A 57,671-nucleotide genomic window follows, 5' to 3' on the forward strand; every position below is an offset into this window, starting at 1 on the left:
AATGTAATCTTCCATGTATTGCCAATCTGGATTCCCTTGCTTGTCTGACGGAAGCCATATCTCAGATTCTTCCATGCGGTCTAATTTCCATTTTCTACCATAGGAAAAACGGTATTTTTCATTACGTATTACCGTGCAGATAAAAAGACCAATAGCAGGGTTCAATTCCCATCCATTAGGATAAAGAACATTGACATCATCAGAAGCCCAAAATGGAACAGGCTGATAAAATGCTTCACCTACCGACCCATTATAATTTATTGTTATTACATTTCCTGAATGTATAGGCTGTTCATCAATATAGGCAGATACGCCATTACTGCTATCTATTGCTCCTATGAATGGTAACTTGCCCTCTACCTTATCAGCATCAGTCAAACGTTTGCCTTTTTGTAAATGAAACAAACTTCCAATTCTGAACTTCTTCCACTGTATTATACTTCGTAATAGTTCATTCTCTCCCCTCTCTCTAACTAACAATTGTTTTATTTTCAAAAGCGGGTCGCTATTATGACATGATGCTGTATTGTCTAATTTGGATAAACAGACATTTAATGATGGAAGTTCTTTTACATAACTTTCCATGTATTCCCAATCTGGCTCTTCGCAATTATTCACAGGTAATGAAATTTCCAATCTCTTAATTACACTGCTGTATACTGCTCGCCCATAATTAAAACGATAACGCTCGCCGTTTATGACGGAGCAAAGATACAATCCTTTATAAACATTCATGTGAAAACGAGGAATAAGAATGTTTACCCTCCCGTGGGAAACTGCATAAAATTTTTGCGAATGGAAATATGCCTTGCAAAACATATCTACTGTTATAGCATTTGCAGGAAACATTTGTGCTTTCCCATCTCCTACGCCGTCTACATATCCCACAACACCATTATTAGTGTCACCTGCTGACACCAATGGAATGTAACCTGTTTCTGGTGACGAAATCGTATGTGATTCTTTCAAGTCCCCTTTTGACAATTCAACATCAAATAATTGACCTATCTTGAACTTTTTGTATTTTATCATAATGCATTACTTGTTTGAATTTGAAATGCAATATAATCTCTCAACACTTTTTCAAAGTCAGATTGTTGCAGTTGAGAGTAGTCTGTTTCCATATATGCTTCACATAGCCATTCTTCATCTGCTGTTACCTTTCTTACTGCGGACATGCCTTCCACGCTGTGTTTCTTCCTATATAAGTCAAGCCAATGTTCCTCTATCTTATTCCATAATCCTTCTTCCTTTTCTACTCGCCCGTAATTCTTTCTTTTTACAAATCCATCATCCTTAAAGTAACCGAAGAAAGTCTCTTTGATAGGTGCAGACTCATGACGAACACCTAAATCAAATACCATGCAACAGGCACACACAGTAGCACCAGGATGGAATACATCGTTAGGTAAAGAGAATACCGCATCTAAATGGTGTTTTTGTAGCATCCGTTCCTTAATTGCTCGAATCTCCTTATCATTACCGATAGCGCACGCCATTGGTAGCAACGCAACTAATTTGCCCTTACCCACTGTATTAGCAATGTATTCAACAAAGTGGAAGCCTTTTGTTGGGTCTTCGTCTTTCTTCTTCCCTTTGCTCCATTTTTTTGTATAGGCTGGATGACATTTAATGCGTTGGGCATTATATGGGGGATTCATTAGAACTGTGTTTATCTGAGCATCCTGTATCCAATCCTCCCGCTCAAAACAGTTAGCCTTTATCACATTTGAATTACCATCCCCATGAATTAACATATTCGTAGTAGATAATCCAAAGGCATAGTCTTCATCTTCGATGCCATATATTTGCTCTTTCTTCACCTTTTGTTCATCGGCGATGTTTCCATTGCAATCATCAATCGCTTCTGTCAATGCTCTTACCAAAAAAGCACCACTTCCGCAACAAGGGTCAAGAACTCGTGAATTTCTATTGACATTAGCTACTTTACACAAGAAATGAACGATGTGGTCGGGCGTGAACGCCTGATTCTTATCCTTCTTGCCCACATACTTATTGAAGGTTGTAAAGAAAAGGTTAAGAATATCTTGCCCTCTACTGGTCTTATCATTGATAAATGGTAAGATTTCCTTCTTAATCTTATCTAAAATTTCAATAAAATTCTCGCTTGATAATCTCTTTACCGACTGTGCTTCAAGGATATTATTCTTCAATCGCGCTAACTTCTCACCTTTATGGAGATTATGTTCAAGCAGACCTTCCAAACAATCCTCCATTGAAGCAATAATTGCCTTTGTTGTTAAGCGGTTATAATCAAACTCCTCTGGTTTAAGGCGTTTTAATGCAAGTAGGCATGTTCCAACAAATTGGCTTCGTAACGCTTCTTCAATTCCCAATCCATGCAGTAATTCATTTAATTCATATGTACTACGAATTACTTTATCTTTGTTATTTTCCCTACCAAAGAAGACTTCTCTATAACCACTAAATGAGCGCAGTTCAGTCTCTTCCTTTAAGAAATTTTCCTCACAAACATCTCCTCGCCATACCATGATGCGATTATCGTTAGTATTAGCAAGAATGGCGATAATGCGATTATGTCTAACTAAAACCTTTTCAAATTCTACATAGCATTGCAATTGCTGCATTGCTGCATCTAGGCAAGTATCATAATTCTGTTTTGTTTCAATGAGAACAGATACTCGGTCATCTGCAAATCTTAAATCCAGATTCTTATGAATTGTCCCATTGACAGTCACCAAATTTCTGTCAATCTTCTTCTTTTTCAGAAGTTCATTGTAACTCCACTCATCGTTCTCAATATTACTTTGTAACTGAGTTCGCCCAACCGAGGCAATTACATCAACTCGGTTTCTGGAAAGTCTGCTACCCCCTCCAATCTGTTCATTATCAATACTTCGCATAAATCTTCCTGCTTAACCCTCTTACTCTTCATATTATAACACTGTTCTTACTTACTGTCAAACTGTTATTAAAAACCTGGAATTCTTCTAATTTTTCTCATAACATATTAGAATTCTATTGACAATACTGTTTCAATAGCGTATAATTCTTTTGTAAAGAAAAGGAATTATGAAGAACGAAGCCATAACAAAGTTAATCAAAGAGTTCAAGTCGCTCTCTGTATCAGAAAGAGAGAAGTTTATTGACTTTGTTACTGCTAATTCATCGCCTTCTGACTTCAAGTTTATTGTTGATACGAAACTTGCCGATGGTATCGTTTGCCCTCATTGTGGAGCAAAAGGAAAAGGCGTAAGAAAAAGTGGATACCAGAAGAACGGTCGTCCTCGCTTCTATTGCTTTCATTGTAACAAAAAGTTCTCCATTACCACTAACGGTGTTCTCTACTACTCCAAAAAGGACTTCTCCGTCTGGAAAGAGTTTATCTCCTGCTTCCTCCATGGATTCTCTGTTCGTAAGTCCGCTGAAATCTGTGGTATCAACAAGAATACCGCTTTCCTTTGGAGACACAAACTCTGTGATAGCCTCGTGGGTATTATGGACGGTGTTAGCCTTTCTGGTATCGTTGAAGCCGATGAGACCTACTTCCGTGTGAGTTACAAGGGCAACCGTCAAGCGTTCAAGAATGGTAGCGTGGATAGAAAGAAGCGTAAGCGTGGTACTTCCATTCTCCACAGGAACAGAAAGCGTGGTTTATCTCGTGAGCAAGTCTGTGTTCCGTGCGCTATTAACCGTTCTGGTCTGTCCGTTTCCAAGATTAGTGGATTAGGTAAGGCTTCCCATGATGGTATCTCCTCTGTTATCAGCGGTCACATCTCCAAGGGTTCAATCCTTTGTGCAGATGGTGCTACTGCTTATGATACATTGGCAGCAAACAAGGGTTTGGAGCGTGTGAGTGTGAGTTCCTATGGTCTTTACAACATTCAGCGTATGAACTCCTATCACAGCCGACTGAAGGGCTTTATTGACCGTTTCAACGGAGTTTCCACAAAACATCTGAATGGCTACTTGGTTTATAACAACTTCGCCAATCACGCCAAAGAGACTTACACGGAGAAGGTAAGAATTCTTACCAATCACATTTGTTCGGTCAAGTGTTTCACCAAGAGAACAAAAGTGAGTGACCGTCCTGTGATTCCTATGGTTGCTTGAGAACTACTGTATAATAAGAGTATGAGTTACGATAATAAAGAAGTAATCAAAGAGATAATAAAGAAGCAAATTCAGAAACAGGAAATGTTCTCTGAGATGGCAACGGTAGCGCGTGATTATTAGTTAGAGATTAGAATTCAGAAAAGTCATTCCCAACCAAGGAATGACTTTTCTGCTACTTGTATTTGTCTGTTATCTCGCACCTAACGCTTGGATTATCTAGTAATCCTGCACCTATTTGGTAGGACAGAGCCTAAAAAAAGTTGTTTCTACTCCTTCCTAACCTCTCTTTCACCGCCCTCAAAATCTATTCCTCCACGGACAACCCTTCTTTGACGGCCCGCTTGACCACTTCATTCAGGGTAGAATTTTTCATTCGAACGGCGATTTGAGATTCCAATTCCGAAGGATAATCCGCACTCATTAGATGGCACAAGGAGTCCTAAATGTTGAAAGCCCCTAGATACCTAGATAGCTATCATTTTCAAGCCTTTCTTTCTAGTTACACTTATTCTCTTCCACAATTCTCTTCGCCGCCCCTTCTGTGGCCCACACCACAAATTCCTCAACACTCATGTCTTTCTGAACCGCCGCCCGAACGGCCAAATTGAGAATTTTGTTAGGGATAGGAACGCTCAGTTGAGAAACAAAGTCATTGTTGGAAGCAGGTTCCCGTCCTTTCATATAGCGGGAAATCAGAATCTGGACGTGTTTCGGAATACTGCCCTTGGAGAAATAGTTATCAATGGTGCTTCTGGCTAGACCTAGGGAGGAAGCGAGTTCGGTGCGAGACACTTTGTTCTCTTCTAACCACCTTCCCAAAGTCTGAATATCCAGCGGGCGTTTCTCGTCCATGCGGGTAATTTTCTCCTATCAGGAGGGCAAATGGAAGAATCCGGGTTATTTATGATTGACAAAATCCTATTAGGATAATAACAGCTCTTTTATTGGACAATATTATATCTCATTAGGATAATTCTTTGTCCTCTCTAAGAAATCCAAAACCTAAAAACATCATGAACACGAAAACCATCATCACCAGTTTGGGGCTTATGGGCCTCTCATGTACCGCACAGGCCGCCTCTAGTGACCCTTGGAACTATTATAGAATGGGAGGGAATTATAGTTCCGCATATTCAACACGGTATGATTCCAATTTTGGAATGAGCATTAGAGGAATGTACGGATTCCATTCGGGGAATGATTATGGAATAGATATGCCAGACCTGTACGGTGCCCAATTAGGACTTCACGCTAACATTCCAGCGGGTTCTGTTTTCCATGAATTATCTTTCAATCTCGGCGCGCTTACAGGTTCTAAAACCTACGAAGGGGAGTTGAAATGGAAACAACAGGTATTCCCATTTACCGCTGGATATTCTTTTAATGTCCCCTTATCTGATTCTGCCACTTTCTATTTAGGCGGCAAAATAGGCCTTCATTATTATAAACAGGAACTCTCTGGAGGTGGAGGAAAAGTATCTGAGTCTGATTCTAGTGGAACTTACTCGGCATTAATCGGTTTCAAATTTGCTGTTACAGAAAAAACAGACATCGTTATTGGATATGAAATAACGAAATACTGGTCAGATGTTGACCCATACCACTTTATCACAGTTGGCTTTAGCTGGTCATTCTAACTTTCGGCGGTGAATTAACTGGCCTCCTTCCTTTCGGAGAAGGGGGCGATTCTTTGATTTGCATGACTTAGGCCGTCATCTTGTTTGCAGGGTGGCGGCTTTTCATTTCCAGCATAAGCCCATCAAAACTTCAAAAGCTTCATTCTCGTTCCTATAACATTGCCTGAAACAGAATTCATCCACATATTTCTGTAGGTGTTTAAGAGAAACATGGTGAAATATCCCATGAATACCTCTTTTCAGTAAGGCCCAAAAGCTTTCAATTCCATTAGTGTGAACCCCATTGCCCGCACTAAACATGACATTATGGTCAATCATGATGCGGGTAAGATTCTTATTGTTAGGATAGTTCAGAATATTGTAGCCCTTAAACTGGTCAGTCATGACTTTGGTATTAGGTTTGCAAACCTTGCTAAGGACATTGAACAATTGTTTGCCCGTCAATTGTTTTCCTTCTTCATTCCTATTGGCAACGACGGCATGAACTTTCCCAGTTCCCCTTTCCCTGACTCCAATAACAGGAACTTTAGCCGTCCCTCTTCCTCTAGGATTTTTCGGCAAGTCGTCATCATCCCCATGTTCATTCTTCTTCCGGGGTTTTCCTCCAACATAGGTTTCATCAATTTCTACAATTGCCTCAAAAGTTTCTCCTACCTCTCTTTTTGCCATAGCACTTCTAATTTTGTGCATCATCCTCCAAGCGGTTTTATAAGAAACACCTAACTCCCTTTTCAATTGCATGGCTGAAATTCCTTTTTTAGACAAACAAACCATATTAATAGCATAAAACCAATGTCTTAAAGGCATTCTTGTTTCCTCAAAAATGGTTCCCTTGAAAATAGAGAATTCCATCTTACAGTTGTTGCAATAGGCATTGCGGCAATTATAGTGAGCGTGATAAACCTTCTCCGTTTTCCCGCAAAATGGGCAAACTATTTTTCCCTCAAACCGTTTTTCAATGAGATATTTTGCCACACTCTCATCATCAGGGAATTTTTCAATGAATTCGCGGTACGTCATGTTCTACTCCTTTCTTTTTCTAGGAGTAGTGTAATGGATTATGGAGGAGTTACAAGATTAAAGTATATAGTTCCGATTTTTTATGACCCCGTATGAAATACGGACGCACACTGTTTCACCGGCTTTAGGAAAATGGTTCTTCTTCTTTCAAACCGTCTCAAACATTTTTGAGACGGAAACCGCAGCCATGTGATACTGGCGCCGTTATGGCTATTCATTATTCACTTGCCGCCATCATTCTGACCGGAACATGGCTTCCACGGGAATCGCGGCCACTACATGGATAAGCGCCCCACATCCCAGTACCTGTGCGCCGGATGGTCTTTCTGCCTGGGAGAAGCAGAGTCAAGGCTTGTCACGACCAGCATGCCGCATTCTCAACCAATGGATACGGAAGCACAGCTAACGTCCATTGATTTCAATTTAAGAGAGGTTGGAAAAGACGAGGCGGTATCCAAAACATTATCGGCAAACCGGACAACACCACTTTTACTGGGATTCATCCTTTCCAAAAATATCATCTTCAAAGAGTTACTTCAAAATCCATTCCACCTGTACGCTGCTCCTCCCGCCTTTGAGGCTATCAGGCAATAAAGTCCGACCTTCTTTCTTCCATAACGCTCCGCTACGGAAAGAAGCAATTCAATTCCCCCCCCCCGGAAACACCTCCGGGAGGGAAAAACGTATTAGCTGACTTTCCTCTATTTGAGGACAGGAGCTTTTTTGCCGGGAGCCAGCCCCGCATCCTTCCCGTCCGTCAGCCATTCAATGGTAATGGGAACAAACTTCAGCTTTTTAATATGCTCCTGGTTCTCCTCATAAAGCACCCCGACGACGCCGGGTTCCACCATGGCGAGGCTGGAATAGGCAAAACCTCCCTCGCCCAGCAGTTTCTTCACCGGCCAGGTCTTACCGTTGTCATAGCTCATGGCCACCTGTCCCTTAATGCGCCGACCCGCGCTGGGGCCGGAAAACAGGATGCGGCTTTTGCCGCCGTAAACAGGCTGGTTGCTCAGGGAATACGTCATCAGGGAATTCTGGGTACTGTCGCAGAACAGCTCCGGAGCGTCTTCCACCTGCCCCCAGGTCTCCCCGCCATCCTGGGACCACGCGATGCGGCGGCATTTGCCGGCGCCCCAATGGCGCGCAACCATCACCACGCCGCCGTTATCCGTTTCCGCAATGGACGTCTCATTCACCATGCCTTTCATATTGGGAGTCGGCTGGCTCAGCTTCCAGCTCTTGCCGCCGTCATCGCTGTAAATGCAGGAAATCACCCATTTGCCGAACGGCCCTTCATTCATCGGAATCACCAGACGGCCCTTGTGGGCGCCGCTCTTCAGCTGAGTTCCCGCATTCGGGCCGGACGCCATAATATCCACTCCGGAAGGACGCTTGGTCGTCTTCGTAATCTCCTGCGGCTTCGTCCAGGAAGAACCTCCGTTCCTGCTCTGAATCATGAAATTGCGGATGCACTTTTCATCATCCCATCCGTCCGGGATATTGGGCTGCCGCTCCTTGACCCCGGCAGGGTAACGCTGGAACACGACAGTCACGGTCCTGGTTTTGGCGTCATAAACAGGGCACGGATTATTAAATGTGGCGCCATGGGCCTTGGCAATCGCCCGGGGACGGGACCAGGTCTTCCCGCCATTCTTGCTGACGCTCATGATAATATCGTTCTCCCCCTGGTCGGTATTTTTATACCGCCCTTCGGCGAATGCCAGGAGCTGGCCCTTGCCGATACTGAGCAGGGCGGGAATGCGGATGGACGCATAGGGATTGCCCTCCCCGGCGCTGAATACGGTCACAGCCCTGTCCGTAGGGAAACCGGTTTTCTCTTCCTGCCCGAACGCCGGCAATGCCACGGCGCATACGGCACTCATCAAACACTTGAATACGGAATTCATCATCCTCTTCACCTTATTCCATTTTCCCCCTCCGTACAACAACCATGTCATGCATGTGCGCCAAGACCAGAGAAAAAGGGACATAAAGAGAAACACGCGGCAGAAACGCGATACCGCCGCCGGGAAACGCCGGAAGGCTTCGGCCCAAAGCTCAAGCACGGCAGCAGAGAACGTCCTCATCCGGATACGGCAATCCGGAAAAGCGCCCGCCGGAACCGGGAAATATCCGGAAACGTGAATCGGCTGAAAAAAATCCCTGCCTCAATGCCAAAGCCATTCCACACATCAACCGCCCGTCCTTTTTCCGGACAAACTGCCTGCCTATTTATTCATCAAGAGAAAAATGGTGAAAGAAGAAGAAAACGGAACCTGTATCTTGTAACATCACGGAACCACCTGCTTCCCGTACTGTCATGAACCGAATCCTTCCATTACTATCCCTGCCCCTGCTGTCGCTCGCAGCGGCATTTGCCGCCAACACGCCGGAACACATCGGCAACGACCTCAAACTGTTCAAAGACTCCTCCTGCACCTCCCTGAAGCCGGATGTCAAAGACACCTCCGCCTTCCAGTCTGACGCGATGAAGGAACTCGCGGCCAAAATCCTGGCGGGCCATTACAAGCCGGACTACCTGTATGCCGAATACCGGGCCCTCCCCTCACCGCGCCAGACGGGGAAAAATCTCAGAATCGGCGACGGATTCAGCAAGTACGACAACATGACGGGCGTCTATCTGGAAAAAGGGCGGCATGTCGTCCTGGTCGGCAAGACGGAGGGGCAGGAAATCAGCCTCCTGCTGCCGAACCTGATGCGCAAGCCGGCCGAAGGAGTGCAGCCCACAAAAGACCCCAATGGCTGGGGATTGCACAAAAAGCAGATTCCGCTCAAGGAAGGAATCAACATCATTGACGTGGAAACGCCCGCCAACGCCTATATCAGCTACTTCACCGAAGACGCCGGCAAGGCACCGAAAATCCCCGTCCACTTCGTGACCGGCAAAGCCAACGGCTACTTTGACACCACCCGGGGCGACACCAACAAGGACTGGGTTCGTCTGCTTGACCAGGCCGTCTCTCCGATCATGGATGCCCGGGGAAAATACATCCAGGTTGCCTACCCCGTAGAATTCCTGAAAAAATTCACCAAAGACCGCGGAACCGAACTCATCAACGCCTATGACAAACTCATCGGCATCCAATACCAGCTGATGGGCCTGGATAAATACGGCAAAATCCCGAAAAACCGCGTCCTGGCCCGCGTGAACTTCAACTACTACATGTTCCGCGACGGAGATGGAGTCGCCTACCTCGGAAACGACGGGACAATGCGCATGGTCACCGACCCTGAAAACGTTCTCAAGGGCGACGCCTGCTGGGGATTCTCCCACGAAGTAGGACACGTCATGCAAATGCGCCCGATGACCTGGGGCGGCATGACGGAAGTCAGCAACAACATCTTTTCCCTGCAGGCCGCAGCCAAAACAGGCAATGAAAGCCGCCTGAAGCGCCAGGGCAGCTACGACAAGGCGCGCAAGGAAATCATCGAAGGGGAAATCGCCTACCTGCAATCCAAGGACGTTTTCAACAAGCTGGTTCCCCTGTGGCAGCTCCATCTTTACTTTACCAAAAACGGACACCCCGACTTCTATCCTGACGTCATGGAGTACCTGCGCAACAACGCGGGAAACTACGGAGGAAACGAGACCGTTAAATACCAGTTCGAATTCGTCAAGGCATGCTGTGACGTCACAAAAACCGACCTGACGGACTTCTTTGAGAAATGGGGATTCTTCAAGCCCGGAAAATTCCACATCGGTGACTATGCCCAATACGACTTTAACGTCACCCCCGAAATGGCGGCGGAAACGAAAAAATGGATTGCCGACAAAGGCTACCCGAAACCTGAAACCGACATCACCGAATTAAGCGAGTAACGAAATTCGGCAATTCCTTTCCATCATCAAATATGCTGCGAACGGGTAAGAAAAACAGGAGCCTAAGTTCAATTGTTTTAAAAGCATTTTTGATAATGGAAGATTATTAAGAGGTTAAACTCCCTCACCAAGGGTGGAATCATTGCTGATTCCACCCTTTTTATTTTGCTCGTAAGATATTTCCCATTATACGGGGCACAGCAAACGGTACGATACCTCCCACCAGATCAAAAACTCCCAATTGGCAACCTATCCCTGTTTGATTTCAATTCTCGAATGTTTTGAAAATGTTGTTCTCAAATGATTCGGTACAGTGAAATAAAGGAGAGTAAAAATCAAAAATAGTTTAAAATTTTCAAATTTATAAAAATAAATAATTCATAGAAAACAATTTTATTCCACAAGAGAATTTGGATAATAAATCTTGTATTCAAATTCTAAAAGATGGTTAGAACATTCATTTTTACAAATAACTTTTTTAACTTTTATCGCTACAAAATTATTAAAACGATTTTCTAAAACCACTACTTCACCAACATTAATTGATCGAGTTCGTGAACTAAAATCAAAAAATCTAATTTCATCAAACAGCGGAAATTCTCTATAATTTGAATTATATCCAATTCGTTTAACTTTATCCTTATAACAATAGATAGAATTATTTCCACGTTCAGACCAAGCAGTAACAAAAGAAAAATCCCCCTCTCCAATTGTATAAATACCGTTATTTGATTTATAATCAAACAACACTCTTCCTTCGAATAAAGGATTTATGTATTTTATCTTATCTAACGCTAAATTTAGACTTACTTCTTGGGAAACATCATTGTTTTGAAAAGGATTCTCTCCCAAAGACGGCTTTTTCTTTATATCTTCGTCATAAATACGCTCTAACAATTTTCTATACGAATCATAATATTTATCATCATCATTAAAATTTATATATAAAGACCCACTTAAAAACATAGGAAGTTTTTCTTTAATATTATTACGAATCAAAGGTATAACATAATTTAATTTTACGTTATCCACAAGATTAGCACTCAATATTTTTTTCTCATAACCTACTCCTCCCTTACCAATATCAGCTTTCTCTATATACAATGAAGAACAAATACATACAACTAGAGAAGATGAAGATAATCCTTGCTCCATAAACATAGGCAAATCATACCCTAAACGCAAATCCCATTGATCAAAAATAACATCGACTCCATGACTTCTTAGATGGGTAGCCAATTTTAAAACCCAATTCCTATGGGATTCATCATCATGAGAATAAGAAATAAAAACCTTAGGATGACATGACATAATTATTAATATTAAATTAATTTATAACTTGTGTTCTGACTCTAAAACATTTTACGATAGTTTTTTAGTCTAACTATGACCTTAAAAAATCAATACGACCTAATATATACTTTTTTGCAAAAACAGACAAATATTGCGCAATCACGATATGAAAAAACCTTGCAAAATCAAGAGCTTTGCAAGGTTTTAAAAAGAATAAAATGGCGGACAGGGAGGGATTCGAACCCTCGGTACCGGTTTGCGGTACACACACTTTCCAGGCGTGCTCATTCGACCACTCTGACACCTGCCCGTTGGAGATTGTGCTAGATAGGAAAGCAGGGATAGAATAACGGCAGAAGAGAGGTTTGGCAATCTTTTTTTCATTCGGAAGGAATTTTCCGTTTTCCCCGAGTTTTTTCACGTTTCCGGCAGTTGCTCGAAAAGGATGAAAAGCGCCTCGGCAGCACGAGGAAGTTTTCAACAGGAATAAGCAGAAACGAAGCGTATTTTGAAAAGTTTTGAAAGGACAGGTTTCCGTGGTTCACAAAAATCATCCATGAGGGCATGGCAGATTTCCTCCCCCTGTCCTGTTTTGCCCGCAGAGCAAATAAAATTTTTCTCTTTCTCCACCTTTACGGCTTCCGGGCAATCGGGCAAGGTTCAGGTAAGAACCTCTATTGATAAGCTTGCTTCCGTCCGGGCTCCAGGATTGACCGGCAGCCGTTTGAGAAGTTTCAGGAGCGAGACGGGAAGAGAAGACTGAAAGATTCCGGAAGCCCAGGGGTCCGGGAGTTCCGGGAAAACGCGGCAGAAATGGGAATCCACACTGTAAGAAGAGAAGGCAGAACATGCCGTTTCACCGAGTATCATCATTTCCGCGGCTCCGCATTCCTCCCGTCCTCAAAAAAGGCCAAAGGCTTCCGGCATGTCCCGGAAAAGGCGTTTCCCGACCGCACTTCCCCCTTGACGGATGCCCCAAAGACAGGTTTGCTAGTCCTGCGCATGGGAGAGTCCTTTTACACACGCACCACGGAGGCCCCCTCCTCCGCTTTTGATTTGTCCCTCAGACCACCCGCTTTCAGCGAGTTCTGCGGGCAGGAGAAGATTAAGGACCGCCTGATGCTGATGGTGGAAGCCGCCAGACAGCGCGACGACGTGCTGGACCACATCCTGTTGAGCGGTCCCCCGGGCCTGGGGAAGACGACGCTTGCCAATATTATCGCGAATGCCGTCGGCTGCCGCATTCATACGACTTCCGGCCCCCAGATTGAAAAGGCGGGAGACCTGGCCGGCGTGCTGACCAATCTGGAAAAGGGGGATATTCTGTTTATTGACGAGATCCACCGCCTGCACCCGGCCATTGAGGAGTATCTGTACCCGGCCATGGAGGATTTCCGGCTGGATATTATCATCGACCAGGGGCCGAACGCCCGCTCCATCCAGCTCAACCTGCCCAAGTTCACCCTGGTGGGGGCCACCACCCGCGCCGGGATGCTGACCAGCCCGCTGCGTTCCCGCTTCGGCCTGGTGAACCGACTGGATTATTATACGCGGGAGGAGCTGTGCGCCATTATCGAACGGTCCGCGGGGCTGCTGAACGTGCCCGTGGACCCGGAGGGCGCCCTGCAGATCGCGCTGCGCTCCCGCGGCACGCCCCGCGTGGCCAATTCCCTGCTGCGCTGGGTGCGGGATTACGCCCAGGTGCGCGGCGACGGCGTGATTACGGAGCAGTTGGCGCACGACGCCCTGACCATGATTGAGATTGACGACGATGGCCTGGACGAGATGGACAAGCGCCTGCTGGAAGCGATGATTTACAAATTCAACGGCGGCCCGGTGGGCCTTTCCTCCCTGGCGGTGGCCGTAGGGGAGGACGCTTCCACGCTGGAGGACGTGCACGAGCCTTTCCTGATTATGCAGGGGTATATCAGCCGCACCCCCAGGGGGCGCGTGGCGATGCCTTCCGCCTATCTCAAGATGGGAGCCGCGCCGCCCGCCAACGGCCAGGGGTGGCTGTTGTAGGCCATTCATTTACGGCATGGAAGGAGTCCTGCGTTTTGTGCTGGTCATCAGGCCCGCTTTCTTTTAGACTGTTTCCACATAAAACGTCAGGACGTTTTCTGTTCATCATACGCCCAAAGCTATGGCCGCACATTCTGATACTCCCTTTAAAAGACTGCCCGTCAAGATTATCGGTACGGGTTCCTATGTTCCGGAACGCCGCCTGACCAATGCGGATCTGGAAAAGATGGTGGACACTTCCCACGAATGGATTATTGAACGCACGGGCATTGTGGAACGCCGCATCGCCGCCCCTGACGAGTACACTTCCCATATGGGGACGAAGGCCGCCCAGCGCGCTCTGGAATCCTGCGGGCTGAAGCCGGAGGATATTGACCTGATTATCGTCGCCACCATCACGCCGGATACGTTCACCCCTTCCACTTCCTGCTATATCCAGGATGCCCTGGGCGCCAAGAATGCCGCCGCCTTTGACATTTCCGCCGCCTGCTCCGGCTTCCTGTTCGCCATGAAGACCGCCGTCCAGTACATCGGCACCGGCCAGATGAAGACGGCGCTCATCATCGCCGCGGAAAAACTTTCCACCGTCGTCAACTGGGAGGACCGCAGCACCTGCGTCCTGTTCGGGGACGGCGCCGGGGCAGCCGTGCTCCAGGCCTCCACAGGGGAAGAGGGGGAAGGCTCCGTCCTTGCCACGGATATCGGTTCGGACGGCTCCCTGCATGACCTGCTCCAGATTCCGGGCGGCGGCTCCCGCTGCCCCACCACTGCGGAAAACGCCCATGAACGCCTGGCCACCCTGGCCATGCGCGGCAATGAGACTTTCCGCCATGCCGTCACGCGCATGAAAGCCTCCGCCGCCAGCGTCATTGAACGCGCCGGCCTCACGGCGGACGATATTCAGCTGATTATTCCCCACCAGGCCAATCTCCGCATCATTAACGCCGTAGCGCAGCGCCTCTCCATTCCTGAAGATAAGGTGTTCGTGAACATTGAGAAGTACGGCAACACGTCCGCGGCCGCCGTCGCCATCGCCTTTGACGAAGCGCGCCGTTCCGGCAGATTCGGCAAGGGAGACAATGTCGTCCTGGTCACGTTCGGCGCCGGGCTTACCTGGTCCGCCGCCGTTATCCGCTGGTAATATTCTTTTTCATACTCCCCCATCATCATGACCACTGAACCATACGGCAAAAAAAATCCGTTTCCCGCTCCCGTCCTCTCCGTCAAGCACATCACCGGAGAAGGCAGTCCCAAGGAAACCATCCACATTGAATACAGCCTGGACGGTTCCGGGATGAATTACATTGCCGGGGATGCCCTGGCCGTCATTCCCTCCAATGATCCGGCCCTGGCGGACGCTCTGATTGACAAGCTCGGCCTCAGCCCAGATTCCCAGGTTCCCACGCCGGAAGGGGAAACTGCAAGCCTGAAGGACGCCCTGGTTCACTGCTATGACATTACCAATGTCAACAAAGCCCTGCTGACCAAATGGGCCGCCGCTTCCGGCAGCCAGGAGCTGGACGCGCTTCTGGCCGGGGATAAAGACGCCCTCAACGATTTCCTGTGGGGCCGGGACATGCTGGATCTGGCCACGGAATACCCCGCTTCCTTCGAATCCGCGGAGGCTTTCACCGGCATTCTGAAAAAGATCATGCCGCGCCTTTATTCCATCGCCTCCAGCCCGAACGCCCATCCCGAACAGGTTCATCTGTGCGTGGGCGCGGTGCGTTACACGGCCCGTGACCGCAAGCGCGGCGGCGTCTGCTCCACCTACATGGCGGACCGCCTCCAGCCGGGCCATACGGCCAGGGTATTCGTACATACCAACAAAAATTTCCGTCTGCCGGAAGACGGGGACACTCCCATCATCATGGTAGGCCCCGGCACCGGCATCGCCCCCTTCCGGGCATTCTGGGAGGAACGCATCGCTTCCGGCGCCAAGGGCGGCAACTGGCTGTTCTTCGGCAATCCGTACAGGGCTACTGACTTCTGTTATGAAGATGAGCTGACCCAATTGACCGGCACCGGTAAACTGAAGTTGTCCGTGGCCTGGTCCCGCGACCAGGAAAAGAAGGTGTATGTGCAGCACCTCATGGTTCAGGAAGGCGAAGAGCTCTGGAAATGGTTGGAAGCCGGCGCCTGCTTCTATGTCTGCGGAGACGCCTCCCGCATGGCGAAGGATGTAGATGCCGCCCTTCATGAAGTGATCCAGACCTGGGGCCATAAGACTCCGGAGGAAGCCGCGGAATATGTGGCGGACATGAAGCAGCACCGCCGTTACCAGCGGGACGTGTACTAATATCCGAGACAACGCCCCTAATTTTGCTACCGCGCCTTTCCATCATTTTTGGGAAGGCGCTTTTTCTTTTTCCAGAGAAAACCGCTACGCATCAATCCGGCCTCTCTCCCGGCTTCCTCCATGACGGCTCCGGCTGTTTTCCCGTCAATCCCAGCCGGAATAAAACACCCTCCCCTGTCCGAACGCCGGCTTCTTTCAATCCAGAAAAGCCATCTTCCGCTCCCCCCCTCCGTAAAAAATAACGCCGGCCTGAAAAGAATCCATCCGAGCAAAAGTTCTCCCCCCGCTTCAAGCGTTTCCTTACCCTCACTCCAAAGTCTGCCGCGTTCCGCAAACGGCCCTTTTTACTTTTCTGAGCTTGAAAAAGAAGACCATGCAGAACAAATACAGCTTCTGCGGCAGGCAGTGGACGATCCCCATCCATCCCGGCCGCCTTAAGGCCCATCTCTGCCCAAAGGAATAACTCCACCAATCCTGCTGCCGGTCAATGCTGTTGATTATTTTTCTCCTCTCCTCCATTTCGGCAAGCAGTTCTTCCAGCGAACGAAAAACCGGAGCAAGGCCCTCCAGTAATTCCCCGCACAATTCCAGCCCCGCCTCCTTGCTTTTTTTCAACTGGCTTTTCATTTCCAGCTCCCTTTTTTCAAAGGCCTCCGCCGTCCGCATGTCGGCAAACCGGAACGCGCTGTTGACGGCGCAAATATTTTTAAGGGCAAACCGGTAATAATATAAGGATATGCCCGGCATTTCATAAATATTGCCCTGAAGCCATGCGTGAAACCCCATCAAATCGTCTTCAAAACTGGCCGTCATCCGCAGGGAGTTGCCCCATTCGCAGGCGCTCTTCCTGATCATCATGCTTCCGCCGTAATGGGCGGCAGAAGAAAAGGCCCCCTCCTGAAGCGCAAGAGTCGGCATTTCCCGCGGAGCAGCAGGGAAGGCCGGGAATTCAAACGCAACGCCCGGTTCCTCATAGACGCTGGTCATCTGGCTGACCACAGCCACGGCATCCGGGCGTTCCATCACCGCCCAGGCAAAAAGCCTGCATCTCCAGGGGAAAGAACAATCGTCCCCATCCTGACGGAGAATCCATTCATGGGAAGCCAGACCAATCGCCTGCCGGATATGAGGCCCGCGCCCCAGCGGCGTTTCATTCCGGTTCAGGACTACCCGGTACGGCCCCTTATATTGAGCCGCCATTTCCTGCATGACAGCGAAGGTCCCGTCGGAAGAGCCGTCATCCGAAAGAATAATTTCAACCGGTCCTTCATAATCCTGCCCGAATACGCTCCGGATAGCATCCCTGATGCAGCTCTCCTCATTATGCCCGGTCAGGATAATGCTGATGGAAGGAAGTTCCGAAGGGTTCATGAAGAAAAAACACGGAAAAGAAAACGTCAACCATGAAGAGGACAATGTCCTTCTCTATTCATTAATAAGGCGTCACGTTCATACCGGATTCCAAATCCGGGGTCAAGGGTTGATTTTTACACCAAGGAACTTATGTTGCGCGGACGTTCTATGATCAAAAACTCCCCCTTTGCGGGCAGGGGGCCCGAAGCCAGGAAAACAGGGCGAAAAATTTTGCTTTCCATTACTGCCCCCAAACCACTCATTTTTTCATAAACAATTATTTTTTAAAATGATAGAACTCTTTGAACCAGACCGAACCGGAATACCTCAACAACCCGCTACGCTCCATGAGGTATTGGGATAATTTTCTTTTGATTCGCGATGAATACGGAATTTCCCAATCGGATTTGGAATTCGCTGTGAAAGGTTCATTCACGCGCCGATAAATCATGGAGGAGGGACGACGTCTTTTACCCCCCGCCATTCACCGGTCATGATGCTTACAGAACCATCGGATCATTTCCTCCATATCCTGATTTCCATTCCATTCACAAAGCAGTTCATCATTCCCCTTACATGCAGAAACCGTTTTTCAGCATTATGATTCCGGCTTATCATCTGAAAGATGATATTGCTGCCGTCCTTCAGTCAGTACTGGTTCAAACATTTCAGGATGTTGAAATCGGTTCTTCCGATGAGCTCGCTTCCATCATCCCAACAGCATTCGCCAGGATAACGGATTGTTCTACAAGTATTGAAAGAAATCTCCGCGATGCCTCCTGGGAAAGGGCAAACGGCTTTTACAAGGCCGGCATCTGTAGAAATACGGAAGGAGATGCCTTATTTTTTTGTTACCCGGCCATTTACAAGCCGCCTTTTATGGGGAAATGCCGGAGCCGACTATTTTTTAACAAGCCGACTTAACTACCTTCCGGAATTTTCCCGAATCCGGGAAAAACCGTCCGCATATGCCTTCAGGAACGCCTCAACGTTTTATGCCTGATGATTTTTCCGGAGTTTTATCAATAGTAAAAAAATCATTCATTTATGAAAGTTGATACTATTAAGGGAAGTTCCTATGTAATGACCTGTACAAAAGCTTGTACTGTAAGCGCCATTTTCAATTCCGGAGAGACGTCCATGCTTATTCTGGAAGCAGAGAAAAAAGGGCAATACGGTTTTGCGGCCCCGACGGACACCATAGAAGTATCCGATGAAGACGCTTTGATCACCCAGGTTTTCAAAACAGCCGTTCCAGGGCTGCCGGGCCAGAACGGCATCAGGCAAGGAGAAAATGCCGAATTAAAAAACCTGACGGCGGAATCCGGCACTTTTACGGGGACCGTCAACGCCAACGGCGGCATTAATATCCCGCTTGCCGTGGGGGCGGCAACAGATATGTCAGCGGTCAACCGCCTGTACGCCGCCGGGCTGGCCGCCGTGACGGACGCTTTTTCCGTCAGGTGTTATCCGCTCCCGGCGGATTGCTCGTCTTCCAACGGGACGGTTTTCAAAACAGACAAGGAACCCAATTCCCTTTATTTCAATGTTCCTCCCAATTCCTCTTTTACCGTGAAATGCGGCCTCGTGACCAACGCGAGACCCATGCACAATTATTCCAGCATCCGGGGGTGGGTGGCTCCGGTGCGCCTGCCTTCCGTCAGCGCTAAATTCACGGCCAGGTTCGGACAGATGACGACGATTGCGCGCATGGGACGGGACAGGGACGCGTTTACGCTGGTGCCGGATCAGGCGGCGGGCGGATATAAGATTGGGGAGATTATTGACATTACGTTTGATCATGTCCGGGATGCAGCCGCAGGGGGGTATCATATTCGTGTCCGGGAGATTTATTATTCCAATGCCGAGCAGAAATGGAAGATGAAGACGACGCAGGCCCTCGCGCCGGAGCCGTCTATCAATTCCGGTTATCCCGTCTGCGTGTACGCGGTGGTTTACGAGCAATACCAGGACGGGGGATACGATACCGAAGACAGGGGAGCGTTATGGCTGCTGCATGGCGGGAATTCCACCCGCGGCTGCGTCAAGATCGCTACGGTGAAGGGGGTTCATTGCTTTGAGAGTATTTATCCCTTTTCCGGATACTATCTCGATATGGAGAATGCCAATAGCTGGGCTCTGTCCGGAGCTTTCCTTCCGGCGACGATGCACTTGCATTGCAATAACGTCAATCCGGCTTATTACGGGTTTTCCTCCATGGAGAGCAATATCATTGTCTCCGAGGCGGTGGAGGATTTTGTTGACCCGGAAGCCGAAACGGCTACCGAAGAATGAGCATGAATAACGCAACGTTCCCCTTCCTGCTGCCGGCAACGCCTCTACGTCCCTATTCAATTTTTCTTCCGCCACGGCAACCGGGTTTCCACAATCGCCACCGCGCGGTGCGCCATGCCGCGCATGCCCTGCGTACCGCAATACATTAAAAGAACCGTCACTCCGCCATAGGAGACGGCCATGAGAAAGGCGCATAAAAACCAGGAGAAGAAAGATGCGGAAGGCTGCAGAGGAACGAATTTCCAGATCCAGTCCATGAACACGGCCGAAATCGAAACCAGCGCCAGCTGGTAACCGAACTGGAACCAGTAACTCATCACATTTTTTCTGAATCCCCAGTTATACAGCATGAAGGGCTTCCATATGCCCACAATAAGTATCAGGCTGGAGACTCCCCCCAACAGAACGCCGGGTAATCCCCATAAGTAACCTCCGATGATCGCCACGGAAATGTTGATCACGCTTTCCGCAAGAGGAGCCCACACATCCCAAAACAAACCGTAACCGTATAAAAACTGATCCACAACCCCCCGCGTAATGGTGATGAACAGCCTGATGACAAGCAACAGCATGATTTCCCGGGGAAGGATATATTCCGCCCCCAGCCAAAGCGTGATGAATGGCTCCAGAAGCTGGTAAAGGGGGAAACATACCGTGCCGGCAATCAGCATGCGCAGGGAAAACAGCTCACTAAACACTTTGCGGATTTTTCCCTCATTTCCCTCCGCAATCAAGTTGCCCACACTGGCTTCCGTACTGCCGAGCAGATTATTGACCAGAAGGTGCAGTTTATCCACAATGGTGGAATAGTTGCCGAAATAGGCCGCCATCTGGAGGGAAACAAAGGCATATACCAGAAACGGCGTCATCTGAAACTGGAAAAAGCTTCCCAGCCGATGCATAAACAGCTGCTTGGTGTATTTAGTGACTTCAGGATATTTTTTGAACAGTTCCTTCCCCAGGGCCACATTGCTTTTCAGCCAGGGATATACCTGATTGATCTTCCAATTCAGGATGAAGGAGTAAATAATGCCGAAGAACAGTTCTATCCCTATCCATAGATAATAGCTTCCCGTATACCATGCTGACAGCATCTGGCATATGATTTTGATGATGGATGCCGTCTGGAAATAAAACGCCACCACGTAATTCCTCTGGTCCGCTCCCAAAAGGGTCTGCCTGTAGTTGGCGAAATACCCGATCAGGGAAGAGGCCAGAAAGGAATAATAAGCAAAATAGATGATTCCATAGGAAAAGCCCGTGGAAGGGAAAATAACCGGGAGGAAACAGGAAAGCGCTACTCCAGCCGCGATGATCAGCCGCCCTATCCACCGGTACATGTATCCCAGCACGGAGATAATTTCATTAATCCTGGTTTCATCATGCTCAAAGATAGGCTTGTAAAGCACATACCCGATAGCCGTGCTTATGCCAAGTTCCGCCAAATTGAGGAAATTCAGCAGACTCATTAATGTTCCCGTCAAACCGACAAAATCGGCACCCAGGCAATTCAAGAATATTTTCCTTGAAAAAAAAGAAATGAGAAGAATCAAAACATAAAAAATGAGATTGACCCTGGCGTTCAACAGGCTTTTCTTTACGCGGGATTCTTCCATATTATTTATTCCATCAATTTCATCCTTTCCCGGGAAAAGTTAAAAATACCTGTTTTATTGATAACCGGATTATTTATTCAACCGGCAATACGCCAACGGGATATTGCCGGCCATACGGGTACGGAAAGCGGTGCCAATCTAACACAACATTCTGCTGCATCAATATCTTTTTATGAAGCCCCGGCCAACAGGCCTTCACAGGGAATAGAAACCGGACAAAATCGTCCGGTCCCATGCAGACTCCTTATCCGATCACCGGAAAAAAACAAATTCCTCATTTTTACAGGGCCATGATCCGGAACAGTTCCATAAAGTGTCCTTGTTTTATTTCTTCTTTTCATCTACATTACCGCCCGTGAGCAAGGGCAGGATTCTCATCGTTACATATGTTTTTCCTCCGGAAGAAGGAGGCGTGGGCATGGCTGCCTATGAGATGGCCCGCAGCCTGAACTCCCTGGGCTGGGACATCCATGTCCTCACGCGCCCTCTGGATTCACCGGAGGATTCTTTCCGCTCCCGCCCATACAGCCCTCTCACCACCCTGCCGGACACCCTGACTAAGAACAGAGCCCGCTTAAGGGAATATCTGAACGGGTTTCTGGAAGATTTCCGGCCGGATGTTATTATCTACCACTCCTGGGCGGATTGGTGCCGGGAAGAATTGCTGGACGCGGCACGGGATTCAGGCATTCCATTTTTCCTCCGCTCCCATGGAACAGCCACCAATTTCCATTCTTTTTTCCGCCTTAACTACCCTCCTTTTTTCGGTCTGAAAAAATGGCTCTGCTCCTTTTTCCAAATACGCAGGAATATCCTCAACGTATGCCGGAAATCACCTCTAAACCGCCTCGTTTTTCTCGACCCTTACGGAACACTTTTCAAAAGCTTTGATTATTATTACGCATCCAGACGCAAACTTTCCAATTATTCCTGCATTCCCAACACCTTCCCGGCTCTGAAAAGAACCGCTCCTTTTTTCCGGGAAAAATACGGACTTTCCTCCACCCCCGTTTTCACCTGCCCCGCCAGCGCCAGCATGAGGAAACGGCAGCTTCTCTTCATCCGCCATGTGAAACGCACCCATCTTCAGCAGATCACGTTTCTTTTTCTCATTCCCCAGCGCAATTCCTATGCGGAACAAATGGAACAGGCCATCGGGGATGATCCCAGATTCAGGATTCTCTACAGGCTCCCGCGTCCGGAGGTAGAAGCCGCCATTACGGAAAGCCATGCCGTTTTTCTTTACTCCTTCCAGGAACAGCAACCCCTCTCCATTCTGGAGGCGATGTCATGCGGCGTTCCCTGGTTCGCTCCGGATGCAGGAGCCCTTTCCACCCTGGAAGGGGGAATCGTCCTGAAAAACGCATCCCCCTCCGCGCTGGAAAAAGCTGTGGAATCGCTGACGGACGAAACAACACGGGAAACACTGGGACGTAAGGGCCTCCGGCAATGGGAAGCCCGTTACGCCCCCGACGCAGTAAACAGGAAGTGGGAGGAACTGCTTTTTTCCTCCATCCGTCCGGGAGAAAAGTCTCCGTTCGCGTCCTCCATCGTTCCGGACCATTTATCCACCTGCTAACCCCTTGCCCCTTTTTCCCAATCCATGACGCCCAAACGCCCCCGTCCCGTATTAGCCATAGCAGCGGATCTCCCTCTGGGCCGGCTGCTGACGTCTTTCCGCAACAAGGACCGGCGTGCGATTCCCTGGATTTTTTCCCTTTTCCATGCTCTGGAATCTCAGGAAGATTTTGACATCCACTGGATTACTCTCAGCAAAGCCGTTTCCGCCGCGGAAACTATCCGGATGCGCAACCAGACCATCCATATTCTTCCCCTGGGCAGCATGGGCAAAAATATCCTGACGGCCCATTTCCTGACCGTCCGGAGAATACGCAAGACCCTGAACGATATCCAGCCGGACCTCCTGCACGTATGGGGCGTGGAGCAGGCTTACGCTCTGGCGGGGATTGCTTTCCGGGGAAAGAAGCTCCTTTCCTACCAGGGGGCCCTCACCGCCTACTGCCAGCGCGCTCCGCAGGCCTTCCTCCTCCATATGCAGGCCCTTTGGGAACGCATGGCCGTCAAACATTATGATCTTATCACGTGCGAATCCCCCTGGGCATGCGACCGCGTTGCGGAAATTGCCCCCCAGGCCCGCCTGTCCTGCATGGAATACGGCGTGGAACCTTCCTTTTACCATCTTGACAGAAGCCCGTCTCCAGAACCTTCCTGCCTCTTTGCCGGAACCATTTACGAACTGAAGGGCATCTCCTATCTGGTGGAGGCCTTCACGCATCCGTCCCTTTCCCATGTCCAGCTGTTCGTGGCGGGCAACGGCGCCCTCAGGGAAAGGCTGGAAGCCCGGTCCACCCCCAATATCCACTGGCTGGGCGGCATTTCCCGCGAAGAACTCCAGCAGCGCCTCTCCACGGCGTGGTTCCTGGTGCATCCCACCCTGGGGGATTGCTGCCCCAATATCGTGAAGGAGGCAAGAGTCATGGGCCTTCCGGTAATCACCACGGAAGAAGGCGGGCAGACTCAATATGTCCAGGACGGCGTATCCGGCTATATTGTCCCGGTCCGCAACAGCGACGCCATCAGGGAGGCCGCGCAGAAACTTTCAGCCAGCCTGGATAAGGCCATGTCCATGGGAATGGAGCGGCATCAGGAATGCCGCCGCCTGCTGGACGTAAAGCAGACAGTAACCGGGTGCCTGTCACGTTATCATACCATGCTGTATTCACGCTGATGAAATTATTCCTTATCCATCTGCTTTCAGGAATAGGACGTCTGCTGCTCAGGCTCAAGGGGGTGCGCACCGGAACGGGCGTCATTCTTTCCGGGCTTCCCCTCATTAAAAAATTCCCGGGAGCGTCCATCACCATCGGCAACGGAGTCACCATCCACTCCCTGACCCGGATGAATCCGGTACTTTCCCATCACACCTGCCTAGCCGCCCTTTCCAATCAGGCAAGCATCATTCTGGAGGACGGCTGCGGCATCAGCGGAGCCGCCCTGGTCTGCGTCAACGGCATCCGCATCGGACGCCACACGCTGATAGGAGCGGACGCGCTGATTCTGGACAACGACATGCACTATCCCCGGAGCGGCTCCAGGTGGGGATCAACTCTGGGGCAGCCCGAACAGGGGCAGCCCATTTCCATCGGGGAAGGATGCTTCATCGGAGCCAGGGCCACCATTTTGAAAGGAGTCACCATCGGCTCCGGCTCCGTAGTCGCCGCAGGAGCCGTCGTCACCCGGGATGTGCCTCCCGGCTGCCTGGCCATCGGAAATCCCGCAGTAAATAAACCGCTCCCCGAACGTCTCAAACATCCCCGGGAAACACAACAAGCCATCTGCCCTTGAGCATTTCCCCTGCCTGCCTCAGGGGGCTCCAAAGGCAGACTCTTTCATGACACCGCAAAATCCTACAATTTTATTACCCTCATCCCGGGAACATTGGATTGACATATCCCGATTCCTCGCGGCATGCCTGATTGTATGCGTCCACGCGCCGGCCTTTTCTTTCGCCAGCCTGTTCCAGCTTCCGGTTTTCAACGGCCGCGTGGCATTTTTCCTGATTCTGGCAGGTTATTTCATGGGCCGGAATAATTCCTGGAAAAAAGCGTTCAAACGGGGTTATACGCTTCTCATTCCCTTTCTGTTCTGGAATGTAGTCATCTCTTTCCTCCATCCGGGAATCATGAATATGGAATTGCCGGAATACTTATGCAATCTTGTAGGCTTCCGCTCCCTTTTCACTCCCGATTTTATTCCTTTTTCCATCAATGAATTGACGGGAGAGCCCTTTTCCCCGCCCACATGGTTTTTGAGGGATATTATTCTCTGCTCCCTCATTTCCCCATCCTGCTGAAATTGAAATATCCGGTTTTTGTCCTGATCCTGATTTGCTTCAGCACGGACTGGCTCCAATACCCCGTGCCGTCCAACAAAATCACTCTTGCTCCATTCACTGTCTCCCTGTTCAGCCTGGGCCTTTTCCTGTCTTCCATCAAACTGGCTGAAGTAAAACACTTTTACAAAAATTCCTTTACTCCCTTCGTCCTGCTCGCCGTAGGCGCCGGGTTTCTGCTCAGCATCACCAACTATTTAAGCGTCTGCCAGAATAACCCAGAATGGAACATGCACAAAATACTGGCATCTTATGGAGTATGGAACATCTCCTGGCCGGCTGTCCATTTGAATTCCCTCTGCCCTGTCTTCGGGGCGCTTCTTCTCATGGCCCTTGGAATCTGGCTGGAAAAGAAAATTCCCGTCGCCAGAAAGCTGTCCAACTATGCTCCCGCCTGTTTCCTGATATTCGTTCTTCATTACCCTTTAATCATGTTGATCCCCACCCATATTTGGAAACAATCCTTTTTCGCTCCCTTTGTATTAATCCCCGCCATCATTTTCCTTATCGTCGCATTCTACCTTTTCCTGAGAAAACTCTTCCCGGCCTGTCTGCCCTATGTCGCCAACGACCGCATCACCCATGTTCCCAAAAAAAATTAAGGCCTGTATTCTCTTTTTTCTTTTAACCGTTCCGGCCGCATTAGGCGCCGTCTGGTGCGCCAAACACGCCTACCGTTACCATTTGGCTGTCCATCCCCTGCCCTATTCCCCGGAACAGGGCGCCCTGCTGGAAAAACACCGGCAGGACAAACGCAACGCCCGGCTGAATCCCCATGCCCCCGTGTTGTTCCTGGGCTCCTCCACCATGGAATTCTGGCTGAGAGAAGGGAAACGTTCCTGGGAAACCTGGTTTTCCCCTCTGGGATGCCTCAACCTGGGAACCAGAAGCGAGACCACGGGCAACCTGCTCTGGCGCATCAATGACGGCCTGACAAGCCCGCTGACTCCCAAAATAATCGTCCTGTATTCGGGAGTCAACAATCTGGGAGTGCAAAAAAGCCTGGGATGGACGGCTTTTCAGGGAAACGTGGCCATCGTCAAAAAAATCAGGGAGATTTACAGCCCGGAGACGACCGCCATCATTGTCATTCCCCCGCTTATCGCGCAAAAAGGGTCGCGCATGGAAACCTTCAGAAATTGTCTGCTCCAACACGACTTTGGAAAAAATGTCCATGTCCTCCCCCTTCATTTCTTCCTTCCGGGAAAGGATGCCAGCCTTTATACTTGGGACGGCCTTCATCTCAACGCCCTGGGATATGAAGCCATCTCGCCTCCGCTTTTCCGCTTCCTCCAACAGCTTTTAAGCAGGAGCAGTCTTTAGGGCCTCACAAAAACAACAAGCTCTATCCGTCATCACTCCATGTTATGATTGAACCTTTTCCACCCAATCAGGCAGCATTTCCCATGACCCTGTTCCTGGCAGGTCCCACCGGGTCGGGGAAATCCGCGGCAGCCGTGGAACTGGCGGAGATGCTGGACGCAGAAATTGTCAGTTCCGACGCTTACCAGGTGTACCGGGAAATGCCCATCCTGACGGCGGCGCCTTCCCCGGCGGACCGGGAACGGGTTCCCCACCACATGGTTTCCATTATTCCCGTCCAAAGGAACTGGAATGCCACGGAACACTACCACCGCGCCATGCGCTGCATGGAAGAAATCCGCGCACGCGGGAAAATAGCCATCGTCACGGGAGGTTCCGGCCTGTACTTTAAATTCCTCTCCCACGGCCTGTCGGAAGCGCCACCGGGGGACGCTGCTCTCCGCGCCTCGTTCGCGGACTGTTCCACGGAAGCGCTATACGCCAGGCTTTCTTCCCTGGACCCGGAAGGAGCGGCCTCGACGGATGCCGCCAACCGGCGTTATGTGGAACGCAATCTGGAAATCGTCCTTGCCGGAGGGAAACCTCTTTCCTTCTGGAAGAGGAACTGGCTGGCCCCGCCACGCGGACCCGGCTGGGTCATCAGCAGGGATGTTCCTGAACTGGACGGAAGAATCGCCCGCCGTGCCGCACGCATGATGCAGGAGGGCGCGGTGGAGGAAGCGGCTTCCCTCGGCCCATGCTCCGCCACAGCGGAACGCACCCTGGGCCTGGCATTGATACGAAGCATGCTGCGCGGGGAAATCTCCCGTGAAAACTGCCAGATCCAGCTGGCCCTCGCCACCCGGCAATACGCCAAACGGCAGCGCACCTGGCTGAAACGCGAACAATGGCTCCGGAAACTTCCGGCTTTCCCTTCCGACTCTCCCCGGGTTCTTGCAGAACGCATCATGAAGGAACTGGAATCTTCACCCTCTTTCATACGCCGTTAAATATCCGGAACCGTCCCACAGCGGGAAAAATGCCAGACGCCATTCATAACGCACGCCGCCACGAACCATGGGCACAGGATACGCATGGCAGATTGAGCTTACGCCGCCCGCTAAAAAGTCAAAGATCTGTCGAAAGCTTCGTTGAATAACCAAGCCAGGATGCCTGTCTTCCGCGCTTTTTGTCTTGGCTTACGGAAACATCTTTGGTTTACAGGGGCAGGCGGCAAAACTTTTCTCAAAGCGGTCCGCCCTATCACCCCATATTTTTTCCAGCATCGTGGCACGCATCCTTGTAGGCTTATCAGGCGGAGTGGACAGCTCCGTGGCAGCGGCCCTGCTCGTGGAGCAGGGCCATGACGTAGTGGGGGCCTACATGAAAAACTGGGTGAATGACGAAGGCATTCCCGGAGAATGCCCGTGGGAACAGGACATTCAGGACGCGCTGGCCGTCGCCAAAACAACAGGTATTGAATTCCGGGTCATCGACCTGGTGGACGAATACCGCGCCCGCATCGTGAATTATCTGATTGAAGGCTACCGCGCCGGATATACGCCCAACCCGGACGTATTGTGCAACCGGGAAATGAAGTTCGGTGTCTTCTTGGATTATGCCCTGGAACAGGGATTCGACTGCGTCGCCACCGGCCATTACGCCCGCAGGATGGACACGCCGCAAGGGGCTTTCATCCTGCGCGGGCGGGACCCGAACAAGGATCAGTCCTACTTCCTGTCCCTGATGCGCCCGGACCAGATAGCCCGCGCCGTATTTCCCCTTGGGGATCTGCTGAAACCGGAAGTGCGCGTTCTCGCGGAAACATACGGGCTCCCCACGGCACGCAAGAAAGACAGCCAGGGCATCTGCTTCATCGGCCAGGTAAAAATGAGCGATTTCCTGCGCCACTACCTGCCGGACAAGCCCGGCAAAATCGTGGACACGGAAGGCAGGATGCTCGGCACGCACAACGGCCTGCATCTGTTCACCATGGGCCAGAGGAAAGGGCACGGCGTCGCCTCCCCGCGGGAGGGAGTCGCCTATGTGGTGGTGGGAAAGGACGTCCAACGCAACCGCCTGATTCTGGGATATGAAGACACGTCCACGCGGGGATTGTACGCGTCCCGCGCCGTGGTCGGCGGCATTTCCAACACGCTCGCCCCCCTGCCGGCCCGCGTCATGGCCCAGCCCCGCTACCGGGCCAAGGCGGAATGGGCATCCTGCGAATATCTGGAAGAAGGGAAAGTGCACCTGGCCTTTGACACGCCCCTGCGGGCACTGGCCGTGGGACAGGTCTGCGCCTTTTATGACGGAGGCAAGTTGCTCGGGGGCGGCTTTTTTGAATCCATAGAACCATGACTGACCCGGAACGCACCATAGCCGCGCAGGCCACCGCCGCAGGACAGGGAGCCATCGCCGTCATCCGCATGAGCGGCCCCGGCTGCATGGACATCCTGAAACAATGCACCCCCGCGGCTTTCACGGAACGCCTCCGGCCGCGCAGGGCGACACTGGTCCGCATCCGGGACGCGGAAGGAGCCGCCATTGACCAGGCGCTTGTCACCTGGTTCCCCGCCCCTGCCAGTTATACGGGGGAAGACACCGCGGAAATCTCCTGCCATGGCGGCATGCTGGTGACGGACCGCCTGCTGAAACGCCTTTACCAATGCGGGGCCTCCCCTGCGGAACCGGGAGAGTTCACAAAAAGGGCCTTCCTGAACGGGCGCATGGACCTGACCCAGGCGGAAGCCGTGATGGATGTGATTTCCGCCGGTAGCGACCTGGCTCTGAAAGCCGCGCAAACCCAGCTGGACGGAGGCGTCGGCGCCCAGGTGGACGCACTGAAAGACAGCCTGGTTCATGTGCTGGCCCATATTGAAGCCTATATTGATTTTCCGGATGAAGACATCTCCCCGGACACCGCCTCCGATCTGCTGGCGCGCCTCCGGAGCATGGAGGAAAAGCTTTCCGCCCTCCTCCGAACTGCCGAAGGCGGACGCCTGTTGCGGGAAGGCATCCGAACGGCGATCGCCGGACCTCCCAACGTGGGAAAATCCAGCCTGTTGAATACCCTGCTGGGGTATGACCGGGCCATTGTCAGCAATATTGCCGGAACCACGCGGGACACGGTGGAGGAATCCGTTCAACTGGCCGGGCTGGCCCTGCGGCTGATTGATACGGCAGGCATCCGCGAATCTTCCGACGTCATTGAACAGGCTGGCATTACCCGCACCAACAGGGCGCTTGAAGCCGCGGATCTGGTTCTGGAAGTAGCGGATGCCTCCATGCCCCGGGTAAAAGACCTCCCCTCCCCTGCTCTCACCGCCCCCCGGCTGCTTATTCTGAACAAGCGCGACCTCGGAATCCACCCGGACTGGGAGGCTGTGCCCGGCATCCGGTTTTCCTGCGCCACCGGGGAAGGAAGGAAAGAATTGGAGAAAGCCATTGTTCAGGCCTTTGCCTCCTCCCTGCCCGGTGAAACGGGCAGTTCCCTGGTAGCCATCAATGCCCGCCACCAGCATGAACTTGGCCTCTGCCGGGAGCATGTCCGGCTGGCTTCGGAATCCATTTCCCGCCAGGAAAGTCCTGAATTCACGGCCCTGGAACTGAGGGAGGCCCTGACGCACCTGGGGGAAATCACCGGAGCCGTGGATACGGAAGACGTGCTGGGCGCCATTTTTTCCTCCTTCTGCCTGGGGAAATAAAGCTCCGGAAAATCCGGACATCTGATTCAACAAACAGCTCTTATCTTTTTACCATGCCTCCTCCCGCCGTCAAATCCGTCCGCCAGATCATTTATTACCAATATGCCAAAATCATTGCCTCATCTTCCGGTTTTGGGAAGGCTCATTACGGCATGGTTATGAGCAAATGGAAAGAGCTTTGCGCAGGGACCATACATTGGTCTTCCTCCGTACGCGAATGGATCAGGGAAATGGAACATCCCGGGGAATGTATTTATTGCGGCGGAAAAAAGGATTTGACCACGGAGCATATCCTGCCGCGCAACTGCGGGGGAGAAGATACCACGGACAACGTCGTCAGAGTATGCAAGTCCTGCAATTCTTCCAAGGGGGGAAAACGGCTTTACGAATGGAAGGGATTAAAGGAAAAGGATAACCACCACCGTATCGCGGAAGGAAAATACCTGAAATACCTTTATTCCCTTCATGAAAAACGGGGAACCCTGGACGTAACAAATGTGCGGGAGCTGTGCCCGCATTGCAACATGCGCTCCTGCTGTGAACGGGACGGGTCAGTGGAGAAGCTTTCCGTTTACTGCATAGAAGGGTGCTTCCACAAGTAGCGCGCATTACCGTGCGCCGGGCTTCCCGGAAAAAATTTCCTTTTCCTCTTCCTCCAGAGCTTCCGGCTCCGCATCCGAGGTGAATAACGGAATGTAGGAAGGCAGGTTCCAGTTCCAGCGGATGGCCGCCAAACGCACGGAAAGCGTGACTATGAAACCAGCCACGAAGCAGGTGGAAGAATCAATTCCGGCATAGTAAAGCATGGCGTACGCCACGCCGCCCAGCAGGGCCGCGGTGGCATACAGTTCCCCGGGACGGAACACGTAGGGAACGTTGCCGGTAAGCACGTCGCGCAGCAGGCCCCCCGCCACGCCGGTACAAATGCCCATCATCACGGAAACAGTAGGCGTATAGCCGTGGAGATAGGATTTTTCCGTGCCAATCATGCCGAAAAGAGCCAGAACGATGGCATCCGCCACGCGGATAGTACCCATGGGAGGCGGATATTTCTGGGCCACATAAAAGGTTGCCAGGCTGGTGACGACGGAAGCCAGAACAAAAATTTCCCCGGTAGGGAGCGTCCAGTACACCGGTATGTCCAGCAGGATGTCGCGCACGGTTCCTCCGCCCAGAGCGGCCAGGGTGCCGCAGACAATCACGCCGAACAGGTCCATCTTCACCCGCGAGGAAGCGATGGAACCCGCCAGGGCTCCAATGATCGTGCTCATGATTTCACAGGTGGAGAGGAACATGGCGGGAGGAACAGGAAAAGAGGCGTATTCAGCAGACCCGTATCCACGGCAGGCAGGAGTCCTGGCTGGCGCAGAACAGGGAGGTGGAAGCCAGCCCCATGTCATGCAGGGTATCACGCATCAGGCTTTCTGCCAATGCCGGAGAATTGCTTTCTGCGCTCAGGTGAGCCAGCACCACGTTTTTCAGGGCGTCATGGGCAATCCGCCTCAGCAGGTCGCACGCCTGCTCATTGGACAGATGCCCGTGCGCGGAGGCGATGCGCTGTTTCAGCGGCCAGGGCCTCTTGGGAGTGGCCGCCAGCATGTCCGGATCATAGTTTGATTCCACCACCAGACTATCCACCATGGCAAGATATTCCGCGATGCAGCCGGGAGCCTGCCCCGTATCGGAAATAAAACCCAGACTGGACCGTTCCGTTTCAAATTTGAATCCCACCGGGTCCACGGCGTCATGGTAAGTGGGGAAGGGAGTAACGACGATATCCCCTATTTTGAAAGACTGGCCCTTTTCAAAATAGGCCCAGGGGGCCTCCGGCGCTTTTTCCTGGACGCACATGGCCGTATGGCGGGTGGCGTAAACACGCACGGCATGCTTTCTGGTGAACTGGTGCACGCCTTTCATGTGATCCGCGTGTTCGTGGGTGAGCAGAATGGCGGCCAGCTCATCCGGTTCCACACCGGCGGACTTCATCTTGTCCCGCAGTCTGGCGGCGCTGAACCCGGCATCCACCAGCAGGACGGTTTCCCCCGCCCTGACAATGGTGGCATTTCCCCCGCTGCCGCTGCCCAACACGCAAAACTGCATCATGCGCGGAATATAATACCGCCCCCGGTGGGGAGCAAGACCGTATCCATGCTTTTTTCAGGATATGGGCATATGAAAAAATACTTTTTTCCAGTACGGGATTGACATTTCAGGTGCATTAAAGTGTATTGAAGTCACTACGTAGTGTACTTGCATGCGATGAGCAGTGTATCAGACAACCTTTTTGGTGCATACACGCACAAGCTGGACCCCAAAAACCGGATTGCCATTCCGGCAGAATGGAGGCCCTCCGAAGGTTGCGCCCTGCTCCTATTATCCGGCCGGCGCCTTGATTTGCCGACCGTCAAAGCCTATACGCGGGAAAAATTCCAGCAACTCATTGACAAGATAGAAGCAACTCCCGGCTATACGGAAGCGCAAATCGACCTGTTCATCGGCAAATTATACGCCAACTGTGTGGAGGCTGTCATCAACGCCCAAGGCAAGCTTCTGATACCCAAACAAATGTGCGAACACGCACAGCTCAGTTCCTCCGTCCGTCTCGCCGCACGGAGAGGATATTTTGAATTGTGGGAACCCTCTCTCTATGAAGAAGTTTCCCGGCGTGAGAACGCCAGCATCTCCGACATCAACCAATCCTACGGCATTCTCTGACTTTCCTTCATGCCACCAGATTCTTCCATTCCGCCCGATCCCCAGGCACGCCCCTGCGCAACGCTTGCATTGCGCCCGGGCTGGCTCGCTTCCGGCCTGGGCGTCGGCGCCAGAACCGGGCTGCATGCGGAACTCACGGCTTATTCCATCGTTTTCTGGGGGCACGACGCCCTTCCGGCGCAGGATATGGTTGCCTGGCAACAGGAAAAAGCACGCCTTATGGAGGAAATGTCCCTGGCCGGGCAAAAGGGCGCCTATGGCAAGCTGGGCGCATTGTCCTCCGACCTGAACCGGGCTTTTGACGACCATATTGAGCTTTCTTTACGCGCGGGCGCGGGTACGCACATCCGCACGGAGGAAGTGCAGGCCCTGGCAAACGGACTTGCGGAAGAAACGTCCTGCCGCGTACTGGCGTGGAGCGTCTGCCGCAACCATGTGCATGTGGTTGCGGAGCTGACGGAGGAGAAGGGAGTGGATGAACTGGTCTGCTCCTGGAAGGCGCTGGCCCCCTCCATGAACTGGGAAAACGCGTACCACACGGAAGCCCTGAAAGCCCGGGAAGCCGCGGCCAGGGCGGATGCCCTGATTTCCGAACTTGGGGATGACGCCGTTGCCGCTGTTGACGCGGAATCGGACAGCACCGTCTCCGGAAACGGCTTCCGGCACATTACCGTTCTGCTGCATGAGACGGTGGACATGCTGAAAGCGGGCCCCGGCAAATTCATCGTGGACTGCACGCTTGGCGGCGGCGGCCATACGGAACTTCTGCTGGAACAGGGCGCCACCGTCTGGGGCATTGACCGCGATGCGGATGCCCGCCGCGCCGCCATACTCAGGCTGGCGCGCTTCGGTTCCCGTTTCAAGGCGCTCGCCGGCAACTTCCAGGATGTGGAAAGCATTCTTTCCCAGCAGGGGGTTTCCCGGGTGGACGGGCTGCTGGCGGATCTGGGCGTTTCCTCCCACCAGCTTGACACCGCCTCCCGCGGTTTTTCTTTTCGGGAAGACGGCCCTCTGGACATGCGGATGGATACCCGCGCCGCCTTTTCCGCCCGGAACCTGGTGAATGAGGCCCCGGAAGAAGAGATCGCAGCCATTCTCTGGCAATTCGGAGAGGAACGCGCTTCCCGCGCCATCGCCCGCGCCATTGGGAAAGCCCGCGCCCAGGCCCCCATCACCACTACCGCACAGCTTGCCCGCATCGTGGAATCCGTCCTGCCGCGCAAAGGAAGGCAGCACCCCGGCACCCGCACGTTCCAGGCCCTGAGAATAGCCGTCAACGGCGAGCTGGATGCTCTGGACGCCCTGCTGGATTCCTCCGTGCGTCTGCTCGGGCAGGGAGGCCGCATGGCCGTCATCACCTTCCACAGTCTGGAAGACCGCCGGGTCAAGCAGTTCTTTGAGCTGCGGAGCCGTCCGGAAATAGACCGCCCGGAATGGCCGGCTCCCCGGCCCAACCCGGATTACTGCTTCCGCCCGCTTTCCCGCAAGCCCGTCACTGCGGGAGAAGAAGAACTTTCAACCAACCCCCGTTCCCGCAGCGCCAAGTTGCGCGGCGTGGAAAAAATCATCTGACTATCTCTCTTTCCCCACCGCCATGAAAAGATTCAAACAGCGTTTCACCGGCCACCAGATCAGCGTGAGCATGATCATGTGGCTCATTGCCTTCGCCTCCCTTACCTGCGGAGCGGGCATCACTTATGCCGTTCTGAAAAACGACCAGATCCAGGTCGCGCGCGACATCAAGCAGATGAATGAAGAGATCGCCTCCTGCGAACTCACAAAGGAATATTACCGCTCCAAGACTTCCTCCCTGACCAGCCGCTGGGCCATCCGCGACAGGCTGGCTCAGGACAAGTCCAATCTACAGCCTATCGAGCCCTCAGCCGTAGAATACATTTCTTCCGAAAACGCCTCCCGAATCGCCGCGGCAGGCCATTAAACGCGTTGAGCCGTTCATGATCACGATCACGAAGTCCAGATTCGCCAGAAGAAGCCTCGTCCTGTGCGGCGTGGCGGGCGCGGCGGTCATCTGGCTGATGTTGTCGCTGGTCAATCTTCAGCTGGTTTCCCCCCGGAAAACGAGCGGCGTTTCCAGCGGCGGCATTATTGAACGGGAGGTTCTGTTGCCCCAGCGCGGACGCATCATGGACGCCAATGAGGAAATCCTCACCAGCAACATGCAAAGTTCCGAGCTGATTGCGGACGGCTATCACCTGAACGATCCCAAGACCATCAGCTGGGCTCTGGCCTATTCCAAGGCCGTCCATTCCCCCTTCTGGGAGAAAGCCGCAACGGATAAGGAAAAGGAAAAGCTCGTTTCCGGCTTCCGCAGCAAGATTCTGGGGCAGGCCGCCAGTAAAAAGGATGGCAGCAAGGAACACAACCTGGCGAAAATCCTGCTGGAAGAGCCTGAAAACGGACCGGAAGGGGTGGACATGGCCAGGAAAAAGCTGGAAGAGCTTTATGAGCCGGAAATGGTGAAAGAATACGTGCAGGCGCACCTGGAATACGCCGCCAAAGTGATTGCCCCCTTCCTGCCGGACATGAATGTGCAGGATATCATCAATACGGTGGAAAAAGACGGGGCGATTCCCAAGAAGCGCATCGTCATTGCCAAAAACCTGTCTGAGGAAAAAGCAGAACTGCTGCGGCAGGCTATCCAGAACGCCCGCGTCCAGGGGTTCCGTTTTGAGACCTCCTCCAAACGCGTTTATTCCGTGCCGGAATGCATGGTGCATATTCTGGGCTACATCGCCCAGACGAAGGACAGCGGCCCCCGGCCCGTGGCCCTTTCCGGCCTGGAAAAACAGCTGGACGACCAGCTGCTGGGCCACAACGGCATCAGGGAGTACCGGAAAGACAGCCGCGGACGCATCATTCCCTCCGCGGACTCCCGCTTCAAGGATGCCGTTGACGGGCTGAACGTGCGCCTGACGGTAAACATGGAGTACCAGACGATCGTGGAGGAGGAACTGGACGCCGCCATCTCTTTTTACACGGACCAGACCCACAAACCCCGCGGCTGCATTATTGTGGTGGAACCCAAAACCGGAAGCATTCTGGCGATGGCCAGCCGGCCCCACTATAATTTAAATACGCGCGAGGGCCTTCAGGAAGGCGCCTACCATTTCGCCGTGCAGTCCCTGTACGAACCTGGCTCCACTTTTAAAATCGTTTCCGTCACATCCGCCGTGGACAGCGGAAAGGCCACGTTTGACACCATGATCAACTGCACCCCCTATCCGGTGCCCGGTTCCCGTCCCGTCACGGACGCCCCCCGTTCCTATGGCGGTCTGACCGTAGCGGGCGTGTTGAAAAAATCCAGCAACCCGGGCGCTTTCCGCATTGCGCTGAAATCGGGCTGGCCCACGTATAAAAAATACTTTGACCTGTACGGATTTTCCTCCAAAACGGGCATCGACCTGCCGGGGGAAACCAACAGCCAGTGCCAGGACGGAAGCAACTTCGTCAACTTTTCCCGCATCAGCTTCGGCTATTCCCTGATGGTCTCCCCCCTGCAGGTCGCCATGGCTTACGCCGCCATCGCCAATGACGGCGTGCGCATGCGCCCCCGGCTGGTTGACGGCATTTACGTGGATGACAAGAACTTCCAGCCTTCCCCTCCCGTGGAGGTATGCCGGGTCATGAGCGTCAAGACGGCCCGGGACCTTCGGAACGCCCTGTTCCACGTCACGGATCTGGACGGGACCGCCAAAAGAGCGCGGATTGAAGGCTACAACGTGGGAGGCAAAACCGGAACCGCCCACAAAGTGAAGCCTACAGGCGGCTACTTTGAAAACCGTTACACCGTCTCCTTCGTAGGAATGCTCCCGGTGGAAGACCCGGCCTTCGTCTGCCTCGTCGTCATTGACGACCCCACTTCCAAGCATTGCCACCCCGGAGGCGGAACCGTATGCGCCCCGGTCTTCCAGAAGCTGGCCACCCGCCTGGCGGCCGCCATGAACATCCCCAAAAATTCCCCTTCCGCGGAGACCAATAAAAAAGCCTCCCGAACCCAGACCTCTTCTACTCCATCCAAACCGCCGCGCAGATAATCCCGTCATGAAGCTACTTACCTTACTCAAAGACCTTCCCTCCCATACGCTCACCGGCTCCCCCCAGGTGAAAATTTCACATCTGGAATGCGACAGCCGGCGCATTCTGCCCGGCTCCTGCTACATTGCCCTGAAGGGGACCCGGGCGGACGGCCACGAATTCATCCCGGAAGCCATTCGCCGCGGGGCCTGCGCCGTCGTCGCGGAAATGCCCTGCACGCAGGAAGCCAGGGAGGCAGGAGTCAGCTGGGTGGAAGTAAACGATTCCCGTCTGGCCGTCAGCCTGATGGGCGCGGTCTGGAACGGGCGCCCCTCCCGCCACATGACCATGATCGGCGTGACGGGAACGAACGGAAAAACCACAACGGCCTACATTGCCCATTCCCTGCTCAAGCAGTCCTGGCTGCGCGCGGGGCTGATCGGCACCATCGCCTATGACAACGGGGAGGAAATCATCCCTTCCACCCATACCACGCCCGGACCGCTGGAACTGGAACACCTGCTGAAGGAAATGTATGAAAACGGCTGCCGCGGCGTCTCCATGGAGGTTTCCTCCCACGCGCTGGACCAGGAACGCGTGGCCGGCATCAATTTCAACGTGGGCATTTTCACCAATCTGACCCAGGACCATCTGGATTACCACCATACCATGGAGAATTATTTCCAGGCCAAGGCGAAATTGTTCGAACAGATGGCGCAGGACACCGGATCCCGGAGGAAACCCGTGGCCGTCATCAACATCGACGACGCCTACGGCCGCCGGCTGGCGGAAATGTTTTCCGGCCGCATGACCGTAAAGACCTACGGGTCCGCCCTGGGGGCGGATTTCCGCATGCTGGTGCACCACGCCACCGCCAAAGGCAGCGAGTACGAACTGGAATACAAAGGGAAAAGCTATCTGGTCCGCGTCCCCCTGATCGGCAAGTTCAACATGTACAACAGTTTGGCCGCGCTGGCCGCCGTCATTTGCGCCGGCATCCCCGTGCGGGACGCTATTGCGAACCTTCAGAATATTCCGCAGGTTCCCGGCAGGCTGGAACTATTCACCCACCCCGGAGGAGCCCAGATCTTCATTGACTACGCCCACACGCCGGACGCTCTGGAAAACGTCTGCAAGACGCTCAAGGAACTGTGCTCCCGCCGCCTGATTACCGTATTCGGCTGCGGAGGGGATCGGGACAAGGGAAAACGCCCGCTGATGGGAGCCGCAGCCGCGCGCCTGTCGGACGCCTGCATCGTCACCTCCGACAATCCCAGAAGCGAGGAACCCCTCTCCATCATCAACCAGATTGCGGCGGGCATGCCGGAAGGCAGATACGCCATCATTCCGGACCGCGCCAGGGCTATTGCCACGGCCATCGACCAGGCCCGCCTGGGGGACATCGTCCTCATTGCGGGCAAGGGCCATGAAAATTACCAGGAGCTTTCCACCGGCCGCATCGATTTCAGCGACGCCAAGGAAGTGCGCCGCAACATGTTCATCAAGGAACGGGAAGAATTTCCCCAGGCATAACACGTTATTCCATCTTTCTTTCATGATTTCCCTCACGGCACACGGCATCTGCAACGTCATCGGCGGAAAACTGGTCAGCGGCCCCTTCGACAGGGTCGCTTCCGGAGGCGTGTGCACGGACAGCCGCCATCTGCCCCCACATGCCGTTTTCTTCGCGCTGGGGGGAGAAAAATTTGACGGCAACCTGTTTGCGCCGGAGGCATCCCGCACTGCGGCCGCCGTCGTCGTCAGCCGTGTGGAAGAAGGCATGGATCCCTCCTGCGCCGTCATTCTGGTGGAGGACACGCTGAAAGCCCTTCAGAAGCTGGCCGCCTGGTGGCGTTCCGGGCTGCCCCTCACCGTCATCGGCCTGACCGGTTCCAACGGAAAAACCTCCACCAAGGACCTGACGGCTTCCATTCTTTCACAGGGGCTCCGCACCATCGCCACGCAGGGCAACCTGAACAACCACATCGGCGTTCCCCTCAGCATCCTCCGCGCCGCGCCGTCGGACGAAGCCGCCGTATGGGAAATGGGCATGAACCACTCCGGGGAACTGGCCCCCCTGTGTGAGATGACGCGCCCGAAAATCGGCATCATCACCAGCATTGGCACTTCCCACATGGAATACCTGGGTTCCCGGGAAAACATCGCCCGGGAAAAATGCACGCTGGCACGCTGCCTGCCGGAAGACGGCTTCATGATTTTTCCGGCGGACTGCGATTATGCGGATATGATCCGTCAATCCACCCGCGCCGCCTGTATTGACTGCGGCATTGGCGCCGGAACCGTTCGCGCGGAAAATCCCGTCTCCACGGAAAAAGGGACACGCTTCACCCTTTCCATTCCGGATTTCTGCCGGGAAGAGGTGGAATTGCCCGTCCACGGGCGGCACATGGTAACCAACGCGCTTCTGGCCGCCGCCGCCGGCTGGGTGGCAGGTCTTGCGAAAGAGCAAATCGCCTCCGGTCTCACCCAGGCGCGGCTCACGAACGGAAGGCTTCACTGCGCCCGGATCAACGGCATTCTGGTAGTGGATGACACCTACAACGCCAACCCGGATTCCATGCAGGCCGCCCTGCGCACCTTAGCAGAGCTTTCCTGCGCCGGCAGACGCTTTGCGGTGCTGGGAAAAATGGGGGAACTGGGCGTGTTTTCCGAGGAAGGGCATGTTCTGGTGGGCCGCACGGCGGAAGAGCTCCGTCTTGACTGCGTCGTCAGCGTGGGAACGGACGCCGCCCGGATTACGGACGCTATTTCTCCCAATTCATTCACTCAACGCCTGAACTTCGGCTCCGCGGAGGAAGCGGCCGAATGGCTCCGCGGCCATACGGCGCAGGGAGACGTCGTCCTCTTCAAAGGCAGCCGTCTTGCCCGGATGGAGCAAGTCATGAACCTCACCTTTCCGCCACAGTAAATTGTATGCATTCCCTCATTGAACAGTTCAGCCCCTCGGGGGCATTTGCAGGACCGGCAGGGAGGGCCCTTCTGGCCTGCCTGGTTTCTTTTGTCCTGACGATGATCTTCGCCCCACGGGTCATCCGGGAGCTGATTTCCCTGAAAATCGGCCAGCCCATCAGGACGGCGGAAGAGGTGCACAAACTGGCGGAACTCCACGGGGCCAAGGCGGGAACGCCCACCATGGGCGGCGTGCTGATCGTGGGTTCCATGACGGCGGCCACCCTCTTGTGCGCCAGAATGGGCAATCCTTTCATCATCGCCTGCCTGATCGTCACCCTGTCACTGGGCCTGTTGGGATTCCGGGACGATTACCTGAAGGTGGCGAAAAAAACCTCGGACGGCATTTCCGCACGTAAAAAACTCCTCGTCCAGTTCCTGGCCGGTCTGGCCGGCGTCACCTTCCTGTACCTGTACCCGGAAGGCAGCCCCCGGGTGGAACTTCACGACTACATATCCTCCCTGTTCATCCCGTTCTACGGCCAGGTAAACCTGCCATGGTTCGTTTACATTCCCTTTGGCGTCGTGGTGGTCATGTCCGCCTCCAATGCGGTGAACCTGACGGACGGCCTGGACGGCCTCGCTTCCGGCTGCTCCGTCGCCACGGGCATCTCCTACGCCATCATTGCCGCCCTTTGCGGAAGCTGGCTGACGGCGGATTCCCTGGACATTCCCTTCCATCCCGGCGCGGGAGAAATCAGCGTCTTCATGATGGCCCTGGTAGGGGCCTGCCTGGGCTTCCTGTGGCACAACTGCTACCCGGCCAGGGTATTTATGGGAGACACCGGTTCCCTGGCCCTGGGCGGCGCGTTCGGCATGGCTGCCGTCTGCACGGCGCAGGAGCTTCTCTTTATCGTCATCGGGGGCGTCTTCGTCATGGAAGCCGTGTCCGTCGTCCTGCAGGTGGGCAGCTACAAGCTGCGCCACGGCAAACGCATCTTCGCCATGGCCCCCATCCATCACCATTTCGAACTCAAGGGCTGGAAGGAAACGCAGGTGATTGCCCGCTTCTGGATGATCAGCCTCCTGTTGGCTTTCCTGGGCCTTTTCCTGATAACCACCGCCTGACAAACCACGAACATGCAGCTCAATAACCTCAACATCGCCGTTCTGGGAGCGGGAAGAAGCGGACGCGCCGCGGCGCGCCTCGCCATGAAGCATGGCGCACGGGTATGCGTGTTTGACGCTTCCGCCTCCATTGGCGGATGGCCGGAAGACATTCCCCTGCATACCGCCGCCACGAAAGAAGACGGGCGCGCCTTCCACGCGGACCTTGTAGTCATCTCCCCCGGCATTGAGACGGACAGCCCCTTTGTCAAATCCTTTAGCCGGGAAGGCGTGGAAACCATCGGTGAAATGGAGCTGGCATGCCGCTTTTACCATGGCCGCATCATCGCCATCACTGGAACCAACGGCAAAACCACCACCACATCCCTGGTGGAAAAGATTTTGCTGCGCGCCGGAAAGACCGCCGTTGCCTGCGGCAATTACGGTGTGCCGATGGCGGAAATCCTGCTCCGGGATTCCGTGCCGGACGTACTGGCGCTGGAGGTCAGCTCCTTCCAGCTGGAAACCATCCGCGACTTTCATCCGGACGTGGCCGTATGGCTCAATTTTGCGCCGGACCATATGGACCGCTACAAATCCGTGGAGGATTACCACCGCGCCAAACTCCATATCTTTGACAACCAGACGGGACAAGACCTGGCCGTCGTTCGCTCCGGAGAACGGCTTCCACAGCTGAAAGCCTCCGTGCTCACCTTTAGTCCGGAAGATCCGGCGGCTGACCTTTATTACCGCGAACCGTTGATCATGGAGGGCGACACTCCCCTGCTGAACCTGGAAGGGACCGCCCTGAACCAGCGCCATAACGCGGAAAACGCCATGGCCGCCGTCCTGGCATGCCGCCACCTGGGCATTCCCGCAGAAACAGCCGCAGAAGTATTGAAGGAGTTCACGCCCCCCGGCCACCGCTGCGAAACCGTCCGCACACTGGACGGCGTGCTGTGGCTGAACGATTCCAAAGCCACGAATCTGCATGCGCTGGAAGCGGCTCTGAAATCACAGCATTCCCCCGTCATCCTGATTGCCGGAGGCAAGGACAAGGGGCTGGATTACGTGCCCCTGCAGCCCATGCTGAAAGAAAAAGTGCGCGCCTGCGTGGTATTCGGCCAGATTGCGGACCAGCTCCAGCATGCTTTTTCCCCCGCAGTCCCCACGGAAAAAGCCGCAGATGTAGAAGCCTGCGTGGTAAAGGCCCGCTCTCTCGCCCGGCCGGGAGACACCGTCCTCTTCTCCCCCGGCACTTCTTCCTTTGACATGTTCACCGGGTATGTCCAGCGCGGCCAGGCCTTCCGGGACGCGGTGAACGCCCTCTCCCCCCTTTCCTGACAATTCACCAGAAAACGACCATCATGAAAACGACCAAGACACCTGATCATAATCCGACCGGACGCACCCGTCCGAAACGCAAAATGGGCACCGTACTCCGGGCCAAACTCAGCAAATACCGCGCTCGCGTCTCCGAATTTGAAGACGATGCGCCCAGCAGCACCGTCGTGCGCTGGCTCGTCGTCCTTCTTCTTCTTCACCTTCTCGTCATCGGCGGCGTTTACGTCCGCAGCACCTGGTTCAGAAACACGACGGAAACCGTAGAAATGGCGGCCGCCCTGCCCGCGCCGCCCACCGTCCCGCAGCGCCCCGCTCCCGCAGCGCCCCCGGCGGCCCTGCCCCAGGTTCCCCAGGCCCAACCCGCGGCCCCGGTCACCATCACGCAGCCGGAACAGGTAGTGGACGCGCGCCCCAACAGGCAGCCGGCCCCCGTGGCGGAGGAACACATTCCGGATGCGACTCCGGTGGCAGGTCCTGCGCGCCACATCGTGCGCACGGGAGATACCTGGGAACGCGTCGCGCGTGACAACCAGGTGGCCGTCAATGACCTGAAAGCCGTCAATCCCAAAGTGCAGCGCCTTGTCAGCGGAAGCACGCTCGTCATCCCGGCACGGCCCGGAGACAAACTTGAACCGGAAAAGCCCGCCGCGGAGGAAATGGAGCCGGAAGGCGTGCCCCACATCGTGAAGAAAGGGGAAACCCTCTCCGTAATCGCCCGCAAATATAAAATGAACTGGCGCGCCCTCCAGAAATTCAACAAGATGAATGACCGGGACGTAGCGCGTCTCAAGATTGGGCAAAAAATCATGATCCCCAAAAAGTAGGCCTCTTCCTGCCCTTCCGCCGCCATGTCTTCCAAAGTCTGCATGATTCTGGTCTGGTTCTTCGTCATCTGCCTTCTGGTCGTAGGCCTGGTGATGGTATCCAGCACGGCGGCGTGGGCGGAAGAAACCAAGCACCCGTACGAACCCCTGTTCAAGCAGACCGCCTTTGCCTGCGCCGGTCTGGTGGGGGCCATGATTCTTTCCCGTATAGATTACCGGATATGGAGGAAATATATCTGGTGGATTCTTGGAGGGGCCTGCTTTCTGCTGGTTCTGTGCTATGTGCCCGGCATCGGGAAGGAAATCAACGGGGAACGCCGCTGGATCACCATCGGCATGCAGTTCCAGCCCAGCGAATGCGCCAAACTCTGCATGATGATGGCCCTGGCCAACTGGCTGGCCCTGTACCGGGACCGCACCACCTCTTTCTGGTGGGGGTTTGTGATGCCCGGCCTTATCTTCGGCCTTCCTCTTGCCCTGATTCTCTTTGAAAAGGATATGGGGACCTCCGTAGCCCTGGCCCTGGCCGCGTTCTGCGTCATGTTTGTGGCCGGGACGCGCAAAATTTACCTGGGCGGAGCTTTCGCCCTGGCCGGAACGGCCCTGTACGTTCTGGTGCAGAGCAACGCCAACCGCCTGGAACGTTTCCTGGCCTGGAAAGACCTGGACGCCCACCGCCTGGGCGCCGGCCTCCAGCAATACCGGGCTTCCATCGCCCTGTCCCGTGGAGGGCTGGACGGGGTGGGCCTGGGAAACAGCGCGGAAAAGCACGGCACGCTTCCCTTTGCCCATACGGACTTCATTTTCGCGCCGCTGGGAGAGGAATTCGGCTTTTACGGGACCATGTTCGTCCTGCTTTGCTATTTCCTGATGACGTATGCCGGCATCGGCGTAGCCATGCAGTGCCGGGACGCCTATGGACGGTTTCTGGCCGTGGGGATCGTCGCCACCATTTTCTGTCCCGCCATCCTGAACATCGCCGTGGTAACCAACGCCGTGCCCAACTCCGGCCTGCCGCTGCCCTTCATCAGCTTCGGGGGCACCAACCTGGTTTTTACGCTGGCTGCCCTGGGCATGCTTACCAGCATCCAGAGATTTTCCACCGGAGCCCAGCCCAATTGTGAAATCACCCGCAAAGACGAACGCTCCATTGACGTAAGATTATGACTGAACCCTCTCTCAAACATCCCCCCCTGAACATCGTGATCGCCTGCGGCGGCACGGGAGGGCACCTTTTTCCCGGCATAGCCGTAGCCCAGGAACTTAAAAAGCGCGGTCATCGCGTCACGCTCCTCATCTCCCAGAAGAAAGTGGACGCCCAGGCCAGCAAAAATTACGGGGATCTCGATTTCCGCACCATTGAGGCCATCGCGATGCCCAAAATCCCATCCCTGGCCCTGCTGGGCTTCGGCGTCAGGCTGTATCAGGCCGTCCGTTTCAGCCGCAGTCTTCTGGATGAGGTGGAAGCGGACGTCGTCATCGGCATGGGGGGGTTCACTTCATTCCCTCCCGTTTACGCCGCCCACCGCAAGAGAATCCGCACCTACGTGCACGATTCCAACGCGCTGCCCGGAAAGGCCAACCGCATGACCGCCAAATTCTGCACGAACGTGCTGCTGGGCATTGAAGAAGCCGGGCACTACTTCAATCCCGCCAAATGCATTGTCACCGGCACCCCGGTACGCCAGGAAATGGTGGCCCGGAAAGACAAAAACGAATCCAGGGCGGAACTCAATCTGCCCCGGGACCGCCGCGTGGCCCTGGTGATGGGCGGTTCCCAGGGGGCCAGGAATCTGAACTCCCTGGTCATTGAAGCCGCCCGTCAATGCGCAGACCTGTGCGACTTCCTCATCATCACCGGCTCCGCGGACTTTGCGCGCGTCAGCCAGCTGACGGCGGACATGCCCCACGTGCACGTCATTGAATTCTGTTCCGCCATGGCTGCCGCGTACGCCGCAGCGGATGTGGTCATTTCCCGTTCCGGGGCATCCAGCCTGACGGAACTGGCCCACATGGGGAAGGCCGCCCTGCTGGTTCCCTACCCCTTCGCCGCAGACGATCACCAGGCGCACAATGCACGCGTTTTCGCGGCCCACGGAGCGGCGCGCATGATGCGTGAAAACACCCTCACGCCGGACGATATTACGGCCTTTCTGAATGAAGTACTCAAGGATTCTTCCCTGCTGGCCTCCATGAATGAATGTGCTTTACGTCTGGACATGCCTGATGCAGTATCCCGCATCGCCAACGTCATTGAACATACGTCCCATGCAGCCCCCCATGATTGAGACCTTACGCAAACGACTGACAGACAGGGAACACCCGGCACGCCTCCATCTCATTGGAGTAGCCGGGTCAGGCATGTCCGGCCTGGCGCTCATGCTGATGGAAATGGGGCACCGGGTGAGCGGCTGCGACCGGGTGACCAGCGCGGAGACCGAACGGCTCCAAAGCCTGGGACTGTCTTTTTCCTGCCCGCATTCCGCAGACGCCGTTTCCGATGCGGAAATTGTCATTTATTCCAGCGCCATCCGGGCGGACAATCCGGCCCTGGCGGCAGCGCGCAAGCTGAATATTCCCTGCATGCGCCGCGCGGAATGCCTGGCGGCCATTCTGAACGGGAAGAAAGGAGTCGTGGTCTCCGGCACGCATGGAAAAACCACCACTTCAGCCCTCTGCGCGCACCTGATGAGGGAAGGCCGCATGCGTCCGTGCCACTATGTGGGGGCGGAAATTCCCGTGCTGGGAACCAACGCCCACTGGAATGAAGACAGCGAATACCTGGTGGCGGAAGGGGACGAAAGCGACGGCACGCTGGTCAATTACATTCCGGAGCACAGCATTGTCCTCAACATTGAACCGGAACACCTGGACCACTACAGGGATCTGGATGAAATCAAGGCCGTGTTCGACCAGCTTTGTTCGCAGACGCGCGGCAAGATTATCTATTGCCGCGCGCATCCCGGCGCTGCGGATGTCTGCGCCAAATACCCCAATTCCATTTCCTACGGCTGGTCCGATGCGGACTATACCGCTACGGACGTGCAGGAACGCCGCGGCCGCACCCTGTTCACCGTATTGAAGGGGAAAGAGGAACTGGGCCGCGTGGAACTGGGCATCCCCGGACGCCACAATGTCCTGAATTCCCTGGCCGCGATTGCGCTGGCAACGGAACTGGGCGTGGATTTCCCGGCGGTGACGCGGGGCCTGGCCTCCTTCGCGGGAGCCAAACGGCGCTTTGAAACCAAATATCTTTCCTCCTCCATCCGGATTGTGGACGACTACGGCCACCACCCCACGGAGATAGCCGCCACGCTCCAAACTGCCCGTTCCCTCCAGCCGAACCGTCTGGTAGTTTACTTCCAGCCGCACCGCTACACGCGCACGCAGCTCCTAGCGGATGACTTCGGCAAGGTGCTTCAGGAAGCGGACCTCGTTTTTGTGGCGGATGTGTATCCCGCCAGCGAACTGCCCATTGAAGGGGTAAGCGGGCAGACGATCATTAACGCCATGCACAGGCACGGCCCTGTGGAAACCCGTTACCTTCCCGACCTGGGCACAGCCCACCATGCCATTGGCAACGAACTGAAACCGGGAGACCTGTTCCTGACGCTGGGAGCCGGGAACGTTCATGAATGCGGCATGCGCATCGCGCGCGACCTGGCCCTGCTGGAAGACCTGGAACGCACTGCGGGCGGCTCTCTGGAAGGCAAGCTGTACGAACCCATGTCACGCCATACGACCATGGGGGTAGGCGGCTGCGCCCAATACTGGCTGGAACCTTCCACCTTCTCCGGAATGCAGGCTGCCGTCAATTATTGCCGGGACAGGAATATCCCCGTCCACGTCATTGGCCGCGGCTCCAACATCATTGTCAGGGACGGAGGCCTGCGCGGCGCCGTCATCCACCCCTCCGGGGGAGAATTCGATGTGCTGGAAATCCAGGGGAACCGCCTCACCGCCGGAGCGGGCGTGCGGCTGAAAAAACTGGTTTCCGCCGCTGTCCAGAACGGCCTTGGCGGCCTGGAATGGATGGACGGCATCCCCGGCAACGTGGGGGGAAGCCTCCGCATGAACGCCGGAGCCATGGGCACGGACATGGTCAACAACCTCGTCTCCGTCACCTGTCTGGATGAAGACGGGGAAATCCGCAGCCATACAAGGGAAGAATTGAACGCCCAGTACCGTTCCATTCCGGACCTGGTCCACAACTTTGTGCTTCAGGCCGTGTTTGAGGCGCGGCCCGCCCCTGCGGAAGAAATGGAACGGCTTCTGGAGGCGGCGCGGGCCAAGCGGAAGCTTTCCCAGCCCGTCGGGGCCAGCGCCGGCTGCATCTTCAAGAACCCGCCGGAAATCCCGGCAGGCAGGCTCATTGATGAACTGGGGCTGAAAAGCGCCTGCGTGGGAGACGCCTGCGTATCAGACGTGCACGCCAATTTTATCATCAACCGGGGTCATGCCAGAGCGAGGGACATCACCATCCTGATCGACATGATCCGCAAGGAGGCTATGGAAAACCGCGGCATCGACCTGAAATCGGAAGCCCAGGTCATCGGAGACCGGGACCCCCAGTTTTAACCCACTCACTATTTATTCCCATATGAACACTCTCAAGCGCGACCTCAAAATCGCCCTCCTGCTCGGCGGCCCGGGGGCAGAACGGGAAGTATCCCTCGTTTCCGGCAACTCCGTTTACGACGCCCTGTGCCGGGCCGGATTCACCGATGTAACGAAGGTGGACGTGCACGGCCCGGATTTCCGGCTGCCGGAAGGCACGGAGCTGGCCTACAACATTATCCACGGCACGTTCGGCGAGGACGGAACCCTTCAGGCTATTCTGGAAGAACGCGGCATTCCGTACACAGGGGCCGGCTCCCGTGCCAGCGCCCTGTGCTTTGACAAATCCGCATCCAAGAAAGTATTTCTGGATGCGGGGGTTCCTACACCGCAAGCGGAGATTCTGGACTGTTCCAACGGCATTGTGATGCCGTCCCTTCCCCTGCCCTTCGTCATTAAGCCTCCCTGCGAGGGCTCCAGCGTGGGCGTCCACATCGTCCGCAGGCAGGAGGATGTGCTCCCCGCCATGGAGGAAGCCGTAACCCACGGCACCACCGTATTGGTGGAAGAGTTCATTCAAGGCAAGGAACTGACGGTCGGCATCCTGGACGGGAAAGCCCTTCCCGTCATTCATATCTGCCCCCGCTCCGGCTTCTACGACCTGAGCAACAAATACCCGTGGATGAATATGGGCGGCGGCACGGATTATATCTGCCCGGCGGATCTCCCGGAAGAAACCGCCGCCAAGGTGCAGGAAGCGGCCCTGAAAGCCTACAAGGCCGCCGGCGTGGAAGTGTACGGCCGCGTGGACGTCCTGCTGCGCGAAGAAGACGGCGCCCCCTTCGTGCTGGAAATCAACACCATTCCCGGCATGACCCCTTCCAGCCTGCTTCCCAAGGCTGCGGCGGCCTCCGGATGGCCCTACGAAAACCTTTGCGAAAAAATAGCGGAATTATCGCTAGCCACCCCCCGTAAATAACGTAATATCTGACAGAGGGCGGGGAGTCGCCCCCGCACCCCCCGATGTCGCACAAAGCCACAACGCCAGTCCCCCGTTCCGCCAAAAGGCCGGAAATGCTTCTTCTGGAACGGGAGGCCAGAAGAGAGACCATCGAACGCAAGGGCAAAAACTACCGTTTTTGGCTCTTCCGGCGCAAGCTGTACCACACTGTCACCGTTTATGCGCTTATTTTCGGCCTGATCGGGGCGATCGTTTTTCTCTGGAAAGATTATATCCTCAAATACGACTGGCTTTCCATCGACACCGTCACCCTGAAAAGCAACGGCATTTTCAACTCTGAAGAGGCCTTTTCCGTCATGGGCATAGGTCCGCAGGACAATATTTTTTCCATAGACGCCGAAGAGCTGGAACAGCGCCTGGAAAAATGTCCCGCCATCCGCCGGGCTTCCGTCAAGCGCCAGATATCCTCCAACCCCACGCTGCTGGTGGACATTGACGCGCGCATCCCCGTAGCCTGGATTGACTGCCCGGAACTCGGAATTCACCCGGGAGACGCCAAATACGGCGCTTTGGCAGACAAGGAGGGCGTTATCTTCCCCTGCATGGAGCAAGTCCACATGCCTTATATCCGGGAAAAGCGCATGCCTTCCGTGACGCTCAGGCCGCCCAGTTCCGGCAAACTCAGCTATGGCGTCAGCATCCGGGAACTGGAAGCGCCCATGAAACTGATTGAGCTGCTTTCCGGCACAGTAACGGAATACCTCCCCAGCATCGTCTCCATCACGACACCCAACGACTGGTCTTTCTGTGTGCGTTTTACTAATGACTGCCAGGCTACTTTCAGCCACTACGGCTTGGAACACCAGGTGGAAAAATTGTCCCGCGCCCTCCGGCACGCACGCCAGACGCACCGTAAAATCAGTTCCATCAACCTGATTCCGGAGCACAACATTCCCGTCATCTTTGACGATTCCTACGAAGATATTCCCCTCGCGGAGCCCATTGCAGAATAATGCTGCCCGGACGCTCTCCGGAAAAGACGGGTTCTTCCCCGGTTCCAGACTTCTTTTCCTCTCCCGTTCCCCGGTTTTCCCTAATTTCCAGCCGAACGGGACACCCGGTTTTCACAAGATTCTCCCCATGTCAGAATTCTGTTCTTTCTCAATGGGGAATGCGTCTGTGAAGACCTACAGAACACTTGCCAATAAAGCTGTGCCGGCTATACTGTGCCACAATATATGAGCAACGAAACACCTTTATCCCCCGAAGCGGAAAAACTGGCGGCAGCCCGCAAGCGCAACCTTGACCTGGCCCTCTCCCAAATCCAGAAAGACTTCGGCGAAAACGCCATTATGCGCCTTGGAGACAACGCCAAAATGGAAGTGGACGTCATTCCCACGGGCAACCTCCTGATTGACCGCGCCCTGGGTGTGGGCGGCTTTGCCCGCGGCCGGATTGTGGAAATCTACGGCCCGGAATCCTCCGGTAAAACCACACTGACCCTGACGGCTATCGCTCAGGCCCAGAAATCCGGAGGCCTGGCTGCGTTCATTGACGTGGAACACGCGCTGGATCCCCAGTATGCCGCCCGCCTGGGAGTGAACCTGGACGACCTGCTGGTTTCCCAGCCAAGCTCCGGCGAAGAAGCCCTGCAAATCTGCGAGGCTCTTGTCCGCTCCAACGCCATTGACGTCATCGTGGTGGACTCCGTGGCCGCACTGGTCACCAAGCAGGAGCTGGAAGGAGAAATCGGGGATTCCACGGTAGGAGCCCAGGCCCGTTTGATGTCCGCCGCCCTCCGCAAGCTCACCAGCTTCATCTCCAAGGCCCGCACCGTCTGCATCTTCACCAACCAGATCCGTGAAAAAATCGGCGTTATGTTCGGCAGTCCGGAAACCACCCCCGGCGGCCGCGCCCTGAAATTCTACGCCTCCGTACGCGTGGACATCCGCCGCACCGGCCAGATCAAGGGCAGCGACGGCGTTGTGGCCGGAAACCGCACCAAAATCAAGGTAGTTAAGAACAAGGTAGCCCCTCCCTTCACGGAATGCGAATTCGACATCATGTACAATGAAGGCATCTCCTCCGTGGGCAGCCTGCTGGACCTGGCGATGGAATATGACATCATCCAGAAGCGCGGTTCTTGGATCAGCTATAACGGCAGCCAGATCGCCCAGGGCCGCGACGCCGCCAAGGAAGCCCTCAAATCCAACCAGGAGCTGTACGCGGAAATTGAAGAACAGGTCAAGGCCAAAATGGACGAGAAGACCGCCAAATAATCCCGCCTGTTCCCGCCCCCTCACCGCCATTCCAGGGCGGCTCCCCCTCCCGGGAGCCGCTTTTTTTCTTTCCGGAAACAGAAGCGCAAAAGAATCTTTCATGGGAACTTTTCCCTTGTGCGTCATGAAAAATCCGTTAGTCTGGATGTGATATCTTCCTATGTATCCGACCTCTCGCACATCATTTGCAGCCGTGCTCGGCGTTGTGGGCATGTTTCTGCTGACGTTGTCCACGGCCTTCGGATGGAATCCGGAAATCATTAATGGAGTGCAGTATATTCCGATGTCCGAGGTGCGCACCCATTACAAACTGACCAGGGAACGCACGGAAGGGCGTCAGAAAGTTTACGAGGTGCCGGAAAAGGTTCAAATCCGTATCCAGGCGCGCAGCCAGGATATGTTCATGAACAACATGAAGTTCGTGCTGTCCTATCCTGTGGCTGACCATCCCTCCAAGGGGTTGATGGTTTCCAATATGGACCTGCACAAAATCATTGATCCGGTTCTGCGTCCCACTTACATCGCCAACCGCCGCAGTTTCAACACAGTAGTCATTGATCCCGGCCACGGCGGACATGACAGCGGCACGCGCAACCGCATCAACAGGGAAGCGGATATCAACCTCTCCGTGGGCAAAAAACTGCGCGATCGCCTCAAAGCCATGGGCTACCAGGTGGTGATGACCCGTGACACGGACAACTTCATTGCCCTCCAGGACCGCGTCCGCATTGCCAACAGGCACAACAACGCCATCTTCATCAGCATCCACTTCAATGACGGGGGCTCCTCTGCCCGCGGGGTGGAAACCTTCACGCTGGCGCCCGCGGGCACTTCCTCCTCCATGTCCCGCAATATCCGCCACGACGCTCTGCAGGGCAACGCCCAGGACAGCATGAACATCGCCCTGGCTACAGCCGTTCAGGGGCACATGCTGAAAGGGCCGCTTGCCATCAAGGAGGGCATTTCCATGGTGGACCGCGGCATCAAGCGCGCGCGCTATTCCGTGCTCTGCACCATCAAGCATCCCGCCATTCTGGTGGAAGGCGGTTTCATGTCCAACCCGCAGGAGGCCCTGCTTATCGCCACGGAGCGCTATCAGAATTTCATGGCCTCTTCCCTGGCCGCCGCCGTGCATCAATACCGCACCGCCCTTGGCCAGCAAGTGCGCAGAACGCGCTGAGTTCCCTAACTGTCCCGGGGCCTCCCTTCAGCAGCATGAACATCATCCGCATTCCCGGCCTGGCAGATTACCAGGAAACCCTGCGGCTCCAGGAACAACTGGTTCAGGCTCATCAGGAAGATCCGGACAGGGAAAACGACCTGTTGCTGCTGGAACATGCCGGGGTTTATACCATCGGACGCACGCGGAATCATGCCAGCCTGCACCCCGGTTCCGTGCTTCCCTTTCCCGTTCATGAAATCAACCGCGGCGGCCAGGCCACCTACCACGGCCCCGGCCAGCTGGTCGGATACCCCATTACGGACCTGAACCGCTACGGCAGGGATCTGCACCGCTACGTCACCACCCTGGAACATACTCTGATTGAAACCTGTGCCCGGTTCGGCGTGCAGGCCCGCATCCGGGAAGGGCTGGTAGGCGTCTGGGTGGAAAACCGCAAAATAGCCTCCATCGGCGTCGGGGTGAAAAAATGGATTGCCATGCACGGCTTCGCCCTCAATGTAACCCGGGAATCCCTGCCTCCCTTCCTTGCTATTACCCCCTGCGGCATCCAGGGCGTGCAAATGACCTGCCTGGAGGATGAAATGTCCTCCCCCCCGCCGGAAGGAAACCTGTTGAAATGTTTCGGAGACGTTTTTGCAGCACTGTGGGAAGAAAAATTTCACCGGCATTAAAAGAATCCGGAACGTGCAGAGGGCACGAAAACCATCCTTTCCTTAAAGGCGGAAAGGCGCCAAAGGCTGGAAAGAGGCCCAATCAGACCATGAATGCAGAGGAAATGTTCAAAAAAACGCCTTCTGTAAGACACAGACCGTGTCAGCAATACGTCCTTGCATCTTGACGCGGTTCCCGAACGGACGGATGCTTATGTCAGCTATGGGGAAAACGCTTTTCCAAAAAATCTGGGACGCTCATACCGTCGGCATCCTGCCGGATGGGAGAACGCAAATATTCATCGCCACGCACCTGCTGCATGAAGTCACTTCTCCGCAGGCTTTCGGAATGGTCCGGGACCTGGGCCTGACCGTGCGTCACCCGGAACGTACCTTTGCCACCGTGGACCACATCATTCCCACGGACAACCAGGCGGAACCGTTCGCGGACGCCACGGCGGACGCCATGATCAGGGAACTGCGCCGGAACTGCGCTGAAAACGGCATCCGCTTTTTCGACATTCCCACCGGACTCCAGGGCATCGTGCATATGGTGGGGCCGGAACTCGGCATCACCCAGCCGGGCATGACTATCGTATGCGGAGACTCCCATACGGCCACGCACGGGGCCTTTGGCTCCATTGCCATGGGCATCGGCACCACGCAGGTGCGCGATGTGCTGGCCACGCAGACCCTGGCCCTCAGTCCGCTCAAGGTGCGCCGCATCAATGTGAACGGGAAACTGGCCCCCGGCGTGCGCGCCAAGGATGTGGCCCTGCACATCATCGGCCTTCTGGGAGCCAAGGGCGGCCTGGGCTTCGCCTATGAATACGGCGGCGACGTCATTGACGCCATGAGCATGGACGAACGCATGACCCTTTGCAACATGTCCATTGAAGGCGCGGCGCGCTGCGGCTACGTGAACCCCGACCAAACCACGGTGGAATACATCAAAGGACGCCTGTTCGCCCCCACCGGCGCGGACTGGGACAAAGCCGTGGAACGCTGGCTGGGCTTCGCCTCCGACGCGGATGCGGAATACGATGAAATCGTGGAAATTGACGGGGCCTCCATTGAGCCTACGTTGACATGGGGCATTTCTCCGGACCAGAATACGGGCATCAGCGGCAGCACGCCCAACCCTTCCGACGCCGCGAACGACGATGAACGGAAGATGATCAACGAAGCGCTGGAATACATGAAATTCCCCGCGGGCATGCCTCTTAAAGGGCTGCCGGTTCAAGTGTGCTTCGTAGGTTCCTGCACCAATGGCCGCATTTCAGACTTCCGGGAAGTGGCCGCCCTCATCAAGGGTCGCCATGTGGCCCCCGGCATCAGGGCTCTGGCCGTTCCCGGTTCCCAGATGACTGCCCGGCAATGCGAGGAAGAAGGCATCGCGGACATTTTCCGTGAAGCCGGATTTGAATGGCGCCTGGCGGGCTGTTCCATGTGCCTGGCCATGAATCCGGACAAACTCCAGGGAGACCAGCTTTGCGCCAGCTCCTCCAACCGGAACTTCAAGGGACGGCAGGGAAGCCCCACCGGACGCACCCTGCTGATGAGCCCGGCCATGGTGGCCGCCGCCGCTCTGACCGGGAAAGTCTCTGATGCCCGCGAAGTATTCTCCCTGAATTAACTTTCCAATTTTCTCCTTATGTCTCTGACCCAATTCACCTCCATCACCGGCACCTGCGTTCCCGTCCCGGGACCGGACATGGACACGGACCGCATCATCCCTGCCCGCTTCCTCAAATGCATCACGTTTGACGAACTGGCGGGAGTCATGTTCTGGGACGAACGCTTCGACGAAAACGGGCAATCCAAATCCCACCCGGTGGACGATCCCCGCTTCAAAGGGGCTTCCATCATTCTGGGCGGCTCCAACTTCGGCTGCGGTTCTTCCCGCGAACACGCCCCGCAGACTATCAAGCGTTCCGGCATCAAAGCCGTCATCGCGGAGTCTTTCGCGGAAATCTTCTTCGGCAACAGCACCGGCATCGGTTTGCCCTGCGTGTGCGCGTCTGCCGCCGATATTGCCGCTCTGGCACGGCACATTTCCGATCACCCGGAAACGGAAGTGACGATTGACCTCCTGAACATGACAGTTTCCTGGAAGGAAGGCTCCTTCCCCATCCGGATGCCGGCGGAAGCCCGCGAAGCCCTGACCCGGGGCCGATGGGATTCCATTGCGGAACTGCTTGTCAACATGGACGCCGTAGAAAAGAAAAACGAAGAACTGCCCCGGGTCTCAGCCTCCTGCTGATTCGGCATTCACCTTTTTCCTCCCCTTCTACCCCCTTCCCCATATGATTTTCAGAATTACAGACTACGTCCACTACGGCACGCTGGACAACCGCGAACGCGGAACCGTCCATCTTACGCTGCAGCTCATGGGGATGCCTCATCCGGTAAACATCACCCTGCAGGGGGACTGCCTCCAGGATCTGGCCGGTTGCGTGATTGACTTCAGGAATCCCTCTCCCCAAATGCTTCCTGCGGAACTTACCCAGATCCCGGAACATATCCAGGGGGTGGTGGGAGATATGACGGCCAGCCGGCGCATGCCTGTCAAAGGCAGGAAAACCATGGAAAACGCCCTGTATCTGGAATGGTTCACCAGCCACCACGATATGGTGCTGCTGGAAAGTACGGCCTTCTCCATCAAAGTCTCCCTTCCCGAATGGATAATGGATTCCTGCGAAGAACAGGCCCAGATCATGGCGAACCAGCAGATGCTGCGGACTCAGGTAAAGGAATGGTCCAGGGCCTATTCCAACCACCAGGAGGACGGCAACCTGCCCGACCACCACTGGGACAAACGCCTGCGGGAAGCGGAAGCCATCGCCATCGCCTACCAGGAGGTATTCCAGAAATACAGGCTGAACCCCAGCGGCGACATCCGTGTGGCTTTTGTCATGGGCTGGGACGAAGTGCTGGACAACATCGCCCAGTCGGAAGAAACGGGGACGCCCTGCTCCTGCAAAAGCACCGGCATGCTCAGCCTGTTTGACATTCTCAACGAACAGGAGGCCCAGGAAGTGCAGTCCTGCATGTTCCACCCCCTTTTCCAGCAGGTGATGGAGCTGACGGACCTGTGCCAGCACCGGTTCAGCCGGGAAATCAACAAAGCCCAGAGAAACAGGACAGGGCCGCCGGAACCCCTGAACCAGATTTTTTACTGCATCCGCTACATCACCCCTCGCATTCTTTCCTGCCTCCTCCAGGAGAAGGAGGACGTTGCGGACTACTGCACCATGGCCGCCCGCATGGCCCTGTGCGTGGAACAAACGCGCCAGACGGTAGCTGCGCTGGACAACTGCGGCTGCCAGGTGGACGGCGAAGTGGCGGAACGTTTTTCATCCCTGCTGGAGGAAGTCAATTCCTTCCAGGAAAGCCTGGCAACCCAAAGCCGCAAAAGCAACCTGTAACAACAACACCTTCTCTGGCAACACAATCTTCATCTTTGCGTATGATACATTCCCATACCTGTTTTCAAGGGCTGTGCGCAGTCCTAGCCGCCGCCGCTCTTTCCCACGCGGATGAGCCGGCTGTCTCCATTTCGGACTTCGGGGTGGACAAAGTCATGTCCGGCCCCGTCGTTTCCATCAATGACCAGTACAAGGGCGTCGTGAAAATTGAAGTGGATTCTCTGACGCCCGATTATGCCACCCCATGGAACGCCGGCCGGTACCAGAGCAGTTTTGGCACCGGTTTCCTGATCGGGGAAAACGCCTTCATGACAAATGCCCACGTCGTCAGCAACGCGGAACGCATTTACATCTCCATGTACGGAGATTCCCGCAAAATCCCCGCCAGGGTCAAATTCATCGCTCATGACGCGGACCTGGCCCTGCTGGAAGCGGCCCCCCCTCACTCCTTCAAAGGCATCAAACCCTTTGAATTCAGTAAAAGCCTGCCTCATCTGGAAGACGAGGTAAGGGTGATCGGCTACCCTATCGGCGGCAACAGGCTTTCCGTCACGCGCGGCGTGGTCTCCCGCATTGATTTCACCGCGTACGCCCACCCCCGCAACGCGGAACACCTGACCATCCAGGTGGACGCCGCCATCAATCCGGGCAACAGCGGCGGCCCCGTCCTGATGGGGAACAAAGTCATCGGCGTGGCATTCCAGGGCCTGAACAACGCCAACAACACGGGGTACGTGATTCCAACCCCCGTCATCCGCCACTTTCTGGAAGACATCAAGGACGGTGTTTATGACGGTTACGTGGACATGGGCATTCAGGCTGCGCCCATCCTGAACCCGGCCATGCGCAAGGCGTTCGGCCTGCCGGACGATGAAAAAGGCGTCCTGATCGGCAAGGTGCTCAAGGGGTCCTCCGCCGACGGCGTGCTCCGCAACGGGGACCTGCTGATGAAAGTGGACGGCTATGATGTGGACAGTTCCGCCATGATTGAACTGGACGGCCAGAAAATCAGCATGAAAGAACTCATTGAGCGCTGTTTTAAAGACGACCGGCTCCCGCTGGATATCATTCGCGACGGCAAGCCCATGAAGGTGGAAATGGTGATGAAGCCATCCCCCTCCAGAGACCTTCTGATGGCGGAATACGATAAAATGCCCCGCTACGTCGTCTTTGGAGGCCTGGTGTTCCAGCCCATCCAGCGCAACGTGCTCGCGGCGGCGGACATCTCCATGCTGGACGTTGCACTGGACATCCGGAATTACCAGGAAGACGGCGGCTG

General features: G+C 54.6%; 50 protein-coding genes and 1 tRNA gene (2 of these 51 only partly in view). 40 read left to right on the plus strand and 11 right to left on the minus strand.

The window, feature by feature from the left end:
- Together O4G22_RS03325 and O4G22_RS03330 are read right to left on the minus strand one after the other, a co-directional pair.
- Nucleotides 1-1,032, minus strand: the 5' portion of a protein-coding gene (locus tag O4G22_RS03325; protein ID WP_306702158.1) for a restriction endonuclease subunit S. The gene continues 39 nt to the left of window position 1, outside the view; the window shows 1,032 of its 1,071 coding nt (coding positions 1-1,032); it begins with the start codon at nucleotides 1,030-1,032; its stop codon lies off the left edge, out of view.
- A complete protein-coding gene (locus O4G22_RS03330; RefSeq protein WP_306702159.1) occupies nucleotides 1,029-2,885 on the minus strand; it encodes an HsdM family class I SAM-dependent methyltransferase in 1,857 nt (618 codons plus the stop codon). Before O4G22_RS03330 ends, O4G22_RS03325 begins: the two co-directional genes overlap by 4 nt.
- A gap of 169 nt (nucleotides 2,886-3,054) precedes the next feature.
- On the opposite strand from O4G22_RS03330, the gene O4G22_RS03335 reads away from it, so the two are divergent.
- A complete protein-coding gene (locus tag O4G22_RS03335) occupies nucleotides 3,055-4,095 on the plus strand; it encodes an IS1595 family transposase (protein WP_306702160.1) in 1,041 nt (346 codons plus the stop codon).
- A 498-nt stretch (nucleotides 4,096-4,593) separates the two neighbouring features.
- Here O4G22_RS03335 and O4G22_RS03340 read toward each other — a convergent pair whose 3' ends face one another.
- Nucleotides 4,594-4,950 (minus strand): hypothetical protein, encoded by a 357-nt coding sequence (locus tag O4G22_RS03340; RefSeq protein WP_306702161.1) that lies wholly within the window; start codon nucleotides 4,948-4,950, stop codon nucleotides 4,594-4,596.
- A 161-nt stretch (nucleotides 4,951-5,111) separates the two neighbouring features.
- Here O4G22_RS03340 and O4G22_RS03345 point away from each other — a divergent pair, with 161 nt between their 5' ends.
- Nucleotides 5,112-5,735 (plus strand): porin family protein, encoded by a 624-nt coding sequence (locus O4G22_RS03345; RefSeq protein ID WP_306702162.1) that lies wholly within the window; start codon nucleotides 5,112-5,114, stop codon nucleotides 5,733-5,735.
- A gap of 102 nt (nucleotides 5,736-5,837) precedes the next feature.
- On the opposite strand, the gene O4G22_RS03350 is transcribed toward O4G22_RS03345, so the two are convergent.
- Nucleotides 5,838-6,755, minus strand: coding sequence for an IS1595 family transposase (locus O4G22_RS03350; protein ID WP_306702163.1), 918 nt, complete (start codon nucleotides 6,753-6,755; stop codon nucleotides 5,838-5,840).
- A gap of 384 nt (nucleotides 6,756-7,139) precedes the next feature.
- On the opposite strand from O4G22_RS03350, the gene O4G22_RS03355 reads away from it, so the two are divergent.
- Nucleotides 7,140-7,349, plus strand: a complete 210-nt coding sequence (locus O4G22_RS03355; protein WP_179222836.1) for a hypothetical protein — start codon at nucleotides 7,140-7,142, stop codon at nucleotides 7,347-7,349.
- A 107-nt stretch (nucleotides 7,350-7,456) separates the two neighbouring features.
- Here the strand turns inward: O4G22_RS03355 and O4G22_RS03360 are convergent, their stop codons facing one another.
- Entirely contained in the window at nucleotides 7,457-8,716 is a 1,260-nt protein-coding gene (locus O4G22_RS03360) for a sialidase family protein (RefSeq protein ID WP_306713930.1), read from the minus strand.
- 362 nt (nucleotides 8,717-9,078) lie between these two features.
- On the opposite strand from O4G22_RS03360, the gene O4G22_RS03365 reads away from it, so the two are divergent.
- Nucleotides 9,079-10,599 (plus strand): M60 family metallopeptidase, encoded by a 1,521-nt coding sequence (locus O4G22_RS03365; protein ID WP_046436580.1) that lies wholly within the window; start codon nucleotides 9,079-9,081, stop codon nucleotides 10,597-10,599.
- A 393-nt stretch (nucleotides 10,600-10,992) separates the two neighbouring features.
- Here the strand turns inward: O4G22_RS03365 and O4G22_RS03370 are convergent, their stop codons facing one another.
- Nucleotides 10,993-11,910, minus strand: coding sequence for a toll/interleukin-1 receptor domain-containing protein (locus O4G22_RS03370; RefSeq protein WP_306702166.1), 918 nt, complete (start codon nucleotides 11,908-11,910; stop codon nucleotides 10,993-10,995).
- A 201-nt stretch (nucleotides 11,911-12,111) separates the two neighbouring features.
- Nucleotides 12,112-12,202 (minus strand) — tRNA-Ser (locus O4G22_RS03375).
- A 692-nt stretch (nucleotides 12,203-12,894) separates the two neighbouring features.
- Here O4G22_RS03375 and ruvB point away from each other — a divergent pair.
- The 3 genes from ruvB to O4G22_RS03390 all read left to right on the plus strand — a co-directional run bounded on the left by ruvB (nucleotide 12,895) and on the right by O4G22_RS03390 (nucleotide 16,213).
- Nucleotides 12,895-13,914 carry a Holliday junction branch migration DNA helicase RuvB gene (ruvB, locus tag O4G22_RS03380; RefSeq protein WP_012419681.1) on the plus strand — a complete coding sequence of 340 codons (1,020 nt, stop codon included), beginning with the start codon at nucleotides 12,895-12,897 and terminating at the stop codon, nucleotides 13,912-13,914.
- Nucleotides 13,915-14,035: 121 nt separating this feature from the next.
- On the plus strand, nucleotides 14,036-15,055 hold the full coding sequence (locus O4G22_RS03385; protein ID WP_094136820.1) for a beta-ketoacyl-ACP synthase III: 1,020 nt from the start codon (nucleotides 14,036-14,038) through the stop codon (nucleotides 15,053-15,055).
- Between the two features lie 27 nt (nucleotides 15,056-15,082).
- Nucleotides 15,083-16,213 (plus strand): sulfite reductase subunit alpha, encoded by a 1,131-nt coding sequence (locus tag O4G22_RS03390; RefSeq protein WP_306702167.1) that lies wholly within the window; start codon nucleotides 15,083-15,085, stop codon nucleotides 16,211-16,213.
- Nucleotides 16,214-16,519: 306 nt separating this feature from the next.
- On the opposite strand, the gene O4G22_RS03395 is transcribed toward O4G22_RS03390, so the two are convergent.
- The gene (locus O4G22_RS03395; RefSeq protein ID WP_306702168.1) at nucleotides 16,520-17,584 is read right to left on the minus strand and encodes a glycosyltransferase family 2 protein; all 1,065 of its coding nucleotides are present in this window, start codon (nucleotides 17,582-17,584) and stop codon (nucleotides 16,520-16,522) included.
- Nucleotides 17,585-18,142: 558 nt separating this feature from the next.
- Here O4G22_RS03395 and O4G22_RS03400 point away from each other — a divergent pair.
- Together O4G22_RS03400 and O4G22_RS03405 are read left to right on the plus strand one after the other, a co-directional pair.
- On the plus strand, nucleotides 18,143-18,490 hold the full coding sequence (locus O4G22_RS03400) for a glycosyltransferase family 2 protein (protein ID WP_102733714.1): 348 nt from the start codon (nucleotides 18,143-18,145) through the stop codon (nucleotides 18,488-18,490).
- 123 nt (nucleotides 18,491-18,613) lie between these two features.
- Nucleotides 18,614-19,861, plus strand: a complete 1,248-nt coding sequence (locus O4G22_RS03405; protein WP_306702169.1) for a hypothetical protein — start codon at nucleotides 18,614-18,616, stop codon at nucleotides 19,859-19,861.
- Between the two features lie 56 nt (nucleotides 19,862-19,917).
- Here the strand turns inward: O4G22_RS03405 and O4G22_RS03410 are convergent, their stop codons facing one another.
- On the minus strand, nucleotides 19,918-21,477 hold the full coding sequence (locus tag O4G22_RS03410) for a lipopolysaccharide biosynthesis protein (protein ID WP_343229903.1): 1,560 nt from the start codon (nucleotides 21,475-21,477) through the stop codon (nucleotides 19,918-19,920).
- Between the two features lie 355 nt (nucleotides 21,478-21,832).
- On the opposite strand from O4G22_RS03410, the gene O4G22_RS03415 reads away from it, so the two are divergent.
- The 10 genes from O4G22_RS03415 to O4G22_RS03455 all read left to right on the plus strand — a co-directional run bounded on the left by O4G22_RS03415 (nucleotide 21,833) and on the right by O4G22_RS03455 (nucleotide 31,001).
- A complete protein-coding gene (locus O4G22_RS03415; RefSeq protein ID WP_306702170.1) occupies nucleotides 21,833-23,056 on the plus strand; it encodes a glycosyltransferase family 4 protein in 1,224 nt (407 codons plus the stop codon).
- 24 nt (nucleotides 23,057-23,080) lie between these two features.
- Entirely contained in the window at nucleotides 23,081-24,226 is a 1,146-nt protein-coding gene (locus O4G22_RS03420) for a glycosyltransferase family 4 protein (protein ID WP_306702171.1), read from the plus strand.
- Nucleotides 24,226-24,843 carry an acyltransferase gene (locus O4G22_RS03425; protein WP_257228760.1) on the plus strand — a complete coding sequence of 206 codons (618 nt, stop codon included), beginning with the start codon at nucleotides 24,226-24,228 and terminating at the stop codon, nucleotides 24,841-24,843. The genes O4G22_RS03420 and O4G22_RS03425 overlap by 1 nt, the downstream gene beginning before the upstream one ends.
- A gap of 46 nt (nucleotides 24,844-24,889) precedes the next feature.
- The gene (locus O4G22_RS11560; RefSeq protein WP_430538341.1) at nucleotides 24,890-25,351 is read left to right on the plus strand and encodes an acyltransferase family protein; all 462 of its coding nucleotides are present in this window, start codon (nucleotides 24,890-24,892) and stop codon (nucleotides 25,349-25,351) included.
- Nucleotides 25,300-25,992 carry a hypothetical protein gene (locus tag O4G22_RS03430; protein ID WP_306702172.1) on the plus strand — a complete coding sequence of 231 codons (693 nt, stop codon included), beginning with the start codon at nucleotides 25,300-25,302 and terminating at the stop codon, nucleotides 25,990-25,992. The genes O4G22_RS11560 and O4G22_RS03430 overlap by 52 nt, the downstream gene beginning before the upstream one ends.
- The gene (locus tag O4G22_RS03435) at nucleotides 25,973-26,713 is read left to right on the plus strand and encodes a GDSL-type esterase/lipase family protein (RefSeq protein ID WP_046437761.1); all 741 of its coding nucleotides are present in this window, start codon (nucleotides 25,973-25,975) and stop codon (nucleotides 26,711-26,713) included. Before O4G22_RS03430 ends, O4G22_RS03435 begins: the two co-directional genes overlap by 20 nt.
- 44 nt (nucleotides 26,714-26,757) lie before the next feature.
- A complete protein-coding gene (gene miaA, locus O4G22_RS03440; RefSeq protein WP_290489579.1) occupies nucleotides 26,758-27,702 on the plus strand; it encodes a tRNA (adenosine(37)-N6)-dimethylallyltransferase MiaA in 945 nt (314 codons plus the stop codon).
- A 277-nt stretch (nucleotides 27,703-27,979) separates the two neighbouring features.
- Nucleotides 27,980-29,053, plus strand: coding sequence for a tRNA 2-thiouridine(34) synthase MnmA (gene mnmA / locus O4G22_RS03445; RefSeq protein ID WP_306702173.1), 1,074 nt, complete (start codon nucleotides 27,980-27,982; stop codon nucleotides 29,051-29,053).
- Nucleotides 29,050-30,399 carry a tRNA uridine-5-carboxymethylaminomethyl(34) synthesis GTPase MnmE gene (gene mnmE / locus O4G22_RS03450; protein ID WP_306702174.1) on the plus strand — a complete coding sequence of 450 codons (1,350 nt, stop codon included), beginning with the start codon at nucleotides 29,050-29,052 and terminating at the stop codon, nucleotides 30,397-30,399. Before mnmA ends, mnmE begins: the two co-directional genes overlap by 4 nt.
- A gap of 53 nt (nucleotides 30,400-30,452) precedes the next feature.
- Nucleotides 30,453-31,001: an HNH endonuclease gene (locus O4G22_RS03455; protein WP_290489577.1), complete on the plus strand. Its 549-nt coding sequence runs from the start codon at nucleotides 30,453-30,455 to the stop codon at nucleotides 30,999-31,001.
- A gap of 6 nt (nucleotides 31,002-31,007) precedes the next feature.
- On the opposite strand, the gene O4G22_RS03460 is transcribed toward O4G22_RS03455, so the two are convergent.
- Together O4G22_RS03460 and O4G22_RS03465 are read right to left on the minus strand one after the other, a co-directional pair.
- Entirely contained in the window at nucleotides 31,008-31,670 is a 663-nt protein-coding gene (locus tag O4G22_RS03460) for a trimeric intracellular cation channel family protein (RefSeq protein ID WP_179218458.1), read from the minus strand.
- Between the two features lie 52 nt (nucleotides 31,671-31,722).
- Nucleotides 31,723-32,502 (minus strand): MBL fold metallo-hydrolase, encoded by a 780-nt coding sequence (locus O4G22_RS03465; protein ID WP_306702175.1) that lies wholly within the window; start codon nucleotides 32,500-32,502, stop codon nucleotides 31,723-31,725.
- 156 nt (nucleotides 32,503-32,658) lie between these two features.
- On the opposite strand from O4G22_RS03465, the gene O4G22_RS03470 reads away from it, so the two are divergent.
- From O4G22_RS03470 to O4G22_RS03570, 21 genes are all read left to right on the plus strand, one after another.
- Complete coding sequence (locus tag O4G22_RS03470) at nucleotides 32,659-33,114, plus strand: division/cell wall cluster transcriptional repressor MraZ (protein ID WP_046437709.1); 456 nt, start codon at nucleotides 32,659-32,661, stop codon at nucleotides 33,112-33,114.
- A gap of 9 nt (nucleotides 33,115-33,123) precedes the next feature.
- A complete protein-coding gene (rsmH, locus tag O4G22_RS03475) occupies nucleotides 33,124-34,686 on the plus strand; it encodes a 16S rRNA (cytosine(1402)-N(4))-methyltransferase RsmH (protein ID WP_306702176.1) in 1,563 nt (520 codons plus the stop codon).
- Nucleotides 34,687-34,708: 22 nt separating this feature from the next.
- Nucleotides 34,709-35,053: a hypothetical protein gene (locus O4G22_RS03480; protein WP_046437711.1), complete on the plus strand. Its 345-nt coding sequence runs from the start codon at nucleotides 34,709-34,711 to the stop codon at nucleotides 35,051-35,053.
- A 16-nt stretch (nucleotides 35,054-35,069) separates the two neighbouring features.
- Nucleotides 35,070-37,169, plus strand: coding sequence for a peptidoglycan D,D-transpeptidase FtsI family protein (locus O4G22_RS03485; RefSeq protein ID WP_290489571.1), 2,100 nt, complete (start codon nucleotides 35,070-35,072; stop codon nucleotides 37,167-37,169).
- A 7-nt stretch (nucleotides 37,170-37,176) separates the two neighbouring features.
- Complete coding sequence (locus O4G22_RS03490) at nucleotides 37,177-38,682, plus strand: UDP-N-acetylmuramoyl-L-alanyl-D-glutamate--2,6-diaminopimelate ligase (RefSeq protein ID WP_297405505.1); 1,506 nt, start codon at nucleotides 37,177-37,179, stop codon at nucleotides 38,680-38,682.
- A gap of 22 nt (nucleotides 38,683-38,704) precedes the next feature.
- Nucleotides 38,705-40,078, plus strand: coding sequence for a UDP-N-acetylmuramoyl-tripeptide--D-alanyl-D-alanine ligase (locus O4G22_RS03495; protein WP_306702177.1), 1,374 nt, complete (start codon nucleotides 38,705-38,707; stop codon nucleotides 40,076-40,078).
- 5 nt (nucleotides 40,079-40,083) lie between these two features.
- Nucleotides 40,084-41,187: a phospho-N-acetylmuramoyl-pentapeptide-transferase gene (mraY, locus tag O4G22_RS03500; protein ID WP_306702178.1), complete on the plus strand. Its 1,104-nt coding sequence runs from the start codon at nucleotides 40,084-40,086 to the stop codon at nucleotides 41,185-41,187.
- Nucleotides 41,188-41,199: 12 nt separating this feature from the next.
- On the plus strand, nucleotides 41,200-42,510 hold the full coding sequence (gene murD / locus O4G22_RS03505; protein WP_306702179.1) for a UDP-N-acetylmuramoyl-L-alanine--D-glutamate ligase: 1,311 nt from the start codon (nucleotides 41,200-41,202) through the stop codon (nucleotides 42,508-42,510).
- Nucleotides 42,511-42,533: 23 nt separating this feature from the next.
- Nucleotides 42,534-43,334 carry a LysM peptidoglycan-binding domain-containing protein gene (locus O4G22_RS03510; RefSeq protein WP_306702180.1) on the plus strand — a complete coding sequence of 267 codons (801 nt, stop codon included), beginning with the start codon at nucleotides 42,534-42,536 and terminating at the stop codon, nucleotides 43,332-43,334.
- A 24-nt stretch (nucleotides 43,335-43,358) separates the two neighbouring features.
- Nucleotides 43,359-44,501, plus strand: coding sequence for an FtsW/RodA/SpoVE family cell cycle protein (locus O4G22_RS03515; RefSeq protein WP_094136796.1), 1,143 nt, complete (start codon nucleotides 43,359-43,361; stop codon nucleotides 44,499-44,501).
- Nucleotides 44,498-45,622, plus strand: a complete 1,125-nt coding sequence (murG, locus tag O4G22_RS03520; protein WP_306713933.1) for an undecaprenyldiphospho-muramoylpentapeptide beta-N-acetylglucosaminyltransferase — start codon at nucleotides 44,498-44,500, stop codon at nucleotides 45,620-45,622. The genes O4G22_RS03515 and murG overlap by 4 nt, the downstream gene beginning before the upstream one ends.
- Nucleotides 45,615-47,912, plus strand: coding sequence for a UDP-N-acetylmuramate--L-alanine ligase (murC, locus tag O4G22_RS03525; protein ID WP_306702182.1), 2,298 nt, complete (start codon nucleotides 45,615-45,617; stop codon nucleotides 47,910-47,912). Before murG ends, murC begins: the two co-directional genes overlap by 8 nt.
- 22 nt (nucleotides 47,913-47,934) lie before the next feature.
- Complete coding sequence (locus tag O4G22_RS03530; RefSeq protein WP_094136794.1) at nucleotides 47,935-48,870, plus strand: D-alanine--D-alanine ligase; 936 nt, start codon at nucleotides 47,935-47,937, stop codon at nucleotides 48,868-48,870.
- A gap of 44 nt (nucleotides 48,871-48,914) precedes the next feature.
- Entirely contained in the window at nucleotides 48,915-49,865 is a 951-nt protein-coding gene (locus O4G22_RS03535; protein WP_306702183.1) for a cell division protein FtsQ/DivIB, read from the plus strand.
- A gap of 225 nt (nucleotides 49,866-50,090) precedes the next feature.
- Nucleotides 50,091-51,131, plus strand: a complete 1,041-nt coding sequence (recA, locus tag O4G22_RS03540) for a recombinase RecA (protein WP_094136792.1) — start codon at nucleotides 50,091-50,093, stop codon at nucleotides 51,129-51,131.
- A gap of 160 nt (nucleotides 51,132-51,291) precedes the next feature.
- On the plus strand, nucleotides 51,292-52,311 hold the full coding sequence (locus O4G22_RS03545; RefSeq protein ID WP_179218453.1) for an N-acetylmuramoyl-L-alanine amidase family protein: 1,020 nt from the start codon (nucleotides 51,292-51,294) through the stop codon (nucleotides 52,309-52,311).
- Nucleotides 52,312-52,346: 35 nt separating this feature from the next.
- Nucleotides 52,347-52,985, plus strand: a complete 639-nt coding sequence (gene lipB / locus O4G22_RS03550) for a lipoyl(octanoyl) transferase LipB (protein WP_306702184.1) — start codon at nucleotides 52,347-52,349, stop codon at nucleotides 52,983-52,985.
- Nucleotides 52,986-53,187: 202 nt separating this feature from the next.
- Nucleotides 53,188-54,600: a 3-isopropylmalate dehydratase large subunit gene (leuC, locus tag O4G22_RS03555; protein ID WP_297404694.1), complete on the plus strand. Its 1,413-nt coding sequence runs from the start codon at nucleotides 53,188-53,190 to the stop codon at nucleotides 54,598-54,600.
- An 18-nt stretch (nucleotides 54,601-54,618) separates the two neighbouring features.
- The gene (leuD, locus tag O4G22_RS03560; RefSeq protein WP_306702185.1) at nucleotides 54,619-55,227 is read left to right on the plus strand and encodes a 3-isopropylmalate dehydratase small subunit; all 609 of its coding nucleotides are present in this window, start codon (nucleotides 54,619-54,621) and stop codon (nucleotides 55,225-55,227) included.
- A 43-nt stretch (nucleotides 55,228-55,270) separates the two neighbouring features.
- Nucleotides 55,271-56,392 carry a hypothetical protein gene (locus O4G22_RS03565; RefSeq protein ID WP_297672625.1) on the plus strand — a complete coding sequence of 374 codons (1,122 nt, stop codon included), beginning with the start codon at nucleotides 55,271-55,273 and terminating at the stop codon, nucleotides 56,390-56,392.
- 41 nt (nucleotides 56,393-56,433) lie between these two features.
- Nucleotides 56,434-57,671 carry the 5' portion of a S1C family serine protease gene (locus O4G22_RS03570; protein ID WP_306702186.1) on the plus strand. 337 nt of this gene lie beyond the right edge of the window, so the window shows 1,238 of its 1,575 coding nt (coding positions 1-1,238); the start codon lies at nucleotides 56,434-56,436; its stop codon lies beyond the right edge, outside the window.

Source organism: Akkermansia muciniphila (assembly GCF_030848305.1).
Lineage (GTDB): Bacteria > Verrucomicrobiota > Verrucomicrobiia > Verrucomicrobiales > Akkermansiaceae > Akkermansia > Akkermansia muciniphila_A.

Coding starts and splice junctions, on each gene's coding strand:
- murG (WP_306713933.1), top strand. CDS start 44,498: ATGACTGAACCCTCTCTCAAACATCCCCCCCTGAACATCGTGATCGCC.
- O4G22_RS03485 (WP_290489571.1), top strand. CDS start 35,070: ATGATCACGATCACGAAGTCCAGATTCGCCAGAAGAAGCCTCGTCCTG.
- O4G22_RS03365 (WP_046436580.1), top strand. CDS start 9,079: ATGAACCGAATCCTTCCATTACTATCCCTGCCCCTGCTGTCGCTCGCA.
- O4G22_RS03335 (WP_306702160.1), top strand. CDS start 3,055: ATGAAGAACGAAGCCATAACAAAGTTAATCAAAGAGTTCAAGTCGCTC.
- O4G22_RS03435 (WP_046437761.1), top strand. CDS start 25,973: ATGTTCCCAAAAAAAATTAAGGCCTGTATTCTCTTTTTTCTTTTAACC.
- O4G22_RS03480 (WP_046437711.1), top strand. CDS start 34,709: ATGAAAAGATTCAAACAGCGTTTCACCGGCCACCAGATCAGCGTGAGC.
- O4G22_RS03490 (WP_297405505.1), top strand. CDS start 37,177: ATGAAGCTACTTACCTTACTCAAAGACCTTCCCTCCCATACGCTCACC.
- O4G22_RS03395 (WP_306702168.1), bottom strand. CDS start 17,584: ATGAACCCTTCGGAACTTCCTTCCATCAGCATTATCCTGACCGGGCAT.
- O4G22_RS03345 (WP_306702162.1), top strand. CDS start 5,112: ATGAACACGAAAACCATCATCACCAGTTTGGGGCTTATGGGCCTCTCA.
- leuD (WP_306702185.1), top strand. CDS start 54,619: ATGTCTCTGACCCAATTCACCTCCATCACCGGCACCTGCGTTCCCGTC.
- recA (WP_094136792.1), top strand. CDS start 50,091: ATGAGCAACGAAACACCTTTATCCCCCGAAGCGGAAAAACTGGCGGCA.
- O4G22_RS03510 (WP_306702180.1), top strand. CDS start 42,534: ATGAAAACGACCAAGACACCTGATCATAATCCGACCGGACGCACCCGT.
- O4G22_RS03425 (WP_257228760.1), top strand. CDS start 24,226: ATGAAATTATTCCTTATCCATCTGCTTTCAGGAATAGGACGTCTGCTG.
- O4G22_RS03350 (WP_306702163.1), bottom strand. CDS start 6,755: ATGACGTACCGCGAATTCATTGAAAAATTCCCTGATGATGAGAGTGTG.
- O4G22_RS03410 (WP_343229903.1), bottom strand. CDS start 21,477: ATGGAAGAATCCCGCGTAAAGAAAAGCCTGTTGAACGCCAGGGTCAAT.
- O4G22_RS03430 (WP_306702172.1), top strand. CDS start 25,300: ATGGTTTTTGAGGGATATTATTCTCTGCTCCCTCATTTCCCCATCCTG.
- O4G22_RS03385 (WP_094136820.1), top strand. CDS start 14,036: ATGGCCGCACATTCTGATACTCCCTTTAAAAGACTGCCCGTCAAGATT.
- lipB (WP_306702184.1), top strand. CDS start 52,347: ATGAACATCATCCGCATTCCCGGCCTGGCAGATTACCAGGAAACCCTG.
- miaA (WP_290489579.1), top strand. CDS start 26,758: ATGATTGAACCTTTTCCACCCAATCAGGCAGCATTTCCCATGACCCTG.
- O4G22_RS03420 (WP_306702171.1), top strand. CDS start 23,081: ATGACGCCCAAACGCCCCCGTCCCGTATTAGCCATAGCAGCGGATCTC.
- O4G22_RS03355 (WP_179222836.1), top strand. CDS start 7,140: ATGGATACGGAAGCACAGCTAACGTCCATTGATTTCAATTTAAGAGAG.
- murC (WP_306702182.1), top strand. CDS start 45,615: ATGATTGAGACCTTACGCAAACGACTGACAGACAGGGAACACCCGGCA.
- murD (WP_306702179.1), top strand. CDS start 41,200: ATGCAGCTCAATAACCTCAACATCGCCGTTCTGGGAGCGGGAAGAAGC.
- O4G22_RS03545 (WP_179218453.1), top strand. CDS start 51,292: ATGTATCCGACCTCTCGCACATCATTTGCAGCCGTGCTCGGCGTTGTG.
- O4G22_RS03400 (WP_102733714.1), top strand. CDS start 18,143: ATGCAGAAACCGTTTTTCAGCATTATGATTCCGGCTTATCATCTGAAA.
- O4G22_RS03455 (WP_290489577.1), top strand. CDS start 30,453: ATGCCTCCTCCCGCCGTCAAATCCGTCCGCCAGATCATTTATTACCAA.
- mraY (WP_306702178.1), top strand. CDS start 40,084: ATGCATTCCCTCATTGAACAGTTCAGCCCCTCGGGGGCATTTGCAGGA.
- O4G22_RS03535 (WP_306702183.1), top strand. CDS start 48,915: ATGTCGCACAAAGCCACAACGCCAGTCCCCCGTTCCGCCAAAAGGCCG.
- O4G22_RS03370 (WP_306702166.1), bottom strand. CDS start 11,910: ATGTCATGTCATCCTAAGGTTTTTATTTCTTATTCTCATGATGATGAA.
- O4G22_RS03495 (WP_306702177.1), top strand. CDS start 38,705: ATGATTTCCCTCACGGCACACGGCATCTGCAACGTCATCGGCGGAAAA.
- O4G22_RS03390 (WP_306702167.1), top strand. CDS start 15,083: ATGACCACTGAACCATACGGCAAAAAAAATCCGTTTCCCGCTCCCGTC.
- O4G22_RS03460 (WP_179218458.1), bottom strand. CDS start 31,670: ATGAGCACGATCATTGGAGCCCTGGCGGGTTCCATCGCTTCCTCGCGG.
- rsmH (WP_306702176.1), top strand. CDS start 33,124: ATGCCACCAGATTCTTCCATTCCGCCCGATCCCCAGGCACGCCCCTGC.
- O4G22_RS03360 (WP_306713930.1), bottom strand. CDS start 8,716: ATGACATGGTTGTTGTACGGAGGGGGAAAATGGAATAAGGTGAAGAGG.
- O4G22_RS03565 (WP_297672625.1), top strand. CDS start 55,271: ATGATTTTCAGAATTACAGACTACGTCCACTACGGCACGCTGGACAAC.
- O4G22_RS03530 (WP_094136794.1), top strand. CDS start 47,935: ATGAACACTCTCAAGCGCGACCTCAAAATCGCCCTCCTGCTCGGCGGC.
- O4G22_RS03470 (WP_046437709.1), top strand. CDS start 32,659: ATGAGCAGTGTATCAGACAACCTTTTTGGTGCATACACGCACAAGCTG.
- leuC (WP_297404694.1), top strand. CDS start 53,188: ATGGGGAAAACGCTTTTCCAAAAAATCTGGGACGCTCATACCGTCGGC.
- O4G22_RS03405 (WP_306702169.1), top strand. CDS start 18,614: ATGAAAGTTGATACTATTAAGGGAAGTTCCTATGTAATGACCTGTACA.
- O4G22_RS03465 (WP_306702175.1), bottom strand. CDS start 32,502: ATGATGCAGTTTTGCGTGTTGGGCAGCGGCAGCGGGGGAAATGCCACC.
- ruvB (WP_012419681.1), top strand. CDS start 12,895: ATGGGAGAGTCCTTTTACACACGCACCACGGAGGCCCCCTCCTCCGCT.
- mnmE (WP_306702174.1), top strand. CDS start 29,050: ATGACTGACCCGGAACGCACCATAGCCGCGCAGGCCACCGCCGCAGGA.
- O4G22_RS03515 (WP_094136796.1), top strand. CDS start 43,359: ATGTCTTCCAAAGTCTGCATGATTCTGGTCTGGTTCTTCGTCATCTGC.
- O4G22_RS11560 (WP_430538341.1), top strand. CDS start 24,890: ATGACACCGCAAAATCCTACAATTTTATTACCCTCATCCCGGGAACAT.
- O4G22_RS03340 (WP_306702161.1), bottom strand. CDS start 4,950: ATGGACGAGAAACGCCCGCTGGATATTCAGACTTTGGGAAGGTGGTTA.
- O4G22_RS03330 (WP_306702159.1), bottom strand. CDS start 2,885: ATGCGAAGTATTGATAATGAACAGATTGGAGGGGGTAGCAGACTTTCC.